50 protein-coding genes, 3 tRNA genes and 1 rRNA gene (1 of these 54 running past the window's edge) are annotated in these 57671 nt (G+C 71.4%); 15 read left to right on the top strand and 39 right to left on the bottom strand.

All coding sequences use genetic code 11. From position 1 onward, the window contains the following. Positions 1-1373 carry the 5' portion of a signal recognition particle protein gene (ffh, locus tag ACO0E1_RS16970; protein WP_281264876.1) on the bottom strand. 178 nt of this gene lie to the left of the window's left edge, so 1373 of the gene's 1551 nt are visible here — the first part of the coding sequence; its start codon is at positions 1371-1373; the stop codon falls past the left edge of the window. A 224-nt stretch (positions 1374-1597) separates the two neighbouring features. Between ffh and lipB the strand changes: the two genes are divergently transcribed. Both lipB and lipA read left to right on the top strand, forming a co-directional pair. Continuing rightward, positions 1598-2272, top strand: coding sequence for a lipoyl(octanoyl) transferase LipB (gene lipB / locus ACO0E1_RS16965; RefSeq protein WP_422875243.1), 675 nt, complete (start codon positions 1598-1600; stop codon positions 2270-2272). After that, on the top strand, positions 2269-3252 hold the full coding sequence (lipA, locus tag ACO0E1_RS16960) for a lipoyl synthase (protein WP_422875242.1): 984 nt from the start codon (positions 2269-2271) through the stop codon (positions 3250-3252). The genes lipB and lipA overlap by 4 nt, the downstream gene beginning before the upstream one ends. A gap of 86 nt (positions 3253-3338) precedes the next feature. Here the strand turns inward: lipA and ACO0E1_RS16955 are convergent, their stop codons facing one another. Both ACO0E1_RS16955 and ftsY read right to left on the bottom strand, forming a co-directional pair. Then, positions 3339-3497 (bottom strand): hypothetical protein, encoded by a 159-nt coding sequence (locus ACO0E1_RS16955; RefSeq protein WP_281264879.1) that lies wholly within the window; start codon positions 3495-3497, stop codon positions 3339-3341. Positions 3498-3555: 58 nt separating this feature from the next. Beyond that, positions 3556-4425 (bottom strand): signal recognition particle-docking protein FtsY, encoded by an 870-nt coding sequence (gene ftsY, locus ACO0E1_RS16950; RefSeq protein WP_422875241.1) that lies wholly within the window; start codon positions 4423-4425, stop codon positions 3556-3558. Between the two features lie 204 nt (positions 4426-4629). Here ftsY and ACO0E1_RS16945 point away from each other — a divergent pair, with 204 nt between their 5' ends. Then, positions 4630-5661, top strand: a complete 1032-nt coding sequence (locus tag ACO0E1_RS16945; RefSeq protein ID WP_422875240.1) for a TerC family protein — start codon at positions 4630-4632, stop codon at positions 5659-5661. Between the two features lie 163 nt (positions 5662-5824). Here the strand turns inward: ACO0E1_RS16945 and ACO0E1_RS16940 are convergent, their stop codons facing one another. The 7 genes from ACO0E1_RS16940 to ACO0E1_RS16910 form a co-directional block, all read right to left on the bottom strand. Next, positions 5825-9547, bottom strand: coding sequence for a chromosome segregation SMC family protein (locus ACO0E1_RS16940; protein WP_422875239.1), 3723 nt, complete (start codon positions 9545-9547; stop codon positions 5825-5827). 66 nt (positions 9548-9613) lie between these two features. Next, the gene (gene mutM / locus ACO0E1_RS16935) at positions 9614-10585 is read right to left on the bottom strand and encodes a bifunctional DNA-formamidopyrimidine glycosylase/DNA-(apurinic or apyrimidinic site) lyase (RefSeq protein ID WP_422875238.1); all 972 of its coding nucleotides are present in this window, start codon (positions 10583-10585) and stop codon (positions 9614-9616) included. Between the two features lie 3 nt (positions 10586-10588). Further along, a complete protein-coding gene (gene rnc / locus ACO0E1_RS16930) occupies positions 10589-11368 on the bottom strand; it encodes a ribonuclease III (protein ID WP_422875237.1) in 780 nt (259 codons plus the stop codon). A 13-nt stretch (positions 11369-11381) separates the two neighbouring features. Then, positions 11382-11585: a 50S ribosomal protein L32 gene (rpmF, locus tag ACO0E1_RS16925; protein WP_058728177.1), complete on the bottom strand. Its 204-nt coding sequence runs from the start codon at positions 11583-11585 to the stop codon at positions 11382-11384. Positions 11586-11687: 102 nt separating this feature from the next. Continuing rightward, the gene (locus ACO0E1_RS16920) at positions 11688-12203 is read right to left on the bottom strand and encodes a YceD family protein (protein ID WP_281267596.1); all 516 of its coding nucleotides are present in this window, start codon (positions 12201-12203) and stop codon (positions 11688-11690) included. Between the two features lie 70 nt (positions 12204-12273). Continuing rightward, positions 12274-12765 carry a pantetheine-phosphate adenylyltransferase gene (gene coaD / locus ACO0E1_RS16915; RefSeq protein WP_422875236.1) on the bottom strand — a complete coding sequence of 164 codons (492 nt, stop codon included), beginning with the start codon at positions 12763-12765 and terminating at the stop codon, positions 12274-12276. A gap of 30 nt (positions 12766-12795) precedes the next feature. Then, the gene (locus ACO0E1_RS16910) at positions 12796-14991 is read right to left on the bottom strand and encodes an ATP-dependent DNA helicase RecG (protein WP_422875259.1); all 2196 of its coding nucleotides are present in this window, start codon (positions 14989-14991) and stop codon (positions 12796-12798) included. Between the two features lie 139 nt (positions 14992-15130). Between ACO0E1_RS16910 and ACO0E1_RS16905 the strand changes: the two genes are divergently transcribed. Further along, positions 15131-15694 carry an RsmD family RNA methyltransferase gene (locus tag ACO0E1_RS16905; protein WP_422875235.1) on the top strand — a complete coding sequence of 188 codons (564 nt, stop codon included), beginning with the start codon at positions 15131-15133 and terminating at the stop codon, positions 15692-15694. A 38-nt stretch (positions 15695-15732) separates the two neighbouring features. Here ACO0E1_RS16905 and thiL read toward each other — a convergent pair whose 3' ends face one another. Continuing rightward, positions 15733-16722 (bottom strand): thiamine-phosphate kinase, encoded by a 990-nt coding sequence (gene thiL / locus ACO0E1_RS16900; RefSeq protein ID WP_422875234.1) that lies wholly within the window; start codon positions 16720-16722, stop codon positions 15733-15735. Between the two features lie 25 nt (positions 16723-16747). On the opposite strand from thiL, the gene ACO0E1_RS16895 reads away from it, so the two are divergent. Next, positions 16748-17233, top strand: a complete 486-nt coding sequence (locus ACO0E1_RS16895; protein ID WP_422875233.1) for a DUF3515 family protein — start codon at positions 16748-16750, stop codon at positions 17231-17233. Positions 17234-17463: 230 nt separating this feature from the next. On the opposite strand, the gene ACO0E1_RS16890 is transcribed toward ACO0E1_RS16895, so the two are convergent. The 6 genes from ACO0E1_RS16890 to leuC all read right to left on the bottom strand — a co-directional run bounded on the left by ACO0E1_RS16890 (position 17464) and on the right by leuC (position 24036). Beyond that, entirely contained in the window at positions 17464-18552 is a 1089-nt protein-coding gene (locus ACO0E1_RS16890; protein WP_422875232.1) for a D-alanine--D-alanine ligase family protein, read from the bottom strand. A 32-nt stretch (positions 18553-18584) separates the two neighbouring features. Next, positions 18585-19598, bottom strand: a complete 1014-nt coding sequence (locus ACO0E1_RS16885) for an NAD(P)H-dependent glycerol-3-phosphate dehydrogenase (RefSeq protein WP_422875258.1) — start codon at positions 19596-19598, stop codon at positions 18585-18587. A 142-nt stretch (positions 19599-19740) separates the two neighbouring features. Beyond that, positions 19741-20619 carry a lysophospholipid acyltransferase family protein gene (locus tag ACO0E1_RS16880; protein ID WP_422875231.1) on the bottom strand — a complete coding sequence of 293 codons (879 nt, stop codon included), beginning with the start codon at positions 20617-20619 and terminating at the stop codon, positions 19741-19743. A 17-nt stretch (positions 20620-20636) separates the two neighbouring features. Continuing rightward, positions 20637-22004, bottom strand: coding sequence for a UDP-N-acetylglucosamine 1-carboxyvinyltransferase (murA, locus tag ACO0E1_RS16875; protein ID WP_281264891.1), 1368 nt, complete (start codon positions 22002-22004; stop codon positions 20637-20639). Beyond that, a complete protein-coding gene (leuD, locus tag ACO0E1_RS16870) occupies positions 22004-22600 on the bottom strand; it encodes a 3-isopropylmalate dehydratase small subunit (RefSeq protein WP_422875230.1) in 597 nt (198 codons plus the stop codon). Before leuD ends, murA begins: the two co-directional genes overlap by 1 nt. After that, positions 22600-24036, bottom strand: coding sequence for a 3-isopropylmalate dehydratase large subunit (gene leuC / locus ACO0E1_RS16865; protein ID WP_422875229.1), 1437 nt, complete (start codon positions 24034-24036; stop codon positions 22600-22602). The genes leuD and leuC overlap by 1 nt, the downstream gene beginning before the upstream one ends. A 182-nt stretch (positions 24037-24218) precedes the next feature. Here leuC and ACO0E1_RS16860 point away from each other — a divergent pair, with 182 nt between their 5' ends. Beyond that, on the top strand, positions 24219-25286 hold the full coding sequence (locus ACO0E1_RS16860) for an FUSC family protein (protein ID WP_422875228.1): 1068 nt from the start codon (positions 24219-24221) through the stop codon (positions 25284-25286). 55 nt (positions 25287-25341) lie between these two features. After that, positions 25342-25752, top strand: coding sequence for a GNAT family N-acetyltransferase (locus ACO0E1_RS16855; protein ID WP_422875227.1), 411 nt, complete (start codon positions 25342-25344; stop codon positions 25750-25752). Between the two features lie 12 nt (positions 25753-25764). On the opposite strand, the gene ACO0E1_RS16850 is transcribed toward ACO0E1_RS16855, so the two are convergent. The 3 genes from ACO0E1_RS16850 to ACO0E1_RS16840 are packed head-to-tail and all read right to left on the bottom strand — an operon-like array spanning position 25765 to position 27214. Then, positions 25765-26367 carry a histidine phosphatase family protein gene (locus ACO0E1_RS16850; protein WP_422875226.1) on the bottom strand — a complete coding sequence of 201 codons (603 nt, stop codon included), beginning with the start codon at positions 26365-26367 and terminating at the stop codon, positions 25765-25767. Next, positions 26364-26738 (bottom strand): fluoride efflux transporter CrcB, encoded by a 375-nt coding sequence (gene crcB, locus ACO0E1_RS16845; RefSeq protein WP_422875225.1) that lies wholly within the window; start codon positions 26736-26738, stop codon positions 26364-26366. The genes ACO0E1_RS16850 and crcB overlap by 4 nt, the downstream gene beginning before the upstream one ends. After that, positions 26735-27214 carry a fluoride efflux transporter FluC gene (locus ACO0E1_RS16840; protein ID WP_422875224.1) on the bottom strand — a complete coding sequence of 160 codons (480 nt, stop codon included), beginning with the start codon at positions 27212-27214 and terminating at the stop codon, positions 26735-26737. The genes crcB and ACO0E1_RS16840 overlap by 4 nt, the downstream gene beginning before the upstream one ends. A gap of 83 nt (positions 27215-27297) precedes the next feature. Here ACO0E1_RS16840 and ACO0E1_RS16835 point away from each other — a divergent pair, with 83 nt between their 5' ends. Genes ACO0E1_RS16835 through ACO0E1_RS16825 form a run of 3 tightly spaced genes read left to right on the top strand, consistent with a single transcriptional unit; the run spans position 27298 to position 29734 of the window. Next, a complete protein-coding gene (locus ACO0E1_RS16835) occupies positions 27298-27555 on the top strand; it encodes a BatC protein (protein WP_422875223.1) in 258 nt (85 codons plus the stop codon). Continuing rightward, on the top strand, positions 27552-28799 hold the full coding sequence (locus ACO0E1_RS16830) for a cupin domain-containing protein (protein ID WP_422875222.1): 1248 nt from the start codon (positions 27552-27554) through the stop codon (positions 28797-28799). The genes ACO0E1_RS16835 and ACO0E1_RS16830 overlap by 4 nt, the downstream gene beginning before the upstream one ends. Continuing rightward, positions 28796-29734, top strand: coding sequence for a sucrase ferredoxin (locus tag ACO0E1_RS16825; RefSeq protein WP_422875221.1), 939 nt, complete (start codon positions 28796-28798; stop codon positions 29732-29734). Before ACO0E1_RS16830 ends, ACO0E1_RS16825 begins: the two co-directional genes overlap by 4 nt. A 64-nt stretch (positions 29735-29798) precedes the next feature. Here ACO0E1_RS16825 and ACO0E1_RS16820 read toward each other — a convergent pair. From ACO0E1_RS16820 to ACO0E1_RS16785, 8 genes are all read right to left on the bottom strand, one after another. After that, positions 29799-29874: transfer RNA gene (locus ACO0E1_RS16820), tRNA-Glu, on the bottom strand. Positions 29875-29910: 36 nt separating this feature from the next. Further along, positions 29911-29986 (bottom strand) — tRNA-Glu (locus ACO0E1_RS16815). A gap of 127 nt (positions 29987-30113) precedes the next feature. After that, positions 30114-30743: an MBL fold metallo-hydrolase gene (locus tag ACO0E1_RS16810; protein WP_422875220.1), complete on the bottom strand. Its 630-nt coding sequence runs from the start codon at positions 30741-30743 to the stop codon at positions 30114-30116. Between the two features lie 143 nt (positions 30744-30886). Continuing rightward, positions 30887-31891, bottom strand: coding sequence for a LacI family DNA-binding transcriptional regulator (locus tag ACO0E1_RS16805; RefSeq protein ID WP_422875219.1), 1005 nt, complete (start codon positions 31889-31891; stop codon positions 30887-30889). Positions 31892-31912: 21 nt separating this feature from the next. Further along, entirely contained in the window at positions 31913-32350 is a 438-nt protein-coding gene (locus tag ACO0E1_RS16800) for a hypothetical protein (RefSeq protein ID WP_422875218.1), read from the bottom strand. Between the two features lie 5 nt (positions 32351-32355). Then, positions 32356-33213: a carbohydrate ABC transporter permease gene (locus ACO0E1_RS16795; protein WP_402730153.1), complete on the bottom strand. Its 858-nt coding sequence runs from the start codon at positions 33211-33213 to the stop codon at positions 32356-32358. Positions 33214-33263: 50 nt separating this feature from the next. Continuing rightward, positions 33264-34286 (bottom strand): carbohydrate ABC transporter permease, encoded by a 1023-nt coding sequence (locus tag ACO0E1_RS16790; RefSeq protein WP_422875217.1) that lies wholly within the window; start codon positions 34284-34286, stop codon positions 33264-33266. A gap of 96 nt (positions 34287-34382) precedes the next feature. Beyond that, a complete protein-coding gene (locus ACO0E1_RS16785) occupies positions 34383-35660 on the bottom strand; it encodes an ABC transporter substrate-binding protein (protein WP_422875216.1) in 1278 nt (425 codons plus the stop codon). Between the two features lie 299 nt (positions 35661-35959). Here ACO0E1_RS16785 and ACO0E1_RS16780 point away from each other — a divergent pair, with 299 nt between their 5' ends. Continuing rightward, on the top strand, positions 35960-37288 hold the full coding sequence (locus tag ACO0E1_RS16780; RefSeq protein WP_422875215.1) for a glycosyltransferase: 1329 nt from the start codon (positions 35960-35962) through the stop codon (positions 37286-37288). Positions 37289-37440: 152 nt separating this feature from the next. Here the strand turns inward: ACO0E1_RS16780 and ACO0E1_RS16775 are convergent, their stop codons facing one another. After that, on the bottom strand, positions 37441-38745 hold the full coding sequence (locus ACO0E1_RS16775) for a glycosyltransferase family 2 protein (RefSeq protein WP_422875214.1): 1305 nt from the start codon (positions 38743-38745) through the stop codon (positions 37441-37443). 161 nt (positions 38746-38906) lie between these two features. On the opposite strand from ACO0E1_RS16775, the gene ACO0E1_RS16770 reads away from it, so the two are divergent. From ACO0E1_RS16770 to ACO0E1_RS16755, 4 genes are all read left to right on the top strand, one after another. Next, complete coding sequence (locus ACO0E1_RS16770) at positions 38907-39080, top strand: hypothetical protein (protein WP_422875213.1); 174 nt, start codon at positions 38907-38909, stop codon at positions 39078-39080. A gap of 93 nt (positions 39081-39173) precedes the next feature. Beyond that, the gene (locus ACO0E1_RS16765) at positions 39174-40112 is read left to right on the top strand and encodes a beta-1,6-N-acetylglucosaminyltransferase (protein WP_422875212.1); all 939 of its coding nucleotides are present in this window, start codon (positions 39174-39176) and stop codon (positions 40110-40112) included. Further along, positions 40109-41644, top strand: a complete 1536-nt coding sequence (locus tag ACO0E1_RS16760; protein WP_422875211.1) for a lipopolysaccharide biosynthesis protein — start codon at positions 40109-40111, stop codon at positions 41642-41644. The genes ACO0E1_RS16765 and ACO0E1_RS16760 overlap by 4 nt, the downstream gene beginning before the upstream one ends. Next, entirely contained in the window at positions 41641-42852 is a 1212-nt protein-coding gene (locus ACO0E1_RS16755) for a glycosyltransferase family 4 protein (RefSeq protein ID WP_422875210.1), read from the top strand. The genes ACO0E1_RS16760 and ACO0E1_RS16755 overlap by 4 nt, the downstream gene beginning before the upstream one ends. Before the next feature lie 69 nt (positions 42853-42921). Here the strand turns inward: ACO0E1_RS16755 and ACO0E1_RS16750 are convergent, their stop codons facing one another. The 10 genes from ACO0E1_RS16750 to rrf all read right to left on the bottom strand — a co-directional run. After that, entirely contained in the window at positions 42922-43992 is a 1071-nt protein-coding gene (locus tag ACO0E1_RS16750; protein WP_422875209.1) for a glycoside hydrolase family 16 protein, read from the bottom strand. Beyond that, positions 43974-46322 (bottom strand): PIG-L family deacetylase, encoded by a 2349-nt coding sequence (locus tag ACO0E1_RS16745; RefSeq protein ID WP_422875208.1) that lies wholly within the window; start codon positions 46320-46322, stop codon positions 43974-43976. Before ACO0E1_RS16745 ends, ACO0E1_RS16750 begins: the two co-directional genes overlap by 19 nt. Further along, the gene (locus ACO0E1_RS16740; RefSeq protein WP_422875207.1) at positions 46309-49869 is read right to left on the bottom strand and encodes a glycosyltransferase; all 3561 of its coding nucleotides are present in this window, start codon (positions 49867-49869) and stop codon (positions 46309-46311) included. Before ACO0E1_RS16740 ends, ACO0E1_RS16745 begins: the two co-directional genes overlap by 14 nt. Beyond that, complete coding sequence (locus ACO0E1_RS16735) at positions 49866-50837, bottom strand: glycosyltransferase family 2 protein (RefSeq protein WP_422875206.1); 972 nt, start codon at positions 50835-50837, stop codon at positions 49866-49868. The genes ACO0E1_RS16740 and ACO0E1_RS16735 overlap by 4 nt, the downstream gene beginning before the upstream one ends. Next, on the bottom strand, positions 50834-51658 hold the full coding sequence (locus ACO0E1_RS16730; protein WP_422875205.1) for a glycosyltransferase family 2 protein: 825 nt from the start codon (positions 51656-51658) through the stop codon (positions 50834-50836). Before ACO0E1_RS16730 ends, ACO0E1_RS16735 begins: the two co-directional genes overlap by 4 nt. A 345-nt stretch (positions 51659-52003) precedes the next feature. Continuing rightward, positions 52004-54745, bottom strand: a complete 2742-nt coding sequence (locus ACO0E1_RS16725; protein WP_422875204.1) for an alpha/beta fold hydrolase — start codon at positions 54743-54745, stop codon at positions 52004-52006. A 205-nt stretch (positions 54746-54950) separates the two neighbouring features. Then, positions 54951-55022, bottom strand: a tRNA-Gln gene (locus ACO0E1_RS16720). Positions 55023-55067: 45 nt separating this feature from the next. Beyond that, a complete protein-coding gene (locus tag ACO0E1_RS16715) occupies positions 55068-55991 on the bottom strand; it encodes an NAD(P)/FAD-dependent oxidoreductase (protein WP_422875203.1) in 924 nt (307 codons plus the stop codon). A 1-nt stretch (position 55992) separates the two neighbouring features. Then, entirely contained in the window at positions 55993-57480 is a 1488-nt protein-coding gene (gltX, locus tag ACO0E1_RS16710) for a glutamate--tRNA ligase (RefSeq protein WP_422875202.1), read from the bottom strand. Positions 57481-57595: 115 nt separating this feature from the next. Beyond that, positions 57596-57671: ribosomal RNA gene (rrf, locus tag ACO0E1_RS16705) — 5S ribosomal RNA — on the bottom strand; the annotation flags it as partial.

Here is a 57671-nt window from a genome sequence, read left to right as displayed (position 1 = left end):
CCCTGCTGCTGCTTCTTGCCGCCGTGCATCCCGGGGATCGGCCCCATGCCGGGCATCTGCGGGACGCCACCACGGGCGACGGTCTTCATCATCTTGGCCGCCTGCTCGAAGCGGTTCACGAGCTGGTTGACCTCAGTCACCGTGGAGCCGGCACCGCGGGCGATGCGGAGACGACGCGAGCCGTTCAGGAGCTTCGGGAGCTCGCGCTCCTGCGGGGTCATCGACTGGATGATCGCCTCGGTGCGGACGATCTCGCGCTCGTCGAAGTTGTCGAGCGCCTCGCGCATGCCCTTGGCGCCGGGGAGCATGCCGAGCATGCCCTTGATCGAGCCCGCCTTGCGGAGCTGCTGCATCTGCTGCAGGAAGTCGTTCAGCGTGAAGCTGTCCGTCGCGATCTTGTCCGCGACCTTGCGGGCCTCTTCCTCGTCGAACGCGCCCTGGGCCTGCTCGATGAGGGACAGGATGTCGCCGAGGTCGAGGATGCGGCTCGCCATGCGGTCCGGGTGGAACGGCTCGAAGTCGTCGAGCGACTCACCCGTCGACGCGAACATGATGGGGCGACCGGTGACGCTGGCGACCGACAGGGCAGCACCACCGCGAGCGTCGCCGTCGAGCTTCGACAGCACGACACCCGTGAAGTCGACGCCTTCCTGGAACGCGCGGGCGGTCGTGACGGCGTCCTGACCGATCATCGCGTCGATGACGAAGAGGACCTCGTCCGGGTCGACGGCCTTGCGGATGTTCGCGGCCTGCTTCATGAGCTCGGCGTCGACACCCAGTCGACCGGCGGTGTCCACGATGACGGTGTCGTACTGCTGGTCGACCGCGGCCTTGATGGCGTTCTTCGCGACCTTGACCGGGTCCCCGACGCCGTTGCCGGGCTCGGGGGCGAAGACGTGCACGCCGGCCTGCTCGCCGACGACCTGGAGCTGCTGCACGGCGTTCGGACGCTGGAGGTCCGCCGCGACGAGCATCGGCGTGTGGCCGTCCTTCTTGAGCCACTTGCCGAGCTTGCCCGCGAGGGTGGTCTTCCCGGCACCCTGCAGACCCGCGAGCATGATGACCGTCGGCGGCTTCTTCGCGAACTCGAGCCGGCGCTGCTGTCCACCGAGGATGCCGACGAGTTCCTCGTTGACGATCTGGACGACCTGCTGCGCCGGGTTCAGCGCACGGTTGACCTCGTCGGAGAGGGCCCGCTCGCGAACCGATGCGGTGAACGCCTTGACGACCTCGAGCGCGACGTCCGCGTCGAGGAGGGCCCGGCGGATCTCGCGGACGGTGCCGTCCACGTCCGACGGGGAGAGCCGTCCCTTCGTCCGCAGGTTGCGGAAGGTCTCGGTCAGCCGATCAGAGAGGGATCCGAATTGCGCCATGATCCGACGATTCTACAGGCCCCGCCGTGGCGTTCCCGCGGCCCGCATCGAGGGAACAGAAAACGTCGGGTCGAGCGCGACCACCCGACGTTTTCTGCTCCCTCGATTCGCCGGCGGGACGCGGGAGGGGTGGGGGTGGGGGTGGGGGAGGGGGTGAGGGTGGGACGGCGGACAACAGCTTCCACGTTGTTGGACGGCGTCCAGAAACGTCGTACGCTCGGAGCATGCCGGAACTCGAGGTCGTCCGTCCGCCCGGCCTGCTCGACTACGCCGAGGGGCTCGCACTGCAGCGAGCACTCCACACCGACGTCGTCGCAGGCCGCTCCCCCGGGGCCCTCGTCATCTGCGAGCACCCCTCCGTGTACACGGCCGGTCGACGCACCGAGGCATCGGACCTGCCGACGGACGGCTCCCCCGTGGTCGAGGTCGATCGGGGCGGACGCATCACCTGGCACGGCCCTGGACAGCTCGTCGCCTACCCGATCGTCCGGCTCGCCGAGCCCCTCGACGTCGTGGCGTGGGTGCGCGACCTCGAGCAGGTCATCATCGACACCGCGGCCACCGTCGGGGTCGCCGCGGAACGGGTCGACGGCCGAAGCGGCGCCTGGGTCCGGAACCCGAGCGGCACGTTCGACAAGGTCGGCGCGATCGGCCTGCACGTCGCCGAGGGCGTCACGAGCCACGGCATCGCGATCAACTGCGGCAACACACTCGACGCCTACGCCGCGATCGTGCCGTGCGGGATCGCCGACGCCGGCGTGACCACCCTCAGCGCGGCGGCAGCGCGCCCCGTGACCGTCGCCGACCTCGCCGACACCGTCGCGCATCGCGTCCAGGACGCGTTCGACGGCATGCACACCGGCGCACGCATCAGTACGAACGAACGGATCCCCGCATGACCCTCGCTCCAGAAGGCCGCCGCATGCTCCGCGTCGAGGCCAGGAACGCCGAGACACCGATCGAGACGAAGCCCGCGTGGATCAAGACCCGCGCGACCCAGGGCCCGGAGTTCAAGGAGGTCTCCGCCCTGGTGAAGTCCGAGCAGCTCCACACCGTCTGCCAGGAGGCCGGCTGCCCGAACATCTTCGAGTGCTGGGAGGACCGCGAGGCGACGTTCCTCATCGGCGGCGCCCAGTGCACCCGCCGGTGCGACTTCTGCCAGATCGACACCGGCAAGCCCGAGCCGCTCGACCGCGACGAGCCCCGACGCGTCGCGGACTCCGTCGCGAGCATGGGCCTCCGCTACGCCACCGTCACCGGTGTGGCCCGCGACGACCTGGACGACGGCGGGGCCTGGCTCTACGCCGAGACCATCCGGGCGATCCACGAGCACTCCCCCGGCACCGGCGTCGAGATCCTCGTGCCGGACTTCAACGGCCGCCCGGACCAGCTCGGACAGGTGTTCGACGCCCGCCCCGAGGTCTTCGCCCACAACGTCGAGACCGTCCCCCGCATCTTCAAGCGCATCCGTCCGGCCTTCCGGTTCGAACGGTCGCTCGACGTGATCACGCAGGGGCGCGACGCAGGGCTCGTGACGAAGTCGAACCTCATCCTCGGCATGGGCGAGGAACGTGCCGAGATCGAGGACGCCCTCCAGCAGCTGTACGACGCCGGCACGGACATCATCACGCTGACGCAGTACCTCCGCCCGTCGCCCCGGCACCTGCCGGTCGCGAGGTGGGTCAAGCCGGAGGAGTTCGTCGAGCTCCGCGAACTCGCCGAGGACATGGGCTTCGCGGGGGTCCTCGCCGGACCGCTGGTGCGGTCCTCGTACCGTGCCGGACGGCTCTGGGCCCGCGCGACCGTCGCGCGCGGCGGCACGGTGCCGGCGCACCTCGCGCATCTGGTCGATGCCCCGGTGGGCCGCCAGGCGGTCTAGGACGAGCCACAGACAGACGGGAGGCACGGTGCCAGCTGGCACCGTGCCTCCCGTCCGCGTGGTGCCCGTTCCGGGCACACTGCTTGCTACGCGCGACCGCGGATGCTCCGCAGCAGCCAGCCGATGACGGCGAGGATGATGAGGACGATGCCGACCCAGAGCAGGAACTTCAGGGCACCGACGAAGATGCCGCTGAAGAGCAGGACGAGGCCGACGACGATCGCGATGATCAGGAGTGCGGGCATGTGAGGGCTCCTTCCGTGTACCTGGACGATCCCTGTACTGCCGAGACGGTACCCGGAATCAGCCGACGAGGTTCTGCACGAACACGTGCGGGGTGAAGCCGGTCAGGTCGTTGATGCCCTCGCCCTGCCCGATGAGCTTGATCGGGATGCCCGTCTTCTCCTGCACGCTCAGCACGAAGCCGGCCTTCGCGGAGCCGTCGAGCTTCGTGATGACGAGCCCGGTGACGCCCGCGCCCTCGATGAAGGCCTGCGCCTGCGCGAGGCCGTTCTGCCCGGTCGTCGCGTCGAGCACCAGCAGGACCTCGGCGATCTCGGTCTGCTTCTCGACGACGCGCTTGATCTTGCCGAGCTCGTCCATCAGCCCGGCCTTGGTGTGCAGACGACCGGCGGTGTCGATGACGACGATCTCGGTGCCGTCCCGCATCGCCTTCTCGACCGTCTGGTACGCCACCGACGCCGGGTCCTGCCCGGGCTGTGCCGGGCGGACGACGTCGACCCCGGCGCGCTGGGCCCACGTGGCGACCTGCTCGACCGCGGCCGCGCGGAAGGTGTCCGCCGCGCCGACGAGCACCGTGCGGTCGTAGGTCTTCAGGAACTTGGCGAACTTGCCGATCGTGGTCGTCTTGCCGACGCCGTTCACGCCGACGACCAGGACCACCGCGGGACGCGCGCTGAGCTTCAGTGTGGTGTCGAGCTTCGAGAGCCGTTCCTCGAGCACCTCGCGGAGCATGCGCTGCAGGTCGGCGGGGTCGGTCGTGCCGTAGCGGTCGACGCGGGCGTGCAGGTCCTCGATGATCGCCTCGGAGATGTCCGGGCCGAAGTCAGCGCCGATCAGGGCCGTCTCGAGGTCGTCCCATGTCGTCTCGTCGATGGTCTTCCGCTGGAAGAGCCCGCGCAGCCGGGAGGACAGTGACCAGGAACTCGCCATGTTCCCAGCTTAGGGCGCGGCGGCTGATGCCGGTCCCCGGTATGCTCGGCCACACGAAGGGGAGTATTCCTCCTCGGTGACCTCGTCAGTACGGTCCGGGACGATCCGGATCCGGGGCGCCGGTCGTGATCGGTTGCAGCAGATCACGGCGGAAGAGACCTTCAGGCCTCGGCGTACCCGGTACGCCCCCTGAAGGGAAACTCCTTGGACGTCCCGTTCCTCGTCTGGATCATCACCATCGCCGGCATCCTCGGCCTGCTGGTGTTCGACTTCTTCTCGCACGTGCGCAAGCCGCACGTGCCGCACATCCGCGAATCCGCCTTCTGGTCCGTCGTGTACATCGCCCTGGCGATCGTGTTCGGCATCGGGATCTGGGTCTTCGGCGGGCACCAGGCCGGTGGTGAGTACTTCGCCGGGTGGCTGACGGAGAAGGCACTGTCGGTCGACAACCTGTTCGTCTTCCTCATCATCATGTCGTCCTTCGCGGTGCCGAAGGAGTTCCAGCAGAAGGTCCTGCTCGTCGGTGTCGCGATCGCCCTCGTGGCCCGCGGCCTGTTCATCGCGCTCGGCGTCACGATCATCGACAACTTCTCGTGGGTGTTCTACCTGTTCGGCGCGCTGCTGTTCTGGCTCGCCTGGTCCCAGGCCCGCAGCGGGAACGACCACGGTGCGGACGAGGGTGATTCCCGGCTCATCCGCGTCCTGAAGCGCGTCATCCCGACGTCGGACCACTACGACGGCGACCGCCTGACCACCAAGGTCGACGGCAAGCGGCTGTTCACCCCGATGCTGCTCGTCATGGTCGCCATCGGCCTCACCGACGTGCTGTTCGCGCTCGACTCGATCCCCGCGATCTTCGGTCTGACGCAGGACGCCTTCATCGTGTTCACCGCGAACGCGTTCTCGCTCCTCGGGCTCCGACAGCTCTACTTCCTCATCGCCGGCCTGCTCGAGCGGCTCATCTACCTCGGCCAGGGGCTCGCGGTCATCCTCGGGTTCATCGGCGTGAAGCTCGTGTTCCACGCGATGCACGTCAACGAGCTGCCCTTCATCAACGGCGGCGAGCACATCGAGTGGGCGCCGGAGATCCCGATCTGGTTCTCGCTCGGGTTCATCATGCTGACGATCGCGGTCGCGACGGTGGCGTCCCTCGTGGTCTCGAACAAGCGCCGTGCGCGCGGCCTGACCCCGACGGGCTCGCAGCCCACGGTCTCCGCCGAGGCCGACGCGAAGTAGCCCGCCCCGCACCGCTCCGTACCGCAGCGCTCTGTACCGCACCGCTCCGTACCGCGAAAGCGACAGTTCCCCGCCGGATCTCCGCGGGGAACTGTCGCTTTCGGGGTACTCCCCCGCGGGCAGGCGGGCAGGCGGGCAGCCGGGCAGCCGGGCAGCCGGGCGGCTACGCAGCGGCGTCGCGACGCTGGACGCGCTGACCGACCACGGCCGACACACCGTCCTGCCGCATGGAGACGCCGTACAGCGCGTCGGCGATCTCCATCGTGCGCTTCTGGTGCGTGATCACGATGAGCTGCGAGGCCTCGCGAAGCCGCTCGAACACGGTCAGCAGCCGGCCGAGGTTCGCGTCGTCGAGCGCCGCCTCGACCTCGTCCATGATGTAGAACGGCGAGGGCCTGGCGGTGAAGATCGCCACAAGGAGCGCCACCGCCGCCAGGGACCGCTCGCCGCCGGACAGCAGCGTCAGCCGGTCGATCTTCTTGCCTGCGGGCTTCACCTGCACGTCGATCCCCGTCCCGAGCAGGTCGGTGGAGTCGGTCAGCGTGATCGACCCGGACCCGCCGGGGAAGAGGACCGGGAAGATGACGTCGAAGGCCTCGCGGGTGTCGTTGAACGCCGACTCGAAGATGGTCTGCATCTTCGTGTCGAGTTCCTCGATGATCGTCATGAGATCGGTGCGGGTCTTCTGCAGGTCCTCGAGCTGCTCGGCGAGGAACGCGTGCCGCTGTTCGAGCGCCTGGAACTCCTCGAGCGCGAGCGGGTTCACCTTGCCGAGCTGGCCGAGGTCGCGTTCGGCCGCCTTCAGCCGGCGCTCCTGTTCGGCGCGCACGTAGGGCACCGTCTCGACCTCGGTCACGTCGACGTCGTCGGTCGCGTCGAACTCGGGCAGCGCGGGGCCGCCCGGCAGCGTCGACTCGGCGTCGACGAGCTCGGGGACGTCCGCGTCCGCGTCCTCGGAGTCCACGGCGCCCACAGCATCCACGTCGACGTCCTCGTCCGGAGCGACCGCAGCCGCTGCCGCCGCCGCCCGCGACGCATCCCGGTGCTTCCGCGCGAGCACCCGGGGGTCGATGAGCACGTCGACGGGCACGGGCACGTCGGGCCCGTACTCCGCCACGAGGACGGCCTCGACGAGCCCGAGTTCGCTCTGAGCCCGGTCCAGCACGCCGGACACGTGCAGCTTCTTCTCGTAGATCTCCATCTCGAGCGAGTGCACACCGTCGGTGATCGACTGCAGACGATCCCGCAGCTCGCGTTCCTCGTTCCGGATCGTCTGCAGCTCGGTGTTCCGCTTCGACCGTTCGGACTCCGCGGTCGCGAGTTGCACGCGCGCCTCGGCCAGCGAGCGGTCGACCGCACCGAGCACCTCCGGCAGGTCCGCGAGGACACTCTCGGCCGTCGCCATCTGCCCACGCCGGATGACCGCGAGCCGTGCCGCTTCCTCGGCCGCCGCACGCTCCGCCTCGAGCTGCCGGTCGAGCTGGTCGGCACGCGACCGTTCGGCCCGCGCCCGCTCGCGCACGGTGTCGATCTGGATGCGCTGCTCGATCTCCGCGGCACGCGCCGCCTCGAGCGCGTCCTGCAGCGCCGGACGTTCGGAGGCGTCGACGGTCGGTCGCGGCGCCCCCGCGTGTTCCTGCTGCGCCTGCTCGGCCTCGGCGAGGACACGTTCTGCGGATTCGACCGCACCATCCGTCTCACCGAGCGCCGCGCGGAGCCGCTCGACCTCGGCGAGGGCGTTCTCCGCCTTCGCGCGGACCGACGCGCTCGTCCGGTCGTACTCGGCGACGGCTGCGGCGTGCGCGCGGCTCGTCCGGTCGGCATCGTCCGCAGCGCGGCGCGCGTCGTCCACGTCGGTGCGTGCGGCCTGGAGGCTCGTGGCCAGCTCCGCCGCGGCCGTCGCGATGGCATCGCGACGCGTCACCGCGTCGTCCCGTTCCGCGACGAGCTCGATACGCGAGGTGGTCCGCTCACCGCCGCCGGTCACGCGGACCGCACGGACGAGGTCACCCGAGCGCGTCACGACCGTCGCCTGCGGGGCGGCGGTGAGCACGGCCTCCAGGTCGACGTCGTCGGAATCGGCGACCAACGTGTCCGCGAGGATCGCGGACAGGGCGGGCGGGCCGCTGACCAGGTCGAGGGCGCGACGGACGCCGGCGGGTGCGGCGGAGCCGGCCGCGGTTCCTGCGGCGTCCGCGACGACCACGTCGATGCGACCGATGTCCTCGGTGCGGGCGTGTGCGACGGCGTCGAGGGCCGCTGCGCGGTCCTCGGCCAGGACTGCGTCGGCGAGTCCGTCGAGCGCCGCGGCGATGGCGGCCTCGAAGCCGGCCGTCACGGTGAGGTGGTCAGCGAGCCGGCCGACGATCCCGGCACGTCCCGCCTCGATGAGCGCCTGGGAACCGTCGCGGACGTCGATCGACATGCCGAGTGCGGCCACGCGCGCGTCGAGGGCGTCCCGCTCGCGTTCCATGCCGTGCAGCCGGTCGCGGAGCTCGTCGCGGGTGGTCTGCGTCCGTTCGAGCCGCTCGCGGGCGGCGTCGAGCGCGGTCTGCAGGGCATCGGCGTCGGTGTCCGCCGACGGGTCCGTCCCGACGTCCGCCAGCGCCGCCTCGGCGACCCGGGAACGCTCGGTGGCCTCGGTGAGCGCACGCTCCCGACGTTCCCGGTCGGCGACGGCGGAACCGCGCTTGGACCTGGCGACGTCGACCGCGCTGGCGAGCCGCTGCGCGTCGAGGTCGTGCTGGGATACGAGCGCCGCCTGCGCTGCGATCCGCTCGTCGAGCGCGTCGAGGGTCGCACGGGCCCGCCGGACCCGGTCGGCGGCCGCGGCCATCCCCTGTTGCATCGCGGTCGCCTGGGCATTGAGCCGGTCCCCCTCGGCGCGGACGCCGGCGACCTGCTCGGTGGTGATCGTGGGGCCCTGCTGCGGGGCGTCCGACTGCTGGGCGAGGAGCATCAGGCGCTGGTTGGCGAGGCTCGACAGGCCACGGAGTCGTTCCTGCACGCTCTCGAGCCGGTGCACGACCGTGCGGGCGCGGTCCACGTCGTCGCCGACCATGCTCTGCTCGACGTGCTGTTGCCGGGCGCGGGTCTGGTCGAGGCGCTCGGTGAGGACGATGCGCTCGGACTTCCGGCCGGCCTCGACCTCCTGGTGCTCGTGGAGCTCGCGGCGCAGGCGGACGACGTCGTCCGCCAGGATCCGGGCCTTGGCGTCGCGGGCGACGGCTGCGACGGACTGTGCCTTGCGTGCGACTTCGGCCTGGCGACCGAGGGGCTTCAGCTGACGTCGGATCTCACCGGCGAGGTCGGACAGACGCGTGAGGTTCGTCTGCATGGCGTCGAGCTTCCGGAGGGTCTTCTCCTTGCGCCGACGGTGCTTGAGGATGCCGGCCGCTTCCTCGATGAACCCACGGCGGTCCTCCGGGGTCGCGTGCAGGACCTTGTCGAGCTGCCCCTGCCCGACGATGACGTGCATTTCCCGCCCGAGGCCGGTGTCCGAGAGCAGTTCCTGCACGTCGAGCAGACGGCAGTTCTCCCCGTTGATGGCGTACTCGCTGCCGCCGTTCCGGAACAGCGTGCGGGAGATCGTCACCTCGCTGTAGTCGATCGGCAGGAGCCCGTCGGTGTTGTCGATCGTCAGGAGCACCTGCGCCCGGCCGAGCGGGCCACGGGTCGAGGTGCCGGCGAAGATGACGTCCTCCATCTTGCCGCCACGGAGGGTCTTCGCCCCCTGCTCCCCCATCACCCATGCGAGGGCGTCGACCACGTTGGACTTGCCGGAGCCGTTCGGGCCGACGATGCAGGTCACCCCTGGTTCGAACGCGAACGTCGTCGGTTGCGCGAAGGACTTGAACCCCTTGATGGTCAGGCTCTTCAAGTACATGGCGGTCTCCGGGTGTGTCGCTCGTCGCGCTGCTCGCTGGCTGGTGTCTCGCTGTTCGGCGTCAGGCTAACGCCTGCGAGCGCGCGGACGCGGCTGGCACACGGGGCAGATGTGGCTGGATCGGTTCATGAAGGCCTCGCGCACGATCGTCGTGCCGCACCGCGGGCACGGCTTCCCCTGCTGTCCGTAGACGTTGAGGCGCTGCGAGAAGTAGCCGGACTGGCCGTTCACGTTGACGTACTGGGCGTCGAAGCTCGTGCCACCGTCCTCGAGTGCCCGCGCGAGCACGCTGCGGACCTCGTCGAGGAGCAGCTGCACCGATGCCCGGGGCAGGCGGTCAGCCGGGCGGTCGTAGTGGAGCTTCGCCGCCCACAGCGACTCGTCGGCGTAGATGTTGCCGATGCCGCTCACGACGCCCTGGTCGAGCAGCACCCGCTTGATGCCGCTCGAGCGCTTCCTCGCCATCTGCACGAACCGGTCGTCGTCGAACGCGGGGTCGAGCGGGTCGCGGGCGATGTGGGAGACCTGGGTCGGGATGCTCCGACGCCAGGGGGCATCGGGCTGTCGGTCGTCCACGACGCCGGCGAACCCGGCGGGCGCGCCGTCGATCGTGGGCACCATCGCGTCGATCGCCATCGAGCCGAACGTGCGCTGGTCGACGAACTCGAGCTCGACGGGAGGCTCCTGCGCGCCGTCGCGGTCCGATCCGCCGGGCTGGACGTCGATGACGATGCGGCGGTGCTTCGCCGCCGGACGGTCGCGGCCGAGCAGGATCTGCCCGCTCATGCCGAGGTGTGCCACGAGCGCTTCTGCTCGGCCGTCGGCACCCGGCTCGGCGAGCGGGAGCCAGATGAACTTGCCGCGGCGGACGGCTGCGGCGATGGTCCTGCCGGTCAGGCGGTGCGCGAAGTCCTCGGCGGGGCCGTCGTGGCGGGTGAGGGCCCGCTCGTCGGCCACGTGCACGGCGAGGACCCGGGCGCCGCTGACCGCGGGCTCGAGGCCGGCGCGGACGACCTCGACCTCGGGGAGTTCGGGCACGCGCTAGGACCCGGCGGGCTCTGCGGCCGGCGCGACAGCGCCCGTGGGCGCCGCGTCGTCGGTGCTCCGGCCTGACAGGCGCGTCCAGGCGTCCAGCGCCGCGGCCATCTCGGCGGTCTTCTTGCTCGACCCGGAGCCCGAGGCGATGTCCTCGCCCTGCAGCACGACGGTGGCGTGGAAGGTCTTGTCGTGGTCGGGGCCCTCTTCGGTGACCCGGTAGGCCGGGTTGCCGAGGGTCAGCGACGACGCGAGCTCCTGCAGGCTCGTCTTCGGGTCCATCGCGGCACCGAAACGGTCGGGGTCGATGAGCAGCGGCTCCACGAGGCGCAGGACGAGCGCGGTCGCTTCGTCGGGCCCGGCGGAGAGGTACGTCGCGCCGATGACGGCTTCGACAGTGTCGGCGAGGATCGACGACTTGTCACGGCCGCCGGTCAGTTCTTCGCCCTTGCCGAGCCGCAGGTAGGCGCCGAGGCCGTTGAGCCGGGCGATCTCCGCGAGGGCGACCGTCGAGACGAGGCTCGCCCGGCGCTTCGCCAGGTCGCCTTCGTCGAGGTCCGGGAAGTCGCGGTAGAGCTTCACCGTCACGGCCTGACCGAGGATGGAGTCACCGAGGAACTCGAGGCGTTCGTTGTGCCCGATGCCGCCGTGCTCGTACGCGAACGAGCGGTGCGTCAGGGCGAGTTGGAGCAGCTCCGGAGACACGTCGACCCGGAGCAGTGCACGCAGACGAGCGACGTCCGACCCCGCGGGGTTGGACCTCGCGGAGCCGGACGTCGCTGCCATGCGTGCTACCGGATCAGACGTCGGCGACCTTGCGGCCCTTGTACTCCATGTACAGGGCGGTGCCGGCCGAGTCCTCGACGACCTTCGCGCGGTGCGGGAGGCTGTAGGTGACCTTGCCGTTCTCGATCGTCTTCACGAGCTGGACCGGCGCGGCCTTCCACTGCGAACGACGGGCGTGCGTGTTGGCACGGGACTGCTTGCGCTTGGGAACGGCCATAGTGGTTCTCTTTCGGTTGGTCGGTGGTCAGTCGGTGGAGGTGCTGTGAGCGCAGTGCTCGGTCTTCAGCTGTCGTACTCGGTCTTCAGCTGTCGTACCCGGTCAGCTGTCGTTCTCGTCGAACGTCAGTCCGTCGAGCGCAGCCCAGCGGGGATCCGTCGGCTCGGGAGCCGTACGCCCCGTGTCTGCCAGGCGCTCACCCGTCACCGGGTCGAGTCCTGGGCAGTCCGGTCGGCAGACCGGCTGGAACGGCAGTGACAGCACCACCGCGTCTCGAACGACCGGTTCAGAATCCACGTGGTCTTCGTGAACATGGAAGTCGAAATCCTCCGAGGCATCATACGCGAACAGCTCGGCGAAATCGACTTCGACCGGTTCGCTGATGTCGATGAGGCAGCGCGAGCACTGCCCCGTGGCCTCTGCGGAAGCGTGCCCGGAGACGAGCACGCCCTCGTGGAGGCCCTCGAGCCGGAGCTCGATGTGGATCGGAGCGCCCTCGCGAACGGCCACGACCCCTGCCCCGAGGGTCTCGGGGACGGTGATGTCGAGCGTGTGCTCGCGCATCTCGCCCGGGCGGTGCGCGAGGTCACGCACGCGCAGGGCGTAGGGGCTGTTCACGGGGGAAGACACGATCGGCCATCCTAGCGCGGACAACGGCTGACGTCGAGGAGCGCGCTGCCGTGTCGTCTCAGCCGACGGCGTTCCGGAGTGCTTCGTCGACGACGACGGGCACGTACGGCGACACGTCACCGCCGAGCGTCGCCACCTGCCGGATGAGCGAGCTCGAGACGTGGGCGCGCGACGCCTCGGGCAGCAGGAACACCGTCTCGACGTCGGCGAGGTGCCGGTTCATGATCGCCATCGGGGTCTCGTACGCGACGTCCTCGCCCGAACGGACGCCCTTCACCAGGACGGTCGCGCCGACCTGCCGGCAGTAGTCGACGAGGAGTCCGGCGGTCCACTCCCCGACCCGGATGTTCGCCGGCGCGCCCGTCTCGGCCAACGACTCCTCGATGAGCCGGACACGATCGACGGCGTCGAACATCGCGGTCTTCTTGTCGGGGTTGTGCACGACGAGGACGTGGACCTCGTCGAAGAGTCCTGCCGCCCGGCCGATCACGTCGAGGTGCCCGAGGGTCACGGGGTCGAAGGAGCCGGGGACGACCGCGATCTGCGTCATACCCGCGACCATACCTGGCCCGCCGCCGGTTCAGTTCTTGCCGAGGAACGCCGCGTCGGACTCGTCCAGGCGCCGGGCGAGGGCGTCCCGGAGCTCGGGCTGTCCGTCGAGCGTCGGGTCGATCCCGAGCAGTCGTTCGGCTTCTTCCCGCGCGTCGACGATGATGTCGGCGTCCCGCACGACACGGAGCAGGTTGAGCGACGACCGGCCGCCGGACTGCCGCTCCCCCAGCACGTCGCCTTCGCGGCGGAGCTCGAGGTCCACGCGTGCCAGCTCGAAGCCGTCGTCAGAGGCCTCCACCGCATCGACCCGCTCGCGCGAGGTGCTCTCGAGCTCGGCGGAGGTGACGAGCAGGCACACGCCCGCGTACTGCCCACGACCGATGCGGCCGCGCAGCTGGTGGAGTTGGGAGACACCGAACCGATCGGCGTCGAGGATCGCCATCATCGACGCGTTCGGCACGTCGACACCGACCTCGATCACGGTGGTCGCGACAAGGACGTCGATCTCGCCGGCCGCGAACGCCGTCATCACGCGGTCCTTCTCGTCGCCGGTCATCCGACCGTGCAGGACCTCGATCCGGCGGCCGTCGAGGACCGGCATCGTGCGCATCCGCTCCGCCGTCGCCAGGACCGTCGCCGGCGCACGCTTCGGCGCGTCGTCCTCGGTCTCGATGTCGGGGGACGGCTCGCCGTCGTCCTCGGCGTGGGCGTCGTCGATCGCCGGGCAGACCACGAAGGCCTGCCGGCCGGCGCCGAGCTCCTCTGCCATGCGGGTCCAGATCCTCGACTCCCACCCGGGGTGCTCCGCCAGGCCGACCGTGAAGGTCTCCACCCCGGCGCGGCCCGACGGCATGCCGGCGATCGTGGAGACGTCGAGGTCGCCGAAGACCGTCATCGCGACGGTGCGCGGGATCGGCGTCGCGGTGAGGACGAGCACGTGCGGCGGTCGCTCCCCCTTCGTGCGGAGGGCTTCGCGCTGCTCGACACCGAACCGGTGCTGCTCGTCGACGACCACGAGGCCGAGCTCGGCGAAGTCCACCTTGTCGCCGAGCAACGCGTGCGTTCCGACGACGAGCCGGGAGCTGCCGGATGCCGCCGCGAGGAGTGCACGACGGCGTTCGTCAGTGGACTGCGACCCGGTGAGGATGACCGGACGGAGTTCGGCGGCGAGGTCGGGGCCGAGGAACTTCACGATCGAGCGCAGGTGCTGCGCCGCGAGGACCTCGGTCGGGGCGATGAGTGCCGACTGCCCGCCGGACTCCGCGACCGTCAGCATCGCCCGGATGGCGACGAGGGTCTTGCCGGAGCCGACCTCGCCCTGGACCAGCCGGTGCATCGGCCACGACTCCGTCAGGTCGTGCGCGATCTCGTCGCCGACGGCGCGCTGGTCGTCCGTCAGGGTGAACGGCAGCGTCGCGTCGAAGCGCTCGAGGATCCCACCAGGTGACGCGGTCCGCGGGGTCGAGGCCGTCGCACGTGCGGCGATGCGGCGCTGGACCAGGGCGGTCTGCAGCACGAACGCCTCCCGGTAGCGGAGGGCGTCCTGCGCTCGCTTGAAGTCGGACACCTTCTCGGGGCGGTGCAGCAGTTCGAGCGCGCGTCGGAACGGCACCAGGTCGAGCCGGGTCCTGACGCCGGACGGGATCGGGTCGGCGATGTCGGGCAGGGTGTCGAGCACCACCGACATGGCCTTCGCGATCTGCCACGAGGACAGCGACGCGGTGGCCGGGTAGATCGGGATCGGCTGCCGCGAGAACCGGATCGCTTCCTCGGACTCGGGGTCGGCGGTGGCACGAGGGTCGTCCGCGTCGAAGAGCTCGTAGTCGGGGTGCGCGAGCTGCCGGGCGCCGCGGTAGTCGCCGACCTTGCCCGCGAAGATGCCACGCGCACCGACGACGAGGTCCTTCGTCCGCCAGCCCTGGTTGAAGAACGTGAGCGTGAGCAGGCCCTTGCCGTCGCCGATCTTCGCTTCGAGGATGGACCCCCGGCGCTGACGCATCGTGCGTTCGCGGACGTCGACGACCTCGGCGACGATCGTCACCGATTCCCCGATGGCGAGCGAGTCGAGCGCCGTCAGGGCACCGCGCTCGGCGTAGCGACGCGGCGCGTGCTCGAGGAACTCCCCCACCGTGCGGTACCCGAACGCCTTCTCGACCGCCTTCGCCGTGCGGCCACCGAGCACGTTCGCGAGCTTCGTGTCGAGCGGCGCCGGGCCCCACTGCAGGTCGGACGGGGCGGCCGGCGCGGCGGATCCTGAGGTGACCACACGGCAACGGTACCCGGCACGACCGACGTGCACCGAGCCTCCAGGACGGCCTGTGGAGAACGTCGGAACCCGACCCGGCGGCCGCTACGGTTGCTGCATGACCCGCATCATCGCCGGCGCCGCCGGTTCCACGACGCTCCGGGTGCCGAAGTCGGGTACCCGACCGACGAGCGACCGGGTGCGCGAAGCGCTGTTCTCCTCGCTCGAGTCGCGCGGGCTCGTCGACGACACCGCGGTGGCCGACCTCTACGCGGGGACGGGCGCGCTGGGGCTCGAAGCGGCCTCGCGCGGTGCCGTCGAGGTGGTCCTGGTGGACCGGGCTGCGGCGGCCGCGGCGGTCTGTCGAGAGAACGCGCGCACCGTGCAGCAGCGGGTCCCTGGAGTCCGCATCGACGTGCACGCGCAGCCGGCGCTGGGGTTCCTCCGTGGGACCGTCCGGACGTTCGACCTGGTGTTCATCGACCCGCCGTACGACGTCGCCGAGTCCGAGATCGGCGAGGTGCTCGACGCGCTCGTCCCCCGGCTGACGCGCGACGCCGTCGTGATCGTCGAGCGCAGCAAGCGGTCGCCGGAACCGACATGGCCCGCGGGGCTGGCGCCGTTCAGCAAGCGCAGCTACGGCGAGACCGTCGCGTGGGAGGCCGTGGTCGCCACCGCCTGACGGGCGAGTGGCGCCGCGCCCGCGCCCCCCGCGCCCCCTCAGCCCGCGACGCCGTCCCAGTCCGCGTACGGGTCCCACCCCGTCGTCGGGACGGCGTCACCGTCACGCACGAGGTCGGCCGCACCGCGCGCCAGCACGACACCGATCTGCCGGAACCCACCGGGCAGCGCGGCGTCTGCCGGGAACGTCGCGAGCAGCCCGTGGTCCTCGCCCCCGTGCAGCGCCACCTCGTCGAGCGCCGCGGAGATCTTCAGCGTCACCCCGCTCGACCGCGCGAGCCTCCCGGCGTCGATCGCGAGCCCGTCCGACAGGTCGAGCATCGCCGTCGCGCCGGCAGCGGCAGCGAGCGGCCCGTCGGCGATCGGTGGCACCGGTCGACGCTGCCGCCCGACGTCCGGGTCCTCGTCGAGACCAGCGGCGACCACCGCGGCCCGCGACGGCTCACCGTGCGCGTCGACACCGGACCGGAACAGCCGAGCGAGCCCGCGCGCCGCGCGACCGAGCTCGCCCGAGACGGCCAGCACGTCGCCGACCCGCGCCCCCGACCGCAGCACCGGAGCACGGTCCTGCAGGTCACCGAAGGCCGTCACGGCGACCGTGAACGCCGACGACGTGGACAGGTCTCCCCCGACGACCCCGCACCCGGGAGCGAGCGCGTCGACCGCGAACCGGAACCCGTCCGCGATGCCCTCGAGCACCGCGACGGGAGTGTCCTGCGGCGCGGCGATCGCCACGACCAGTCCAGACGGCACCGCCCCCATCGCGGCGACGTCCGAGAGGTTCGTCGCCGCCGCCTTCCACCCGACGTCCGTCGGCGACGACCACGCCCACCGGAAGTCCGGACCGTGCACCATCATGTCGGTCGTCACGACGAAGCGACCGTCGGGAGCGGCGACGACCGCGCAGTCGTCCCCTGGCCCGACGATCGGCGACCCCTGCGGTAGCCGCGACGTCACCCGGTCGAGCACGACGAGTTCACCGAGCTCCCCGACGGTTGGTCCGGTCCAGGGCTCGTCCTTCGCGTCCACACGAGAACGGTAGCCTGGACTCTCGATGGACACTGTGCGCCGCCCCCTGCGGATCCTCGCCGGACTCGGCGTCGTGGTCGCCCTCGCCGCCGGGCTGACCGGGTGCACGAACGCCGTCACGATGACCGCGGCCCCGTCGGCGAACGCCGCAGCGTGTGCCGCTGCCCAGGTCCGTCTCCCGGACACCGTCGACACGAAGTACGCGCTCCGCAACACGAACGCCCAGTCCACCGCTGCGTGGGGCGACCCCTCGGCGGCGCTCTACCACTGCGGTGTCGCGGTCCCGACGGTCTCCGACCTGCCGTGCTTCTCGAAGGGGTCGGTCGACTGGATCCGCGACGACGAGGGGAAGCAGATCGTCTACACGACGTTCGGGCGGGACCCCGCGGTGCAGGTCGTCATCGACTCCACGAAGACCACCGACCAGGTCCTGCAGGACATCGGGAACGCCGTCGAGGCGCTACCGAAGGACGGGCACGAGTGCCTCGACCCGTCCGACGTGCAGGGCTGACGCGACCCACCACCGGACGGGAGGCTCGTGGCGGGCCCGCCACGAGCCTCCCGTCCGCCGTGGCGTGCGTTCCTACCCATCGCGCCCGCAGGAGGAAGCCGAATCGCGCGTAGGTGGCCGGAACGAACGACTTCCTACGCGCGGATCGGCAGCCTACGCGCGAATCGGCACCCCACGCGCGGATCGGCACCCTACGCGCGGAACGGCCAACCACGCGCGGTGCGACCGCGTCAGCGGACGGCGGCGCGACCCAGCTCGATGAGCTCCGCGACGAGCTCCGGGTAGGTGACCCCCGTGGCCGCCCAGCAGCGCGGGTACATCGAGAACGGGGTGAAGCCCGGCATCGTGTTGACCTCGTTCACGACGAAGCCGTCGTCGGTCAGGAAGCAGTCGACGCGGGCGAGACCGGAGCCGCCGATCGCCTCGAACGCGCGGGCACCGATCGAGCGGATCTCGTCCGTCTCGGACTCGGTCAGCGGCGCCGGGCAGAGGAGCTGCTCGTCCCCGCCGAGGTACTTCGACGCGAAGTCGTAGAAGCCGTCCTCGGCGACGACGATCTCGCCGGGCAGGCTCGTGCGCGGCGTGCCGTCGCGACCCTCGAGGACGGCGACCTCGACCTCGCGCCCGACGACGCGGGGCTCGACGATGACCTTGCTGTCGTGCTCGAACGCCAGGTGCATGGCCGCTGCCAGCTGCTCGGGTCCGTCGACCCGGGACACGCCCATGCTCGAACCGGCGCGGGCGGGCTTCACGAAGAGCGGCCAGCCGTGCGCCGCGATCGTCTCGGCCACCCCGAGCTCGTCGGCCTGCCACTGCCGACGGAGCACGGTCGTCCACGGGGCCACGCGGAGCCCGGCGTGCTCGAGGACGGCCTTCGCGACGTGCTTGTCCATCGCGAGCGCACTCGCCAGGACGCCGTCCCCGGCGTACGGCAGCCCGGCGATCTCGAGCATGCCCTGGATGGTGCCGTCCTCGCCGAACGGACCGTGCAGGATCGGGAAGACGATGTCGACGGGGATCGTGGTGACGGTGCCGTCCTGGTGCTCGACGGTCAGCTGCCGCGGCTCGGCGGCGCTCGGGAACCGGACGCGCGTGCCGTTGTCCGGCACCGTCGGCAGGTGCTCGCCGACGAGTGCCCACTGCTCCGGGTCGTCCGGCTGCAGCGTGAAGGCCCCGTCCTTGGTGATGCCGACGGGGACGATCTCGTACGCGGCGCGGTCGACCGCGTCCATGATGCCGCCGGCGGTCACGCAGCTGATCTCGTGTTCGCTCGACCGGCCGCCGAACAGGACGACGACGGTGGTGCTGCTGCTGGTCATGGGCGCTCCTGGGTGCAGAGTGGCCGGACCGGTCACTCGCCCTGGGGCTCGTCGGTCTCGGTGAGGTGCGGCGCGATGTTGCGCGGATCGAGCCTACCGGCGAGGACCTCGCCGACCTGCCCGACGATGGGCATGTCGACGCCGTTCGCCCGCGCGAGTTCGAGGATCGGCGCGACGGACGCCAGCCCCTCCGCGGTCTGGTTCATCTGCCGGACGACCTCGTCGAAGCGGTACCCCTGGCCGAGCAGTCGCCCGGCGGTGTTGTTCCGCGACAGCGGCGACTGGCACGTCGCGATGAGGTCGCCGAGCCCCGCGAGACCGGACAGCGTCGAGGGCTGGGCGCCGAGCGACACGGCGAACTCCGTCATCTCCGCGAGCCCGCGGGTGATGATCGACGCCTTCGTGTTCTCGCCGTAGCCGACACCGTCCACGATGCCGATCGCGACGGCGATGAGGTTCTTCAGCACCCCGCCGAACTCGGTGCCGATGACGTCCGTGTTGATGAAGGACCGGAAGTACGGGTTCGTCGCGACGGCGGCGACCGCGCTGGCGGTGTCCGCGCTCGTCGAGGACACCACGGCCGCGGTCGGCTGCCGCCGCGCGATCTCGAGGGCCAGGTTCGGGCCGCTCGCCACCGCGATGCGGTCCTGGTCGATGCCGAGTCCCTGGAGCAGGACCTCGCTCATCCGGAGCCCCGTGGCCTTCTCGACGCCCTTCATCAGGCTGACGACGGGGACGTCGGCCGGGAGCAGTTCGCGGATGGCCTCGAGGTTCGACCGCAGTGTCTGCGACGGCACGGACACGTAGACCTGCTGCGCGCCCTGGAGCACGGCGGCCAACGACGTCGACGCGGTCAGCGTGCGCGGCAGGTTGATCCCCGGCAGGTAGTCCGAGTTGCGCTTGGTCTCGGTGATCTCCCGGGCGACCTCGGGTCGACGGGCCCAGACGACGGTCTCGGCGCCGCCCTCGGCGAGGACCTTCGCGAACGTGGTCCCCCAGCTGCCGGCACCGATGACCGCCACGCGGGGCTTGTCCGTCTGCTGCATGACGACGCGGATCGCGGCGGTGTCGACCGCGCCGCGTGCCGCGGCGGTGGGGTCCGGGTGGTCGTCGTGCGGGCGGAGGCCTGGTGCGCCGTCGCTCGCGCCGGTGCTGGTCGCGCCGGCGGTTGCGCCGGTGCTGGGTGCGTCACTCAAACTTGCCGGTTTCCTTCTGGTTCTTCGTCGACGGGTCCCACCGGGTCGCCGGGGCCTGTTCGCCGCGGAGTTGCTCGACGAGCTCGGTGATGCGGTCCATCAGGACGGCGGTCGCCTCGGTGAGCAGCTGCTGGTCGATCGGGCGCCCACGGAACGCCGACAGGTCGACCGGATCGCCGAACACGACGTCCACGCGCGACGGCGGGAACAGCCGGAGCTTGTTCGAGTAGCGCGCCATGATCCGCTGCGTGCCCCAGTGCGCCATCGGGATGAGCGGCACGTCGTTCTCGAGCGCGATCCGCACCGCGCCGGTCTTGCCGCGCATCGGCCACAGGTCGGGGTCGCGGGTCAGCGTCCCCTCCGGGTAGACGATCACGGCGCCGCCGCGCTCCATGAGGGACCGACCGCCGCCGAGGGGATCGCTGATGCGGGTGCGTCCGGACCGCTCGACCGGGATCTGCCCCATGCCGCTCATGAGCTTGCCGAACACGGGGACGCGGAACAGCGACGCCTTCGCCAGGAAGCGCGGCTGCCGGCGGCTGAGGTACACCGCGGTGCCCACGACGAGCGGGTCGATGTTCGTGTAGTGGTTCGGCGCGAGGACGAACGCACCCTGCTCCGGCAGCCGGTTCCGGCCGTGCCAGTGGTAGCGCGCGGTGAACCGGAAGGTCGGGATCACGAAGAACGCGGTGATCCGGAACGCCAGGTTGAGGTCGCCGCGCTTCCACCGGCGGCCGGGGTTCGGCAGGCCGGTGGTCACACGGTCGAGGTCACGGCCGGGCGTGCCATGGTCGGCGCCGGGCACGGCGCGGTCGGCGCCGGGCACGCCGCGGTCGTCGCCCGCGGGGGCGCCGCGGTGGTCGTCAGCCATCTCAGCCGGCCCTGTGCTCATCCCGCAAAATCGAAGTCCGCCCCGAGCTTGCGCAGCTTCGGGATGAAGTGCTCGTACCCGCGGCTGATGATGCCGACGTTCGTGATGTGCGACTCCCCCTCGGCGGTGAGTGCCGCGATGAGGTGGCTGAAGCCGCCACGGAGGTCCGGGACGCGCACGTTCGCGCCGTGCAGCTTCGTCGGCCCGGTGATCACCGCTGCCTGCTCGAACGGACGACGGGCGACCCGGCGGTCGTGCCCGGGGAGCCCCTCCTTGTGCACGACGATGTCGGCACCCATCTCGTTGAGGGCCTCGGTGAAGCCGAAGCGGTTCTCGTAGACGGTCTCGTGCACGATGCTCTGGCCGTCGGCCTGGGTCAGCGCGACGACGAGCGGCTGCTGCCAGTCCGTCATGAAGCCGGGGTGCACGTCGGTCTCGATGACCACGGGCTTGAGGACCTCGAGCTCCCGGTAGAACCGGATGCCGTCCTCCTGGATGTCGAACCCGCCGCCGACCTTGCGGAAGACGTTGAGGAACGTCATGAGCTCCTGCTGCTTCGCGCCCTCGACGAAGATGTCGCCGTTGGTCGCGAGCGCGGCGGAGGCCCAGCTCGCTGCCTCGTTGCGGTCGTTGATCGCGCGGTGGGTGTACCCACGGAGCGACTCGACGCCCTCGATGAAGATCGTGCGGCTCGGCTCGACCGTGATGATCGCGCCCATCTTCTGCAGGATCGCGATGAGGTCCATGATCTCGGGCTCGATCGCGGCGTTCCGGAGCTCGGTCGTGCCGTCGGCGAGCACCGACGACAGCAGGACCTGCTCGGTCGCACCGACGCTCGGGTACGGCAGCTCGATGTTCGCGCCCTTGAGGCCGTTCGGCGCCGTGATGTGGATGCCGGAGACCTGCTTGTCGACGACGGCACCCATGGCCCGCAGCGCGTCGAGGTGGAAGTCGATCGGACGGTCGCCGATGCGGCAGCCACCGAGGTCGGGGATGAACGCCTCGCCGAGCTTGTGCAGCAGCGGGCCGCAGAACAGGATCGGGATGCGGCTCGAGCCGGCGTGCGCGTCGATCTCGGCGAAGTGTGCCGACTCGACGTTCGACGGGTCGAGGATGAGCTCGCCTCGTGCAGGATCCGTGATGCGCACACCGTGCACCTCGAGCAGCGCGCGGACGACCTTGACGTCGGAGATGTCCGGGACGTCCTTGAGGATCGACGGGGTGTCGCCGAGCAGGGAGGCCACCATGGCCTTCGTCGCGAGGTTCTTCGCGCCGCGGACCTCGATGCGTCCGACCAGCGGCTTGCCGCCGCGGATGACGATCTCGTCCGACTTCAACCCGACGCGTGCCCCAGCTGCTGCTGCGTCCTGTACGAGAGAGTTCACTACTTCACCGGCAATGTTTTCGGCCGCCAGTTTCCACGGCGGGATTCGAACTCCGTGATCGAGGTCTCGTCACGGAGGGTGAGCCCGATGTCGTCGAGCCCTTCCATCAACCGCCAACGAGTGTAAGCGTCGATCTCGAATGCCACGTCCACATCGCCCAGCGACACGCGCTGCGCCGCCAGGTCCACCGTCGCCTCGATGCCCGGGTTCGCCTCGATGGCGGCCCACAGGCGCTCGACTTCCGGTTCGGTCACGATTGCGGTGACCAGGCCCTGCTTGCCCGCGTTGCCCTTGAAGATGTCCGCGAACCGGGGTGAGATGACGACCCGGAACCCGAAGTCGCGGAGCGCCCACACGGCGTGTTCACGCGACGATCCGGTGCCGAAGTCGGGGCCGGCGACGAGCACCTTCGCGCGGTCGTACGGCTCCTGGTTCAACACGAAGGACGGGTCCTGGCGCCACCCGGAGAACAGTGCGTCCTCGAAGCCCGTCTTCGTGACGCGCTTCAGGTACACGGCGGGGATGATCTGGTCGGTGTCGACGTTCGACCGCTTCAGCGGTGCCGCGATCCCGGTGACGGTGCCGATCTTCTCCATCAGACTGCCCCTTCCAGAGCGGTTGCTGCTTCGGTTTCCAGGTCCCACGGGCTCGACAGCGTCCCGCGCACGGCGGTGGCGGCCGCGACGAGCGGCGACACGAGGTGCGTGCGCCCACCCTTGCCCTGGCGTCCCTCGAAGTTGCGGTTCGAGGTCGACGCGCACCGCTCCCCCGGCGCGAGCTGGTCGGGGTTCATGCCGAGGCACATCGAGCAGCCGGCGAAGCGCCACTCGGCCCCGAATTCGGTGAAGACCTTGTCGAGCCCCTCGGCCTCGGCCTCGAGCCGGACCCGTGCGGAGCCGGGCACGACCATGACGCGGACACCCTCGGCCTTGGTGCGCCCCTTGATGACGGACGCGAACGCGCGGAGGTCCTCAATGCGCGAGTTCGTGCAGGAGCCCATGAAGACCGCGTCGACGGCGATGTCCTTCATCGGCGTACCAGCGGTGATGTCCATGTACTCCAGCGCGCGCTGCGCCGCCGCCTGGTCGTTGGGGTCGGTGTAGTCCGCCGGATCGGGTACGGTCTCGGAAAGCGAGACGCCCTGGCCCGGGTTCGTCCCCCAGGTGACGAAGGGCTCGAGCGCGTCGGCGTCGATGAACACCTCGGCGTCGAACACGGCGTCGTCGTCGGTGTTCAGCGTGTCCCAGTACGCGACGGCCTCGTCCCAGTCGGCGCCGGTCGGGGCGTGGTCGCGGCCCTGGACGTAGTCGTAGGTGATCTGGTCGGGGCCGACCATACCGGCGCGGGCGCCCGCCTCGATCGACATGTTGCAGATCGTCATGCGCCCCTCCATCGAGAGCGCACGGATCGCCGAACCGCGGTACTCGAGCACGTAGCCCTGTCCGCCGCCGGTGCCGATCTTCGCGATGACCGCGAGGATGATGTCCTTCGCCGTCACGCCGGGGCGCAGGATGCCCTCGACGGTGATCGCCATCGTCTTGAACGGCTTGAGCGGCAGCGTCTGCGTGGCGAGCACGTGCTCGACCTCGCTCGTCCCGATGCCGAACGCCATCGCGCCGAACGCACCGTGCGTCGAGGTGTGCGAGTCGCCGCAGACCACGGTGATGCCCGGCATCGTCAGCCCGAGCTGCGGGCCCACGACGTGCACGATGCCTTGCTCCTTGTCGCCGAGCGAGTGCAGGCGGACGCCGAACTCCTCGCAGTTGCGGCGGAGCGTCTCGATCTGGGTGCGGCTCGTCGGGTCGGCGATGGGCCGGTCGATCGCGAGCGTCGGGGTGTTGTGGTCCTCGGTCGCGATCGTCAGGTCGAGGCGTCGCACCGGACGGCCGGCCTGGCGGAGACCGTCGAACGCCTGGGGGCTCGTGACCTCGTGCACGAGGTGGAGGTCGATGTAGAGGAGGTCGGGGTTGCCGTCCTCGCCCTTGACCACGACGTGGTCGTCCCAGACCTTCTCGGCGAGTGTCCTACCCATGACCTCGACCCTTCCGTTCGCATCGGTTCGATGCCGCTGACGCGGCACGATCCGGCGAGTCTAGCACTGGTATACCAACGCGTTCGACGCCGGTGCGGCCCGCATCGTGGCCGATTTCCGGCCGGACTGGAGGCTCGACTCGCGTTCTCCGACACCTGTCGCGGTGGGAGAATGGCCGGGACATGACGACTCCGACGCACTCCGCCCGCACGGTCAACCTCGAGGGCGCGACGCGCGCCGCGATCGCGGGCGCGGCTCCGCTCGCACTGCTCATCGCCCTCGGGATGCCGGGCTACGCGGCCTTCGCGATGTTCGCCGGGTTCACCGCGATCTTCGGCGCCACGGAGCCCTACCGGCAGCGTGCCGTGACCACCGGTGTCGCCGGCGGCCTGCAGGCCCTGTGCATGTTCGCAGGGATCGCCGTCTCGATCGCCGGAGCGCCCCTCTGGCTGCAGGCCGTCGGGCTGGTGGTCGTGCTCGTCGTCGCGGTGTGCACGCTGAGCACGCTCCGGTCGATCCCGGCGCAGCCGATCTTCCCGACGTTCGCGTTCCTGGTGTCCTCGCTCGTGCCGCTGGGGCCGTCGGACCTGCCCCTCGTCGCGACGATCATCGTGTGTTCCGTCGCGTGGGCCTGGCTCGTCGCGATGTCCGGGTTCGTCATCCGCCGCGTGTGGCACCCGCGCGCGCCGCACCGCTTCCGACCGCTCGCTCCGATGAAGGAGCGCGGATTCGGGATCCTCCGCACGCCCGCACTGTGGGAGACCGTCGCACTCAACGTCGTCGGTGCCCTGGTCGCCGGTGCGATCGCGGAGACCATCCCGGGGCTCGGGCACCCGTACTGGGCGGTCATCGCGGTCGTCTCCACGCTCCCGGCCATCCGCCAGCGGCACACCGTCCTCCGGGCGTTCCAGCGCTTCATCGGCACGATCGGCGGCACCGTGATCGCGGTCGGGATCCTGCTCCTCGAACCCGGAGCGTGGTGGATCGTGCTCATCGCCGTCGTCGGACAGTTCTTCGCGGAGATCTTCGTCGCGCGGAACTACGCCGTGTGCCTGCTGTTCCTCACGCCGCTCGCGCTGGCGGTGTCCTGGCTCAGCCTCCCCGAGGCGCCCGAGCTCCTCGCCCTGGACCGCGTCGCGCAGACGACGCTCGGAGCACTGGTGAGCGTCGCGCTGCTGTTCGTCGGACGCGCGATCGAACGGCGCCGCGGTCGAGCCCTCGGCGCCACGACCTCGATCCGCACGGTCTGACCGGGGCGCCCGCGTCCGGTTCGCGACTGTCGGCCGTGCCCGGCAGGATCGACACATGGACGACTACCGACTCGTCGCCGGGCCGCCGCCGCTCGACGACTACCTCCGCCTCCGTCGCGACTCCGGCCTGACCCCGGTCCGTCCCGACCAGGGCGCCGGCGCGATCAGCGGCAGCTGGTGCGCCTGCCACGTGGTCGACGCGGCGGGGACGCCCGTCGCGATGGGCCGCGTGCTGGGCGACGGTGGCTGGTACTTCCACATCGCGGACGTCGCCACCGATCCCGCACACCAGCGGCGCGGCCTCGGTCGGCGCGTGCTCGAGTGGCTGCTCGCGGACATCCGGTCGCGGGCACCGGAGGGCGCCTACGTCTCGCTCATCGGGGACCCACCCGGACAGCGGCTGTACCGCTCGCTCGGACTCGACGACGTCGCGCCGAGCCTCGGGATGGCCGCCGTCCTGCGCTAGTCGGGACGGACGTCAGTCCGGCTGGACGTTCCAGGAGTCGATGACCGGACGCCCGTGCTCGTACCCCAGCGTGCTGACGGACGCGGTCCCGAGCTTCAGCACGGCACCGTCCTGCGGCGCGAGCCGGATCCATGCGGCGCCGATGGCTCGGAGCACGTGCCCGTGGGCGATGAAGACGGCGTCCTGCCCCTCGGCGAGCACCGGGCGGGCGCGGTCGAGCACCCGTTCGGCCCGGACACGGACCTCGGCGGCGTTCTCACCCGGCGTGTCCCCCGCGGGCACCCCGTCGGTCCAGAGGTCCCACGGCCCGTGCCGGAGCACCTTGATCTGCGGCGTCGTCAGGCCCTCGTACGCGCCGTAGTCCCACTCGTACAGGTCCTCGTCGACCTCGGGGTCCACGCCGATGAACGCGGCGGTGTCCCGGGCACGCTGCAACGGGCTCGACAGCGCGAGCGCGAAGTCACGGTCCGCGAGGTACCGGCCGGCACGCTTCGCCTGCTCGACCCCGTTCTCGGTGAGCGGGATGTCGGTGCGGCCGGTGTGCTGCCCGCTCTTCGACCACTCCGTCTCTCCGTGACGGACGAGGACGAGTTCGCCGGGGCGTTCCGAGGTCATGTGTTCCTTCCGAGCAAGAGGCCGAGCGCGGCTGCGCCGACCGAGACGACGAGCATGCCGAGGCCGTTCAGGACGGCGAGCCGGGTCTTGCCGGATCGGAGGAGCTGCACGGTCTCGACACTCGCCGTCGAGAACGTCGTGTACCCACCCATCATGCCCGTGCCGAGGATGGCGACCGCCGGGAGCGGGAGCGTCCCGGCCTGCCCGAGGCCTGTCAGGAGCCCGAGGACCAGCGACCCGGAGACGTTGATGACGACGGTGCCGAGCGGGAAGCCGCTGACCCTGGACTTCACAAGCCCGTCGAGCAGGAACCGGAGCGCTGCCCCGACTCCCCCGCCGACGGCGACGAGCAGGAGTTCGAGCGCGCTCACCGGGTGGCCGCCGCTCGTGGTCGCAGCACCGTCGACACCCAGAGCCCCGCGACGACGGCGAGCAGGCCGAGCACGACCGTGAGCAGCGCGTACCCGCTGCCGGCCGTCCACCGTCCGTCCCCGAGCAGCTGCGCGGTGTCGTCCGCGAGCGTGCTGTACGTCGTGAACCCGCCGAGGACCCCCGTGCCGACGAAGAGCCGCAGGCGCCGACGCCGGCCGACGTCCGGCCCGCGGTGTGCCAACGCCTCGAGCAGCAGCCCGAGGCAGAACGCCCCGACCACGTTGATCGCGAGGATCGTCCAGCTGATCCCGTCCACGGCGGGGAGGAGGTCCGCCAGCACGGCACGGATCGCGGTCCCGATCGCTCCGCCGAGCGCCACGACGCCGAGGTACCCCCAGCGGAGGTGCGGCGGCCGCTCGGGCCTGGTGTCGGACTTGTCGGCTGCGACGTCGGGGTCGTTCGGGACGCTGCTCACGCGACAATCCTGGACCACCGTCAGCCGGACGTCCTACGCTCGGGCACAGACGGCACCCGGCCGCATGACGGAGAGGGACGCACATGAGCATCAACGACGACGACATCACCACGGATCCCCAGAGCGCGGGCGAAGGCCCCGCTGACGGCGGCGCCAACCCCAACGGGCACGACGGCGGCGCCGACGGCTCCGCAGACGCCGGCGAAGGCCCCGCTGACGGCGGCGCCAACCCAAACGGACACGACGGCGGCGCCGACGGCTCCGCGGACGCCGGCGAAGGCCCGGCCGACGGCGGCGCCAACCCGGACGGACACGACGGCGGCGCGGACGGCTCCGCGTGAGCCGAGGACCGGAGACGACGGAGACGGCGGCCGCCCTCGAGCGGTGCATCGCCGTCCCCGTCGCCCGGTTCGCCGAGGAGTACTGGGGCAACCGCGCGCTCTTGAGCAGCGCCGCTGACCTCGGCTCGACGTTCGACGACCTGTTCTCCACCGAGGCCGCCGACGAGCTGCTCTCGGTCCGAGGACTCCGGACGCCGTTCATCCGGATGGCGAAGGACGGCACCGTGCTCCCGCCGAGCGCCTTCACCGCACCCGGCGGCTACGGCGCCGAGGTCGGCGACCAGGTCAGCTCCGAGAAGGTCCTCGCCGAGTTCGCGGCCGGCTCGACCATCGTCCTGCAGGGCCTGCACCGCACGTGGCCGCCGATCCAGGAGTTCACACGACACCTCGTCGCGGAGCTCGGGCACCCCGCGCAGGTCAACGCCTACATCACGCCGGCATCGTCGCGCGGCTTCGATCCGCACTACGACGTGCACGACGTGTTCGTCCTGCAGATCGCCGGGGCCAAGCGCTGGGTGATCCACGAGCCCGTGCACGAGCTCCCGTTCGCCGACGAGCCGTGGAGCGACCGACGCGACGAGGTCGCCGCCCGGGCAGCTGGGACACCCGCGATCGACACCGTGCTCCGTCCGGGTGACGCGCTCTACCTCCCTCGCGGTTGGCTGCACTCGGCGACCGCACTCGGCGGCACGACCATCCACCTGACGGTCGGCATCCCCGCCGTCACCCGGGCCGATCTCGCGCGGGACCTCATCAACCGTGCGCTCCGATCGGACCGACTCCGCGCATCGCTGCCCCTCGGTGTCGACCTCGGTGAGCCGGACCAGATCGCGACGGACGTCCGCGCCGCTGCCGAGGACCTCATCGGGTTCCTCGAGTCGGCGTCGGTCGGCTCTGCCGTCGACGAGGTCGCGCATGCCGTGGGTGCTCGGTTCCGACGCTCCACCCGGCCGGAGCCGGTCCGCCCGCTGCAGACGGTCGACCTCCTGAGCTCGCTCTCGAGCACCGATCGGGTCCGGTGGCGCGAGGGACTGCGCGCCGAGATCCGCGACGAGGTCGAGCGCGCGGCCGTCGTCCTGCCGACGACGACGATCCGACTGCCGGCATCGTGCGGTCCTGCCGTGCGCGCGCTGCACGCCGGAGGGACGCACGCCGTCGGGTCCTTGCCGGGCCTCGACGAGGACGACGCCGTCGTCGTGGTCCGTCGGCTCCTCCGGGAAGGCGTGCTGGTACCGGCGTCGTGACCGAGTGGCGACGCACGGGTCCGGCCGATCCTCGACTCCCCCGCTCGGCCGGTGGGCCGGCATGCAGCGACCGCTCCCGGTCCCGCGACGAGGACCTCACCGCCACCGCGTCCCCCGGGCGCCGCTGGTTGCTCGTCGAGGTCGCGGGTGCGTGGGGCTGGAACGTCTGGGCCGATTCCCCAGCGCTCCCGCCCGAGACCGGCATCGCCCTCGCCCGTCGGGTACAGCGTGCCGGGATGCGCATCCTCGCGATCCGCCGTCCCGGCCGCTCCCGTGGTGCCGGTCGGTGGCGCTGGGCAGTCGTCGACACCGGGCTCGCGACCGTGCGGTGGGGTGAGGCCGACGGCCCGGGCGAACTCCTGTCGCTCCCGCTCGACGGCAGGACCGGAACGCTCTCCGACCGGCCCGTCTTCGCGGTGTGCGCACACGGCCGGCACGACGAGTGCTGCGCCGTGCGCGGACGGTCGGTCGCAGCCCGGCTGGCGGCGGCGTTCCCCGAGGAGACGTGGGAGTGCTCGCACCTCGGCGGTGACCGGTTCGCGGCGACGACGATGCTGTTCCCGCACGGCCTGAACCACGGACGCGTCGACGAGCTCGATCCCGTCGCGATCGCCGAGGCGTCGACGCGCGGGGTCGTCCTCCCGGACGGCTTCCGTGGACGGTCCCGGTACTCCCACGTCGAACAGGCTGCCGTCGCGGCAGCCGTGGCACGCTCCGGAGACCACCGGATCGATGCATTCCGGCCACGCAGTGTGCGCGCACCGGAGGCGCTCGACGACCCGGCCGGATGGTCGGTCGAACTCGACTCGGATGCCGGAGCCGTGATGGTCACGCTCGATCGCGTGCACTCGGACCCGACGTTCTCGACGTGCCGCGCGACCGTCGCCGTGGAGATCCCCCGCTTCGTCGTCCGCGAGGTGGCCACCGCGGGCTGACCGGCATGCACCACCGGGCCGGGAACGACGAAGGTCCCCGTCCGTGTGGACGAGGACCTTCGGTTGGTGACCCCAGCGGGATTCGAACCCGCGTTACCGCCGTGAGAGGGCAGCGTACTAGGCCGCTATACGATGGGGCCGCGGCACACGTTGTCGGACTCGGGCTAAGCCACCTGTGGTGACCCCAGCGGGATTCGAACCCGCGTTACCGCCGTGAGAGGGCAGCGTACTAGGCCGCTATACGATGGGGCCGTTCCGACAACTCGACAAGTATGGCACAAGCGGTCCGACCTGCCAAAACGAGGCGTGTCGCCCGGGTGTGCCGTCATGCCGCAGCGTGCATGCACGGGCCGAGCCGAGCCTCCAGTCCGGTTCCCGCTCAGATCGTGAGCGACTCGCCCGGCTGCAACAGGACGAGCGAACCGGCGGGCTCGACCATCTCGCGGAGCCGGCCGGTGTGCATGCCGTAGCCGATGTCGGACAGAGTCGCCTCGTGCACCGGGTAGGCACGTCGGGGTGCGATCGCGGCGACGTAGTCCATCATCTCGGCGACCTTGAGCCACGGGGCGCCGACGGGTGCCGCGAGGACCTCGACCGGGACGCCGGGATCGGTGTAGCTGTCGCCGGGGTAGAACAGCTGCCCGTTCACCATGACGCCGGTGTTGTCGATCACCGGGACGGACGAGTGGATGACGTTGTGTCGGGTGCCGTGGAAGGTCAGCGCGAACGGCCCGACCGACCGCGATGACCCGTCCGTGACGACGTCCACCTCGACCTCCGGCAGCGCGGCGGCGACCCCTGCCGGGCCGAAGACCACCGCGCCGGGGTTCGCGGACAGGATGCCGGACAGTTGCTCCGGCGTGACGTGGTCGGGGTGCTCGTGGGTGAGCACGACCGCGACGACACCCGTGACGTCCACGTCGCGCGTGAAGTTCCCCGGGTCGATCACCAGCCGGGCCCCGTCGACGTCGACGACCTGGCAGGCGTGCTCGAGTTTCGTGACCTCCATGCGGCCGAGCGTACGCGGCGCACCGATGTGGTTCCGTTCGCCGCCGCACAACCGAAAGCAGTCCGCACCGCGCGTTCGCGTGGTGCGGACCGCTTTCCGTTGCGCGAAGCACGGGACGGCGGACAGACGGCCACCCCGCCACGTCAGGACCGCGGCGGGGCCGTGGACGACCGCACCACCAGCGACGCCGGCGACGGTGGCACCGGACGGACGGCCGCACCGTCGACCTCGGCGAGCACCGCGCGGGCGGCGAGACGCCCCTGCGCCTCGGGGTCCTGCGTGATCGTCGTCAACCCGACCGCTGCTCCGTACTCGTGCCCGTCGATGCCGATCACCGACACGTCATCCGGGACCGACAGGCCGAGCCGTGCCGCGGCGAGCATCACCCCGAGCGCCATCTCGTCCGAGGCGCAGAACACCGCGGTCGGTCGATCGGCACCCGGCCCGAGCAACGACAGGCCGGCGTCGACCCCACCGGCGAACGAGAACCGCCCGTCCGCGATCCACGACGGCGGCACCGACAGTCCGGCGCCGTGCATCGCGTCGACGAACCCGTCTCGCCGCCGGTACGGCACCGCGACGTTCATGCCCGCCTCGTCCTGCCCGCCGACGTACGCGATCCGCCGGTGCCCGAGCCCGACGAGGTGCTCCGTCGCCAGGCCGGCGACCTCGACGTCGTCGATCCCGACGTTCCGGAGCCCGGGAGCCGGCCCACCGATGACGATGGTCGGCAGCGAGCTCACCTGCAACTCGCTCCGCTCGGTCTCGTCGAGCACGAGCGACAGCAGCACGAGGGCGTCGACGCGCTGCCGCAGCATCGACCGTCGGAACGCCCGGTCACGGTCTCCCCCGGGCCCGCCGAGGTTGTAGAGCACGAGGTCGTACCCCGCCCGGCGCAGTTCGGCGTCGACCCCGCTGAGCGCCTTGACGTAGAACCACCGGTCGAACACCGGCACGACGACCCCGACGGCACGCTGCCGCCCGGTGGCGAGCCCGGCCGCCGCCGAGCTCGGGACGTACCCGAGCTCGTCGGCGACCCGGCGCACCTGATCGATCGTGGTCTCGGCCACGGTCGGGAGTCCGCGCAGGGCGCGGGACACGGTCGCCTTGGACAGCCCGGTGACGGTCGCGATCTCCTGGATCCCCATCGGACGCAGCCGGGAGGCCGGTCAGCCGTCCGCGCCGTGCGTCGCGTCCCCCGCATCCCGGGTCACGGGCCCGGCGCCGGTCCGCGCGACGGCTCGCGATCGATGCGGGCGCTGTGCTCGCTCGTCGAACCCGATGTGCACGTGGTCGCGGAAGACGGTCTCGACGGGCGCGTGTCCACCGGGGACGTGCACCCCGACCGGGTGCCCGTCCTGGCGGAGGACGTGGCCGGCGGCCAGGGCCTCGGCGGCCTCCGACCGACGGACCACCCGGACCCGCCAGCGGTCGAGAACGACGAGGACGAGCACGCATGCCAACAGCGTGAGCGCCCAGCCGAGTGCCGGTCGCCCGGTGAACTCGCAGAACACGGTGACGGCGAGGAACGCGACCCCGAAGAAGCCGACGAAGCCCATGGCCTCCTCGATCGGTGCCGACGGTCGACGCGGTGCGCGGTACGCCATGGCGATCAGCCCTTCACGCCGCCGGCGGTGAGGCCGGCCACGATGCGCCGCTGGAAGACGAGCACGAGGATCACGAGCGGGATCGTGACGATCGTCCCCGCTGCCATCACCGCCGTGTAGGGCTCCTGGTGCGGCTGGGTCCCGGCGAACGACGCGATGGCGACGGTGACCGGCTGGGTGGCGTCCGAGGACAGCTGGGACGAGATGAGGTACTCGTTCCAGGACGAGATGAACGCCAGGATCGCGGTGGTGAACACGGCGGGTGCGGCGAGCGGCAGGATGATGCGCCGGAACGCCTGCACGCGGGTGCAGCCGTCGATGCGCGCCGCTTCCTCGAGGTCCCACGGCATCTCACGGAAGAACGACGCCAGCGTGTAGACGGTCAGCGGCAGCACGAACGAGATGCTCGGCAGGATGAGCGCCTGGTACGTGCCCATCCATCCGATGTCCGTGAAGAGCTGGAACAGCGGGGAGATGAGCGCGACGCCCGGGAACATCGACGCCGCGAGGATCGCACCGGCGATGAGGGACTTGCCCTTGAACTCCAGCCGGGCCAGCGCGTACGCCGCCGAGGTGCCCACGAGCAGCGCGATGATCGTCACGACGCCGCCGATCAGCAGGCTGTTGAGCAACGCCCGACCGAGGTGGTTGCCGAGCTCGGTGGAGAACGCCGTCGCGTAGTTGTCGAGCGTCACGTGCGTCGGCCACGGGGTGGCGTCGAACGTGAACCCGACGTCGCGGAAGCTCGTCACCACCATCCAGTAGAACGGCAGGAGGCACCACACCGCGATGATGATCGCCTGGATCGCGGTGCGGACCCGTGGGCCGGTGTGCCGCTGGACGCGGACGTCGGCGCGGTCGATCGACCGCTCGCGCGAACGCGTCGACGACCGGGGACGGTCTGCTGCGAGGGTCACTTGAGTTCACCCTTCTGCTGGGCTGCCTGCGTCTGCACGACGTTCGCGCCGAGGAACCGCACGAACAGGAACGCGACGACGAAGATGATGAGGAAGGTGATCGTCGACAGCGCGGAGGCGGAGTTGAACCCCTGCCTGATCTGGTCGACGACGAGGATCGACAGCGTCGTCGTGGCGTTGCCGGAACCACCGCCGCCGCCGGTGAGGATCGCCGGGAGGTCGTACATGCGCAGCGCGTCGAGCACGCGGAACAGGATCGCGACCATCAGCGCTGGCTTCAGGAGCGGGAGCGTGATGAGCATGAAGCGCTGCACGGTCGAGGCGCCGTCCATCTTCCCGGCCTCGTAGACCTCCTCCGGGATGAGCTGCAGGCCCGCGAGGATGAGCAGCGCCATGAACGGCGTCGTCTTCCAGGTGTCGGCGATGATGACCGCGAACCGCGACGCCCACTCGCCACTCGTCCAGAGGATCTGGTGACCGATGACGTGGTTGAGCACGCCGTTCGCGTCGAAGATGAAGTACCAGAGCTTCGCGGTGACGGCGGTCGGGATCGCCCACGGCACCAGGATCGCGGCGCGGACGAGCGCGCGGCCCTTGAAGTTGCGGTTCATGATGATCGCCATCCAGACGCCGATGAGCGTCTCGGCGAGCACGGTGACGACCGTGAAGAAGACCGTGTTGCCGAACGACACCCAGAACTGGGCGCCGAGGCTGCCAGGGGGGCACGTGACGTTGCCGCACTGCTGGCCGAGCCAGTGCACGTAGTTCGTGACGCCCGCGAAGCCGCCCTCGACGAACAGGCCGGTCGCCTTGTCGAGTCCGGCGTCGAGCTGGAACGACTGGATGATCGCGCTGACGACGGGGTAGCCGATGACGACGGCGAGGAGCACGATCGTCGGGCCGATCAGGTACACGGCCCATCGGCCGTGTTCGGCGTTCAGTCCGCCGCGCCGCCGCTTGGGCGGCTCCAGACCCTGGGGGTTCGGGATGGCGGCTGGGATCTCGGTTGCTGCTGACACTGACGGCCTCCTTGCCGGTGTCGGGACGCAAGTAGGGGCGGACGGGAGGCACGGGTACGGGTGACCCGTGCCTCCAGTCCGGTGCGGCGCGAGCCGCTAGTTGCTGGTGGTCGCCGCCTTGAGGGCGGCTTCCATGTCCTTCATCGCCTCGTCGACGCTCTTCGAGCCCTTGAGCGCCGCGTAGGAGTTGTCCTGGATCGCCTTCGTCACTGCCGGGTAGTACGGCGTGACCGGGCGGGGCTCCGCGCTCTGGATCGACTTCAGCAGGGTGGGCAGGTACGGCAGCTTCGCCGTCAGCTCGGAGTCCGTGTAGAGGTCACCGATCACCGGGGCGAGCGAGCCCTGGGTCGCGAAGAACTTCTGCGTGTCGCTCGACATCAGGAACTCGAGGAAGTCGTGCGCGGTCGCCTTGTGCTTCGAGTACGCGCTGATCGCCGCGTTGTGGCCGCCGAGGGTCGACGCGCCGACGCCGTCGGCACCCGGGAGCGGAGCGACGCCGAAGGTGTCCTTGACCGTCGACGAGCCGTCGGTCTTGGCGAGGTTGTACACGTACGGCCAGTTGCGGAGGAAGAGCAGCTTGCCGCTCTCGAACGCCGTGCGGCCCTGTTCCTCCTGGTAGGTGATCGCCTCGGCCGGGATGTTGCCGTCCTTGAACGCTGCAACCAGGTTCTCCAGGCCCGCCTTCGCCTTCGCGGTGTCGACGTCCGGCGTCCCGCTCTTGCCGAGGATCGAGCCACCGGTGCTGTTGACTGCTTCCGAGGCGTTCACGGTGAGGCCCTCGTACTTGGCGAACTGGCCCGCGTAGCACCCGATGCCGTTGTCCTTGGCGATCTGGCAGTCGTCCATCATCTCCGACCACGTGGTCGGCGGGGTCTTCACGAGGTCCTTGCGGTAGTAGAGCAGGCCGCCGTCCGAGGTCTGCGGTGCCGCGTAGAGCGTGTCGTTGTACGTCGCCGTCTTCACGGTCGCGGGCAGCAGCTTGGACGTGTCGACCTTCATCGATCCCGTGAGCGGCGTCAGCCAGCCTTTCGCGGCGAACTCCGCGGTCCACACGACGTCGACGTCGACCACGTCGTAGCCGTCGTCCTTCGCCTGGAAGTGCTGCACGAGGTCGTCGTGCTGCTGGTCGGCCTGGTCGGACTGCTCCTTGAACGTGACCTTCTCGTCCGGGTGCGCCTTGTTCCACTTGGCGATCAGGGGGCGGACGACGTTCGAGTTGTCCTTGCCCTGGACGTACGTGATCGGGCCGCGGCTGTCCTGCCCGTCCTTGGCGTCCGAGGCCGAGCTGCCGCTCGAGCAGCCGGCCAGGGCGAGGCCGATCACGGCGACCCCGGCCACGGATGCGAGTCGCACCTTCGCGCGTGTGTTCTTCACAGCGTTGTCTCCTCATCGAGATCACCAGGAGCCGTCGTCTCGGGTACCGGACGACGACCACCTGGAGCAGGCGACGCTGCCTGCTGGGAGTGGAAGCTACGCCCGCGCTCGGCGTTCTGCAACCGGTTGCATCGAACCCGTGACCTGAGCGTGACCTCTGGAGTTGCCCAGACTTCCTGGGTGAGCGCTCACCCGCGGCTCCGGCGATGCTGCGCCGGCCTGCGGAACCCCGCATGATCCCCGCCACTGCTGGTGCCCGCCGTTGAGGGACACGGCCGCTCCGACATAGCGTCCGGGTCATGACCCAGCTCTCCCCCGTCACCGTGCCCGGCCCCCGTCGGGTCGTCAGCGTCGACCTCGATGCCCCGCTGCCACGGCTCGTCGCCGACCAGACCGGCTCCTCCGCGCTGGTGGTCGGCTACCGCGGCGGGTTCCCCGTGACGACCCTCGACGTGCTCCTCACCGAGGACCCCGCCGACGCCGCGCGGGCCCTCGCCCCGCTCGTCGCGGAGCTCGAGCACAGCGTCGGCGGCACGGCCGCCCCGGTTCCGGACGCGGACCTGCCGATGATCTCGATCGTGGTGTCGACGATCGTCACCCGGGTGGAGGACATCGGCAAGCTGCTCGACTTCCTGGAGGACCTCGACTACCCCGACTACGAGGTGGTCCTCGTCGACAACCGCGTGAAGGTGCCGGAGATCGACGCCCTCCCCGGGCTCCTCGAGGGCCGCGACGTCCGGCTCGTCACGGAACGGCGCCCCGGCTGCTCGATCGGTCGGAACAGCGGCGTCGCGGCTGCCCGCGGCGAGATCATCGCGTTCACGGACGACGACGTCCGCGTCGACCCGCAGTGGCTCCGCTCGATCGGCACGCGCTTCGTCCGCGAGCCGGAGGTCGACGCGGTGACGGGGATGATCCTGCCCGTCGAGCTCGAGACCCCCGCGCAGATCTGGTACGAGGCGTACTACGGCGGTTTCAGCGGCGAGCGCACCTTCGCCCCGGTGACGATCGTCCCGGACGACGTCCCCGGTGTCATGCGGCACGCGCAGGCCTCTGCCGTGAGCCCGGACGGCACCGTCCGCAAGCACTTCGCCGTGTACGGCATCGGCGGGTACGGCGCCGGGGCGAACTGGGCGGTCCGTCGTTCCGCGTTCGACGCCGTCGGCGGGTTCGACCCCGTGCTCGGCGCCGGTGTCCCCGCCCGCGGTGGCGAGGACCTCGCGATCTTCATCGAAATCCTCTGGGGCGGCGGCCGCATCGGCTTCGAACCCCGCGCGGTCGTGCACCACCGGCACCGCCAGACCCTCGAGGGGCTGCACGGGCAGCTGCACTCGAACGGCGTCGGGTTCACCGCGCTGATGTGCGAGCTCATCGCGAAGGACCGCCGGCACGCGCTGGTCCTGGCGCGGCTGATGCCCCGCGCGGGCAAGATCAAGCTGTCGCAGCTCGTGTCGCGCCTCGCGGGGAAGCGTGACGCGGCCGCCGAGACCATCACCGAGGCATCCACCACCCGCATCCCCCGGTCCCTGGCCTACCACGAGTTCCGGGGCTTCCCGCTGGGCCCGGCGGCGTACTTCAAGAGCCGTCGGTTCTGGCGCGAGGTGGAGGAGGGGCGCTTCCGCCCCTAGCGCGCCGCACACGCGCCGCTCACCCGCGCCGAGGGCGATCGAGGGAACAGAAAACGTCGGGTCCGATGTCCGGACCCGACGTTTCCTGTTCCCTCGATGGAGCGCGGCGCGGCACGCGGGCACGCGGGCACGCGGGCACGCGGGCAGTGCGCCTACGCGCGGGAGCGCAGGCGACCGCGCACGTAGCGCCACGGGCCGCCGAGCGCCGCCACGAGCTCGACGCGCTTGAGCCCGGCGGTCGCCGCACGGAACTCCTCGTCGACGGGCCACCCGCCGACGGCGTCGACGGCCGCGGACACCTCTCCGGCGCCCTGGCCGAGCGCGCCGAGCTGCCGCAGGGCACCGAACGCGCGCCGGAACACCGCGAACGCCGTCCGCGGACGCAGCATGAGCTTCGCGACCCACGCGCCGAGCCCGGTTCCGTAGCCGAGCGCCTGGGACCGCAGCGCCGCACGGTCGGGGCGGTGCCGGTGCCACACGATCGCGGAGGGCTCCACGGCGAGCGCCCCGCCGGAGAGCAGCACCCGGGTGAACAGGTCGGGGTCCTCCCCCGCGCGCGACGGCGTCCCCGGGCCGAGCGCGACGTCGAACCCGCCGAGGGCGAGCGCCGCCGAGCGACGGAGGGACATGTTCGCGCCGGTGCCGAACGCCCCGACCGAGAACGGGAAGAGCGGCAGATCAGCCGGCGGTGCCGCGGTGCGGAACACCCGGCGGTCGGTGTTCCGCGCCCAGGTCACCCGCTCGTCGAAGTAGCGCTGCGTCGGGGTCCGGAGTTCCCCGCTCGGGACGAGGCCGGTGACGCAGACGACGTCCGCGTCGCGGGCGTACGCGTCGGCGAGCGCAGCGAGCCAGCCCCGGTCGACGACCACGTCGTCGTCGACGAAGGCGACCACGGACCCTGACGCGAGGGCGAGCCCGGCGTTCCGTGCGCGCGAGACGCCGGGTCGGGCCTCCAGGACGTAGTGGAGGCGAGCGTCCGCGAACGAGGCGACCACGTCGCGGGTCGCCGTGGTGGTCGGCGCGTTGTCGACGACGAACACCTCGAAGTCGGGGTGGTCGGACGCCAGGACGGACCGGACGCACCGACGGACGTCGTCCGGTCGGTCGCGGGTCCCGATGACGACCGAGATCCGGCCGTCGGTCGGTCCCTGCGGAACGGACGGGAGGCTCGTGGTGCGCAGGGCGCGGAGGGCCGGTCCCAGCTCTGCCGGGTCCACGTCGCCGGTCGCGTCGACCGCGACGTCGACGAACCCCGCGACCTGCTGTCCGTCACGGACGAGGAGTCGGGCGCGGCGGAAGCCGTCGGCGCCGGCGAGCTCGACGGCGGACGCGGCGAGCGCCTGCTGCCGGTCGACGGCGCCGACCCAGGCCGCGCCGGGCCATGCCGGTGCGTCCGGCGACGGCATCGCGGGCGTGAGGGTGAGCACGCTGGTCGTGGTCGCCTGGTGGTCGCTCATGTCCCCGATGCTCCGGGCCCCCTCGCGCGCGGTCAACGGCGTGTCCGCGGGGATGCGGCGACGGTCGTCCCTCTTGCGGTTTGCCGCCACACCAGCGGTCCGGTCCCCGTAGGATCGCTGGAGAGGACCCGACGGCAGCACGTCGGGCACGAGGAGGACGAATGCCGCTGGGCCCCGCGACCGAGCTCGGTGTCGTCGTCTCGTCGGAACGACGTGTCCTCGTCGTCGACGCCGCGACCTGCGTCTGCGGGCACGTCCAGGACGCCCACGAGCACTACCGTCCCGGGACCGACTGCGCGCTCTGCGACTGCCCGAAGTTCCGCCGGAAACGCTGATCACGAGGGGGCGGTGCGGGAAACCGCCGCTTCCCCGCAGAGGGCTTCCGGTCGCCTTGTCCGGCCCGGAACGGCGCGGTTAGCGTCGCGTCCATGGCCATCCCCAGCACGGTGCCCGCGTGCATCGTCCTCGCCCACGAGGACCCAGCGCACGTCCGCCGCCTCGTCGAGGCGCTGGACCCGTTCCCGGTGTTCCTGCACTGCGACGCGCGGACGCCGGAGGCGGTCTTCCGCGCGATGACGGACGGGCTGCCGGATCGGGTCTCGGTCCTCCCCCGGATCCGCACCGGGTGGGCGAAGTGGGAGAACGTCGAGGCGGAGGTGTCCGGGTACCGGGCGGCGCTCGACATGACGGACGCCTCGCACATCGCGGTGCTCACGGGCAGCGACTACCCGCTCGCGGACGCGGCCGAGATCACCGGACTCCTCGCCGCGCACCGTGAGCAGTCGTTCCTCGCCGTGCACCCGCTGCCGTTCCCGGCGTGGGGGCGCGACGGTGGGGTGGCCAGGCTCCGGTACCGGCACTGGGCGTGGCGGAAGACGATGCTGCGGCTCCCGGTGCCCCGGCGGATGCCACGTGACGTCGTGTTCGCCGGCGGCTCGCAGCTCAAGGTCCTGGCTCGCCACCACGCAGCAGCGGTCGTCGACGTCGTCGACCGGCGGCCCGACCTCGTCCGCTTCTGGCGACGGAGCTGGATCGCCGACGAGACCTTCGTGCCGTCGGTCCTGAGCTCGCCCGCGCTGACCCCGGGGTTCGCCGACGAGCACGTGCCGCACTCGCTGTGGTGGATCGGGTGGGACGGCACGGCGATGAAGAGCCCGCCGTGGCTGACCATCGCCGATGCCGGGCGGCTGCTCGAGCGTCGGACGGGCTCGGACGTGGACCTGCCGCACGTGTTCGCGCGGAAGTTCTCGACCGAGCGGAGCGCCGACCTGCTCGAGGTCGTGGACGGGGCGTTCGGGTTGCGACGTCAGGCGTCCCCCGCGGCACCGGTCGTCTCGCCGCCCACCCCGGAGGTGGTCGCACCGTGACCGTGCCCCCGCAGACCCGGCGCGAGGCCCGCGAGGCCCGTGCGGCCTCAGCTGCTGCCGCGTCCGCAGCGCCGTCGTCGGTGTCGTCCGACACCGCGCTCGGCGCGGTCGACACGGGGAGCGTCGCCGTCCGGAAGGGTGCGAACGCGCTCTTCGGCCGTGGGCTGCTGTACGTCGTCGTCTGGTCGATGCAGCTCGTCGTCTCGTCGCTCATCTCCCCCGTCCTCGCCCACCTCATGCCGCCGGCGGAGTTCGGTGTGCTCGCCTCCGCGATCGCGCTGTACCAGGCGCTCGTCGTGCTGGCGGTGGCCGGGATCGACCAGGCGTCGGTGCTCCAGCGCGCCGAGGACGGCGACGACCGGCGTGCACGCGGGCTCCTCGCCGTCGGCATGGTCACGGCGAGCATCGTCACCGTCGTCGCGCTCACCACGATCCCGGTCTGGGCCGACGCCGCCGGGTTCATCGGCAACCATCCGCTGCTCCTCGTCGCGGTGCTCTGGACCGGACCGGCAGCGATCGTGCAGATCTCGCTCGCGCTCCTCGTCGCGCAGGACCGCATCAAGGTGTTCGCGGTGACGAGCCTGCTGTCGTCGATCGGCGGCTCGATCATCGGCCTCGGGCTGCTCACGCTCGTCCACGCGGACGCGACCACGTACGCCTGGGGCGGGGTCGTCGCGCAGGGCGTCGCGATGGTCATCGGGATCGCGGCGACGCGTCCGCGCCTGGCCGGGCTGTTCGACGGCGCGACGAACGCCCGCGCGTTCAAGCTCGGCATCCCGATCGCGCTCGGCAACCTGTCGTACTTCGTGCTGAACGCCGGCGACCGGGTGGTCGTCCAACGGCTGCTCGGCCCGGAGGAGGTCGCGCGCTACCAGATCGCCTACGTCGTCGGCTCCGCGGTGATCCTGCTCCTGTCGTTCACGAACCAGGCCTGGGCGCCGCACTTCGCCGCACTCCGCGACGCCGTCGCCCGCCGGCAGCTCGCCATGCACTCCCGCGACGAGCTGTACCGGATGCTCGCGCCCGTGCTGCTGGCCGTCACGCTGGTCTCCCCCGTGGCGCTGCCGATCCTGGCACCGGCGTCGTACCGCGTCGAGGAACTCACCGTCGTGGTCTTCGTGGTCGCGATCACGGCGTTCCCGGTGGTCGCGAGCGGAGCCACCGGTCGGCTGCTGCTCGTGGAGCGGCGCGGTGTGGCGGTCGGCGTGATCGCCGCGATCGCCGGCGCCGTGAACATCGGCGCGAACCTCGCGCTCGTCCCGCTGTTCGGCATCGCCGGCGCAGCGATCGCGACGGTGGTGGCCTACGTGGTCCTCGCCGCGATGCAGCTGTTCGTGCTGCCGGACCGACGCGAGTGGCGTGGGCCGGGTGTCCGGATCGTGCTCCCGGTGCTCGCAGCCCTGACGGTCGCGGCGGCATCGCTGTTCGTGCCGCAGGACGTCTTTTGGAACTGGTTCCGCATCATCGGTGTCCTCGGGTGTCTCCCGTGGTTCCTCCGGCGGCTGCGGGCAGCACGAGGAGGTGCGTCATGACCCGACGGAAGCACACGCAGGACGGCTCGAGACGACTCCGCATCGGCGTCGTCACGACCGGGCTCGCGATCACCGGGGGGCTGGAGCGCTGCGTCCTCGAGGACACCGCCGAGCTCCTCGCCGCGGGCCACGAGGTCGAGATCTGGCACCGCAACGCGCACGCGCCGCGGTCCGTCGAGGGCCGCGCACCGTTCGACGCCATGGGCGTGCCGCTGCACGACGCGGTCGACTACCGCTTCGGCATCAGGACGGCGTTCCGCGACGCCTGGCGCTTCGCACGCCAGGGCCTGCGGCTCCGTCGTGCGCACCTCGACGTCCTGTGGCTGAACCGGCCGGAGTACCTGCCGTTCGGGCGGGTCGCGTCGCTCGTGTCCGGCGTGCCCCTGGCCGTCCACCTGCACCACGCGCCGAACTACAACCGCATCGGGCCGATGGCGGGTGGCCGGACCGAGTTCCTCGCCGTGTCGAAGGCGATGGCGACGGCCTGGGGCGCTGCCGGCGCGCCCGCCGACCGGATCACGATCGTGCCGAACGGCATCGACACCGACGACTTCCCCGCGGCGACTCCGGCCGACGTGCACCGTGCCCGTGCGGTGTTCGGCATCGACGACGCCACCCCGACGGTCCTGTACTACGGCCGGCTCACCCGTGCGAAGGGCGTGCTCGCCCTGCTCGAGGCATGGGGACGCGTCCTCGAGACCGCTGCGGCGCGGCAGCCGGCGACGGTCCCCGCGTCCTCGGCGTCCGCGCGGAGCCTGCCGCTCCTCGTGCTCGCCGGCGCCCTCTACCCGGATGAGGCCGACGCCGTGCACGGCGCCGTCGCCGAGCTCCCCCAGGACTCCGTGCTCGTCGTGCCGGAGCGGGACGACGTGGTCCCGCTCCTGCACGCCGCCGACCTCGTCGTCGCACCGTCCATCGAGCCGGAGGGCTTCGGTCGGGTCGTCGTCGAGGCGATGTCCACCGGACGTCCCGTCGTGGCCGCGGCGTCCGGCGGCACCGGGGAGATCCTCTCCGACGGGTGGGAGCGGTTCACCGTCGACCCGTCGGACACCGAGGTGTTGGCGAAGCGGGTCCTCGACGTCCTCGACGAGGCGGTCCACGATCCCTCCCTCGGGGAACGGTGCCGCACGTGGGTGCTCGACCGCTACGGGCGGGCCCCGCACGTGAGCGCCCTGCTCGACGCGCTGCAGGCACGCGCCCGGCGCTGAGGCACTGATCGGCCGGCACCGGCGCGGCGCTGCTGTCGCTGCCGTCGCTGCCGGCGCTGCCGGTCCGACTCAGCCGCCCGTGGCGTCCTCGGCTCCGCCGGACGAGGTGTCCGCGGTCCAGGTCCCGTCGTCGGGCACCGGCCGGCCGTCGGACGGCAGGGTCGCCTGCGGCTCGGCACCGTCCACGGGCACGTCGATCGTCATCCAGTCGATGAGGAGCGACCCGGCGGCGCTCCGCGGCGGGTGTCCGGCGTTCGAACCGGCCTGCACGACCAGGTGCATGCGCGAGGTGGGGATGCTCTGGGTCGTCGTCGCCACGACGGCGTCGTCGACGAGGAACGACATCCGTGCGGGCGTCCACTCGATCGTGTACGTGTGCCAGTCGGCCAGCGACGCGGCCGTCTCGTACTGGACGCACTTCTCGGCGGGGTCCTCGAGGCAGTGCACGTTGAGGTACGCCGGCGCGCCGAGCGCCCCCTCGGGGAAGTCGATCTCGCCGTCCGACCAGACGTTCTCGTCGCTCCAGAGCAGCACCGCGACCCCGTAGCCGTCGACCTCGTCGCTCTTCATGCGGATGCTGTAGCGCCCGGCGGTCTGTCCACCCCACCGTCCGTCGACCAGGGGCACGATCCCACCGGCGAGCGGGGTGCCGCCCTTGGTGGTCCGGAGGCGCATGTCGAGCATGCCGTCGTGCGCCGTGAGCGCCGACGACTGGTACCGTCCGGTGCCAGCGGTGTCCGCGAACCCGTGGTAGACGGAGAACCGGTCGGCGTAGTCCGCCTCGAACCCGCCCGTCGGGGTGCTGTCGTCGAAGTCCTCCGAGAAGACCCGGTTCCAGCCACTGCCATCGCTCGTCGGCATGCTCACCCCGCTCGGGTCGGCGCCGTCTCCGGTCGCGGTCGTCGTCGACGCCGCGACCACCCCGGCCGCGACCACGAGTGCCCCGACGGCGAAGGCGGTGCGCCGTCCGCCGGCGCGGAACGGCACACGGTGCCGGGCGATGCCGGAACCGTGTGCCGGCGCCGCACCGTGCGCCGCCGCAGCCAGCTCGTCGAGCGGGCGGACGGCGTCGACGCCGCGGTCGCCGACGCGGTCGTTGCCGCGGTCATGGCCGTCGCCGGTCATCCCGCTGTCGCCCACGCGCGGATCTCCGAGAGCCCGACGTTGACGGTGCTGCCGGAGACGCCCGTGGTCGTGAAGCGGACCCACGTCACGTTCCTGGCGGTGAAGTCGACCGTCAGCGCCGATCCGTCGTTCGGGAGCGCACCGACGGCGACCTTGCTGCCGTCGGAGAACGTCAGGGTCCCGCTCGTGACCTGGTCGTTGGCGTTCGGACGGTCGCACAGGACGATCCGCTGCAGGGCGACCGGCTTCGACCAGTCGAGCTGGTACCAGATCCCGGTCCGTCCCCACGGCACGACCCACTCGGCCGACGGGTTCGCCGGGTAGCCGGACAGCACGCCGTCGACCGCCTTCGCGACGGTCTGTCCGTCGGCCGGATTGTCCGCCACCGCCGACGGCGTCGCCGAGCCGGTGACGTCCGACAGCGTCGGGGTCGGGGTCGGCGTGGGCGTCGGGGTCGGCGTGGGCGTGGGTGTGGGTGTCGGGGTCGGCGTCGGCGTCGAGGTCCCCGCCGGTGCCCACGCCCGGATCTCCGCGAGCCCGGTGTTCTGCGTGCTCGCGCTCACGGCCGTGACCGTGAACCGCACCCACGTGACCTGCCGCGCGGCGAACGTCACCGACTGCACCGTGCCGCCGTTGGCCAGTGCCGGGACGGTGACGCTCGACCCGTCCGAGAACGTCAGCTTGCCGCCGGTGACCTGGTCGTTGCTGTTCGGCCGGTCGGCGAGGTCCACCTGGGACAGGGTCGTCCCGCCCGCCCAGGCGAGCTGGATCCACGTGCCGGTGCGACCCGACGGGGCGACCCACTCCGCCGACGGGTTCGCCGGGTACCCGCTGACGACACCGTCGACTGCCTTCACCGCGGTCTGCCCGTCAGCGGGGTTCTCCGCGCTGGCCGTCACCGTCGCGGCCGCCGTGACGTTCTTCGGTCCGGACGTCGGCGGCAGGGTCGTGGTGCCCGCCGGTGCGTACGCCCGGATCTCAGCGAGTCCGATGTTCTCCGTGGTGGTGCTGACCGACGTCACCGTGAACCGCGCCCACGTCACCTGCCTGGCGCTGAACGTGACGGTCTGCACCGATCCACCGTTCGGGAGCGCCGGGACGGTGACGCTCGACCCGTCGGAGAACGTCAGCGTGCCACCGGTCACCTGGTCGGCGCCGTTCGGCCGGTCCGCGAGGTCGATCGACGACAGCGTCGTACCGCCGGACCACCCGAGCTGGATCCACGTGCCAGCACGACCCGACGGAGCGACCCACTCGGCGGTGGGCGCATCCGGGTACCCGCTGACGACGCCGTCGACCGCCTTCAGTGCGGTCTGCCCGTCAGCGGGGTTCTCCGCGCTGGCCGTGACCGTTGCGCTGCCCGTGACGTCGGTCCGGCCCGGATCGACGGGATCGGTGGGTTCGGTCGGGGCGGTCGAACCAGCGGTGTACTCGCGGCTCAACCATGACGACTCCGGTCGGCTCGAGCAGGCGTCGGCCGACGCACACGTCAGGTCGTCGTACGGCGCGTACGTGTAGAACGCGTCGGACTTCGCGGCCGTCTGCGCCGCGGTGAGGTTCGACGGCCGGTCCGAGATCGGGTACCCCATGTACCCGGTGAAGGTGTGCGAGCCGCTGTACTGCTGCTGCACCTCGTCGGTGAGGTACCCGACGGTGTGGTGGTCGCTGTGGTCGCCGTCGCCGTACGACCCCTCGTAGTCGAGGGTGTGGATGTCGCTCGGTGCGAAGTCCTGCACGATCCCGAGCAGCGTCGACCGCAACTGGGCCAGCGTGTAGGTCGCGCTGTGGAACGCGTCCGCGACCGTGCTGATCGAACTGCTGTCGCCCGTGTACAGCCGCTGCAGGCTCTGGTAGCCGTCGCCCCAGAACCCGTTCCCCTCGACGTTGCCGTCCGGGAGCTCCATGAACACCAGGCTGATCCGGGGGTCGGCCGTCAGGGTCTCGGTGTGGAGTGTCCGGCCCGCGACGACGAGGGAACCGGTGGTCCAGTCGGACGCGACGCCCGCGATCTTCGCGTAGGCCGCCTCGAGGCCCTCCTGGCGGCTCTCCCAGTAGTACCGGGGGTAGCCCGCGTCACCGGCCGTGACCACGACGGAGCGGACGCACCGACCCGCGTCGATGTCCTTCCGGAGCGCGGTGCCCTGGAAGAACAGGTCGTCGTCGGGGTGCGCGACGACGTTGAGCACCCGACCGGCGCTGCAGTCGGCCGTCGGCGTCGCCGCTCCGGCCGTCTCCGCGAGCCCCGGACCCACCACGAGCGCCGCGACGACCGCGAGCACGGCCGCGGCGGACGCGGCGATCGTCCGCCGTGTCCGCCGGGGACCTCGTCTGTCACCTGGTTGCATGACGCATCCCTTCGCGGGTCAGTTCGTACATCGCCGTCGTGCCCGACGACCACACGCGCTTCCAGTACGGCGAGGACGCCATCGCCCGGGCGAGCTCCTGGTAGTGCGCGTCCGTCTGGTACCCGTAGCGCTCGCCGTAGGCGCCGAACGGCTCGGCGACGAGGGCGTAGTACTGGGTCGCCGGCCACGTGTCGACGAGCTTCGCCGTGATGTCGGACACGTCGGCCTCCGGGTCGTAGGTGCCGGACGGGTCCTGGTAGTTGCCGAGGGCCTCACGGGTCAGGTACGAGACGTCGAAGTACCGGGCACCGGTGTTGCTCGGCACGGCGATCGCGGATCCCGTGAGGAGCATCACCGAGCCCTTCGGCGCGGTGCGGTCGTAGTACTGGGTCGCGGCGGACTCGCTGCGCGTCATCACGCGGTTCCAGTCGAGTGCGGTCTGCCCGAACGCCCCGATGGCCACGAGCGCGGCGATGCCGGCTCCCGCGACGACGGCCCGCACACCGGCCGGACGCATCACCCGGCGGACGGCCGTGCCCGCCCACGCGAGCCGGCCGGTCGGCATCGGCAGCGCCGCGGCGAGGATCGCGATCCACGGGGTGGCGAAGAGGACGACGCGGAAGATGCCCTCCTGGCCGTAGTTCGTGGCGACGAGCAACGAGACCGGGCTCGCGGCGGCGAGGAGCAGCCCCCAGTGCACGCGGTCGCGACGGAGCACCACCGTGAGCAGCGCGACGAGCCCGAGCACGACGAGCGCGGCGGCCGGCACGTCGAACGCCAAGCGCGTGACGAGCGGCTGCGGGAGGAGGGTCGATCCGTGGGACGGCGGCTGCACGTTGTCGAACACCCGCCCGACGTTCGCGAGGGACAGGAACTTGTCGAGCACGTTGCCGTTCATGACCGCGAACACGACAGCGGGCACGAGCACGACCAACGGCAGCCACCACGGGCGGACCAGGCGGAAGACGACGAGCACCACGAGCGCGGCGACCGTCAGGTACGGCGAGATCTGGTGGGTCACGGCCAGCACGATGCCGATGGCGGCGATCCCGATGATCCGGGACAGCCCGACCTTGCGAGCCCGCGGCTTCGCGGCGACGGTCCCGTCCGCCGATGCCACGTCGACGCTGCGGAGCGGTCCGGTCGCGAGCACGAGGATCACCAGCGACAGCAGGATGCCGATCGACTGCGGCGAGAAGTAGGTCGTGTTGAGCGACCCGGTCATCGCGATCAGGAACGCCGCGATCCACGGACGCCGTGATCCCGGCAGCCAGTGCGACGCGAGCACGCCCGAGGCGAGCGTCGTGCTGAAGGCCAGGAGGACGGGGACCCACGCGGCGATGACCATCGCGTTCTGGATCCCGCCGACGTCGGCCACCCAGGCGCCGGCGGCGAAGAGACCCGACCACGTCTGGAAGATGTCAGCGGCGGGGTTCGTCCCGCCGTACTGCCGGATGTACTCGAGCACGCCGATGTGCCGAGCAGCCGCCATCACCGTCGGCATGCCGTAGGTGATCGCCTGCGCCAGCTGGATCGCCCCGCCGAACACCACCACGGGGACCGCGACACCACGGCCCCGGACCAGCGCGACGACGGCCGCGGCGACGACGATCGCCAGTCCGACGACGAGCCCGACGCCGAGCCTGCCGAACAGACCGTCCCGGATCGGGTCGCCCGTGTGCGTGAGCGCGGTGACGACGACCACGGCGAGCCCGACCAGCGAGAGCGTCGTGACCGTCGCGGTGGTCCCCCACCGGCGCCGCGTCGGGGCGCCGTCGGCGACGTACCGTGCGCGACGGAGCTCGGCGAGGTCGCGTGGCACGGCGACCGCGACGGCGAGCGCCGTGCCGACGACCACCACGACGAACGGAGCCACCGGGTCCCAGACGTGGAACGTCGCCATCGTGTAGCCGATGCCGATCGTGGCGACGAAGGACCCGGTCACCGCGAAGACCGCGAAGCGTGCGAGGGGCATCGGCCGCAGGAAGAGCAGCGGCGCGACGCCGAGCAGCGCGAAGAGGAACACCGCCGTCGCGCTCGCACGGAGCACGGGGACGCCGACGAGCTGTCCGACCGCGGCGAGGACGAGGACGCCCACCACGAGGCCGGACGCGACGAGGCGCGCAGCGGGCCCCATCGCGCCGGTCGGGACCTCCCGGGCCGGTCCAGCGCCCTCGAGACCACGCTGCAGCTCGTGCCGACCGTGCGCCGTCCGGTCGATCGTCCCGGCGCCGCCCATCCGTTCGCGCATCGCGAGGAACGGCGCCGTGAACGCCGACCGTCGTTCGACCCCGCGGAGCCGACGCTTCGTCGCGGCGAACTCGGCGTCGACGACGTCGAGCGGTTCGGACGCGTCGGACCCGTCGACGGCAGCCGCACGGTCGCCCTGCTCGAGTCCGAGGCGCGCGAAGGCGCTGATGGCCTCGGGAGCAGCATCGATCGACGCGGCGAGCGTCTCGCGGTCGAAGGCGTTCTTGGTCATCCAGGCTCCGAGTCCATGGCCGTTCGCTGCTGCGGCGCGACGCAACGACGCGACGTCGTCCGCCGATCGCTGCCACGCGATCGCGGCGGGTTCGACCGCGATCGCGGTGCCCGCGAACAGCAGTCGTGTGAAGAGGTCGAGGTCGTCCCCGCCGCCGACGCGGGTACCCGGTCCGAAGGCGGTGTCGAACCCGCCGATCCGGAGGGCCGTCGCACGGTGCACGGCGAGGTTCGCTCCGGTGCCGTACGCGGACGCGGCGAAGGGGTGCAGTGGGAGGTCACCCGGGTCGTCGCCGAGTCGCAGGACACGGCGACGGATCGTCCTGGCCGCCGGGGTGCGCTCATCGTGCCACCGCTGCGCCGGCGTGCGGAGCTCCGCGCTGGGCACGAGGCCGGTCACGCACGCGACGTCGGGGTCCGTGGCGAACGCGGTCCCGAGGGCGTCGAGCCACCCGGCGTCGACGACGGCCCCCTCGTCGACGAACGCGACGACGGCACCGGTCGCCGCGAGCAGGCCGGCGTTCCGTGCGGCGGCGAGCCCACCGGACGGTGCGGCGATCGTGGTCACCGTGCGGCCGTCGATCGTCACGACGGCGTCGTCACCCGGCTCGGCGGCGTGCGAGACCACGACGACGTCGAAGGACGGGTACCGGCAGGCGAGCACCGAGCGCATCGTCGAGTCCGCAGCGCCGTCCGTGCAGAGCACGACGGTGACGGACGGCAGCACCAGACCTGCTGCCGTCCCGGACACCGACGAGACCCGCGATGCCGGCGCCGGCATCGGCCGGATCGCGCGCTGCAGGGAGCGGACGTCGATCGTCGCACCGATGCGGCGGCGCTCGGTGATCTCCGCCTCGACGAACCCGAGGGGCTCGCCGTGGTCGCGCACGAGCAGCCGGGCCCGTCGGTACCCCTCGGCCCCGTCGAGCGCGATCACGTCGCGGTGGCTGGAGGCGTGCACGTCCGCGCGGTCGACCTCGCCGACCCACAGGGCGCCGTCCCACGTGGGGAACAGCGGACCCGTGGTGATCGGCGAGACGACCATCGCCAGGGTCGCACGCGTCACGGTGCACCCACCGGCTGCACGGCGACGGGGACGGGTGCGGGCGACGCCACGACGACGCCGCCGAGGAACCGGCCGACGGCGTAGCCGGTCACGGTGCCGAGCACGCACGTGACGATCGCGACCGCACGGGTCCCGCCGCCTCGCCCGAGCCGACCGAGTTCACGGAACAGCGCCTTCGGCAGCACCTGCGTCAGGTAGGTCGACTCGCTGGACAGCGAGTCCTTCGCCCCGACACGACGGCTGAGGACCGCCTTGGAGATGCCCTCGTAGTAGCTCCGGCGCCGCACGTACCGCATCTCGACGCGATCAGGGGACACACGGTGCGAGACGTTCGACCGCGGCTCGAAGCGGATCCTGGCGGTCGGGTCGGCCTGCGCGATCCGGATGCAGAGCTCCGTCTCCTCGCACCCGAGCGGCTGGTTGCCGACCCGGCCGATGCCGGACCGGAACCCGCCGGCGGCGAGGAGCACGTCACGCCGGAACGCCATGCTCGAGCCGATCACGTTGCGGACGTCGCCCGGTTCGGTGGGCAGTCCGGTGTAGCTGCAGCCGACGATCCACAGGAGCTCGTCGGGGTAGGGTCCCGCGCCGGTCGCGGTCGGCCACGACGGGGTCGCCCGACCACCGACGCCGACGACGTCCGGCAGCGAGAGCGCTTCGACGAGGTGGGCCAGCCAGTCGTCGTCGGCGGTCGCGTCGTCGTCGAGGAACGCCACGACGTCCGACTCGGCGAGCGCCACGCCGGTGTTCCGCGCGCCGGACAGGCCGCGGTCCTCGGAGTTCTCGACGACCAGCAGCTCCGGCCAGCGTGCCTTCGCACGCAGGAACAGCTCGGGCTCGTGGTCGATGACGACGACCACCTCGGTGGCGTTCGGCTGTCGCTTCGCGGACTCGACCGAGTCCTGCAGGTCGCCCCAGCGCTGCTGCGTGTACGCGCAGATGACGACCGCGACCGTCGGGACGCTCACGCGGCTTCCTCGTCCAGTGCCGGCACGGCGGTCGGGACGACGCGGGTCGTCACCGGGGTGAGGCGCGCGCGTGCCTGCGCCTCGGAGGCGCGGCGACGCTCGTGCATGATCGACTTCAGCACGCGGATGCCGTCGGTCACCGCGTTCAGGTTGCTGGTGCCGTGGACGCGGAGCTTCTCGTGGCTCGGCACCTCGGAGATCGCCAGGTCCGCGGCGGACCAGCGGCAGGTCAGGATCGTCTCGATCTCGAAGCCGTCGCCCCACAGCATCGAGCCGTCGGCGGGCTTCGGCAGCGTCGAGGACAGCAGGCCGATCTTGGGCAGCGTGTCCGCCCAGAAGGCGTTGTAGCCGTAGCAGAGGTCCGTGTACCGGGCGCCGAGCAGCAGGTTGCAGACGACGTTCAGACCGCGGTTGCCGAGGCTGCGGACGATCGTGATGTCGTCGCTGCCACCGCCGAGGGCGTAGCGCGTGCCCTTGGCGACGTCGGCACCGGCGACCAGCGCATCGACGAAGCGCGGGATCTCGTCGGGGTCGGCCGAGCAGTCGGCGTCGAACATGACGACGACGTCGCCGGTGACGGCCTCGAACCCGCAGGCGAGCGCGTTGCCCTTGCCCTTCCGGGTCTGCTGCACGACCTTGATCGTCGGCATCAGCCGCTGGGCGGTCGCGATGGTGTCGTCGACCGAGTTGCCGTCGACCAGGATCACCTCGTACACCGGCGGGAGCTTCGGGAGGATGATCTCGAGGTTCCTCGCCTCGTTGCGTGCGGGGATGACGACCGAGACGCGAGGGTCCAGGGGACGGATCGTGCTGGCGGACATGGTGCTCCTGTCGGGTTCAGGGCGGCAATCGGGAAGACCGTCACGGCGACGATCGATGGTCCTCGGGGTACGCGAGGACTCGGACGCGGGTACGTCAGCTGCGGTGCACGGCGGTGAGGGTGCACCGTCGTTCCCGTCGGTCGCGGGGGTACGCCGCTCCCTGGGGATTCCCACCTTCGTCGGGGCGGGGTGACCGGTCAATGCGATCGGTGATCCGTTGCGGGCCCCCGAGTGCGGATACGGAAACCCGCAAGCGGGCTGCGGTGCGTCGTCGGGTCACCCCGGGACGGACGGGAGGCTCGTGGCGGGGTCGCCACGAGCCTCCAGTCCGTCACCAGGTCCGGCTCAGGGCCGGGTCGGGTCCGTCCCGAGGGCGGTGCGCAGCTCCGCTGCGAGCTCCGCGACGTGCGGTTCGCGCAGGAGCGACGTGTGCTCCGCTTGGATGTGCACGGTGCGGTTGTCCCCGCGGAGCACCGACGACCAGCGCTCGACGTCCGGGTTGTCGTCCGCGAGCACGAACGTCGACCGCCCGTGGAACGGCGTCGGCGTGTGCCGGCGCACGATCATCTCGGCGTGGTCGAACATCGCGTCGAAGTCCTTCTGCCCGCCGTAGCGGAGCACCCCGGCGCCGTAGGCCCGTGCACGACGCAGGAAGAGGTCCCCGTACGGCACGCCGGAGGGCAGCACGCGCTTCACGGCACGGTCGAGTCCGTGCCGGAGCGCGCGGACGGCGGCGTTCCGCGGTTCATTGGGCTCCATCCTGGCGAAGTTCAGCTGTGCGGCCTCGGTCCGGGTGCGCGGCAGGTACGAGTCGAGCAGTGCGAGGTGCTCGATCTCCTCCCCCGCCTCGGTGAGCAGTCGTGCCACCTCGAGTCCGACGATGCCGCCGAGCGAGTGGCCCACGATGATGTACGGGCCGCGCGGCTGCACGATCCGCATCAGGGCGATGTACCGGCGGGCGCTCTGTTCGATGCTCCGGTCCGGGACGGCGCGGCGCTCCAGGCCGTGCTGCTGGATCGCGTAGACGTCGTGCTCCGGCAGGTACCGGGAGAGCGGCAGGAACGTCAGGCCGAGCGCGCCGCCTCCGGACAGGCAGAACACCGGCGGACGGCCGGGGGTCCGCGCTTCGGACACCTTCACGATGTCCGGGTGGCTCGGCAGCGCGCTGGTCCCCGAGCGGACGTGTCGTGCGAAGGTGCGCAGCGTCGGGTGCTCGAGCAGCTCGGACGCGCGCATGTCGACGCCGAGCCGGGCGTGCACCGTCGCGAGCATCTCCTCGGCGGACAGCGAGTCGCCGCCGAGCGCGGAGAAGTCCTCGTCGAGGTGCACGCCGCGGAGGCCGAGGACCTCCGCCCAGATCTGTCCGACGACGAGCTCCCACTGGTCGTACTCGCCTTCGACCATCTCGGTCTCGATCGACGGCGCACCGGGGAGCAGCGCGCGGTCGACCTTGCCGCGCTCGTTGCGGGGCAGCTCGGGCATCGGGACGATCGACGCCGGCACCATGTACTCCGGCAGCCGATCACGGAGCGCGCGGCGGATCGCAGCGGGCGCCGGGGTCCGACGTCCAGGGCGACCGACGACGTAGGCGACGAGGCGGGTGACCGCCGGCGGCTCGACGAGCGCGGTGACGACGACGTCGTGCACGTCCTCGACGGCGCGGAGTGCTGCCTCGACCTCGCTGGGCTCGACGAGGTAGCCGCGGACCTTCACGGCGTCGTCGGAGCGGCCGAGGAGCACCAGGCTGCCGTCGGCCTCGAGCTTCGCGAGGTCGCCCTGTCGCCACGTGGGCGTGCCGTCGGCCGTCGCGCCGAGGCGTTCGGCGGTCTTGTCCGGTGCACCCCAGTACCCGGCGGACAGTCCGTCGGACTCGATCACGAGCTCGCCGGTCTCGCCGAGGTCAGCCGGGGTGCCGTCCTCGCGGACGATCCTGGCGGTCTTGCCCGGGAGCGGGAACCCGGCGGGGATCACGCCGGGGGCGACGGCATCACCCGGCGCGACCGAGCAGTACGCGACGCACCCCATCTCGCTCGCCCCGAAGCCGTTCCAGATCACGGTCTCGGCGCCGAGCACCGGGCGCGCGGCGACGACGTCCGTGCCGGTGATCGGTTCGCCGACGGTCATCAGGAGGCGGAACGGCAGCCGTGCGCCACCGGGGACCGCCTGCTTCGTCTGGACGACGGACCGGAGCAGGTGCGGGGTGCAGACGAGCAGGTTCACGTCCTCCTCGGGCATCCGCTCGAGCAGTCGGTCGGTGCCGAGGTCCCGCGGGTCGAGGAGCACGATGGCCCCGCCGTTCAGGAGGGTGCTGAAGGCCATGAGGTAGCCGGCCGCGAAGGACAGCGGGAGCACGAGGCCCATCCGGTCCCCCGGACGGAGTCCGAGCGCGACGGCGTCCTGCTCGGCGTTCCGCAGCTGCTGCCGGTGGGTCATCGCGACGCCCTTCGGCATGCCGGTCGACCCGGAGGTGAAGACCAGCACGAGGGGGTCCCCGCCGCCGAGACGGCTCAGGTCCTGGTCGCCGACGGCGTCGGTCCGTGCCACCGCGTCGGCGCTGCTCGTCCGGTCCGCGGCGTCCGCCGACGCGTCGAACAGCGCGTACAGGTCGTGGACCGTGCCGGCGTCGCCGAGGGCCGAGGCGGCGAGGTCCGCGTGCGCGGTGTCCGCGAGGACCTCCGAGACGCCCGCGAGCTCGACCACGTGGCGCAGCCGGGCTTCCGGCAGGTGGTCGTCGAGGACGACCACGACGCGGTTCGCCATCGTCAGCGCCAGGACGGCCACCACGGCTTCGGTCGTCTGGCCGGCCATGACACCGATCGGCACGGGAGCGCCGCCGGGGACCACCCCGACGCCGGCTCCGGTCCGGTCGTCGGGGTGCAACCGCTCGGCGAGGACCATGGCGAGCGACGACGCGAGCGCGTCCGCCTCGGCGAACGTGCACGCACGGCCGTTGCCCGCGAGGGCCGGCTCGTCCGGGTACACGGTCACGACGCGCGCCCAGCGGTCGAGGACCGAGTGGTCGTCCGCGACGGGGACCACAGCGGTGTGGTCCCAACGGTGGTGGAGCAATGCGTCGGTGGACGTCATGGCAGTTCCCCTGGATCGTCTGCTGACCGCCCGTCCGGTACGGCCACTCGGACAGTAAGTCGACGAGTGGTCCCCGTTCCAGGGGCGACGACGGCGGGTGCGGACATCCTGCGGTTCTGCGCATCCTTGCGGCTTCCGCTGAACGCGATGTGAACGGCGCACGAAAACGGCCCCCGGGACTTCCCGGGGGCCGTTCTCACATCTGCTGGGGTACCTGGACTCGAACCAAGAACGACGGTACCAGAAACCGCTGTGTTGCCAATTACACCATACCCCAAAAGACCTGTCGGTCTTCCGTCCCCGTTGTCCGGGGCACGGTCATCTACTGTACAGCATCCCGGAGGTCCGCAAGACCACCGACGAGGTCGCGGTGCACCGCGGCTGCGGTCGTCGCCCCGTGCCCGGCAGCGACGATGAGCTGCTCGGGCCCGGGCGGGGTCACGTCGCCGACGGCGTACAGCCCGGGAACCGTCGTGCGTCCGACGCGGTCGACCACGACGAGGCCTTCGGCGTCGCGATCGAGTGCCGCGTCGACCCAGTCCAGGTCGACGTGCCACGTCGGTCGGACGAACCCGCCCGTACGCGGCTCCACGTGGCCGTCTGCGAGGCGAACACCGGTCATCCCGGACCGGTCCCCCTCCAGGTCGGCGACGGGCCGCTCGTCGATCCGCACGCCCGCGTCGGCCAGACGGCGGCGACCGTCGGCGTCGAGCGGCGCGGTGCCGTTCGTGTACACGACGAGGTCGTCGGTCCACGCCGCGATGAGCAGCGCCCGGTCGACGACGTCGGCGGTCTCGCACACGAACGCCAGTGGCTCGCCGGACCGCTCGTAGGCGTCGCACTCGACACAGCTGTGCATCGCGGTGCCGTAGAACGCCCGCAGGGACGGCAGCGCCGGGAACTCCTCACGGAGCCCCGTCGCGATGACCACCGCGCGCGCCGTCTCGTCGACCTCGGCGCCACGCCAGGTCCCGTGCACGCGCCAGCCGGCGCCGTCCGGTGCGACCCGGTCGACGATCGCCTGGGTGACCGTTGCCTCTGCGTACTGTTCGACCTCGGCGCGTCCGAGCTTCCGGAGCTCGAGCGGCGAGACACCGTCACGCGTCAGGAAGCCGTGCGACCGCAGCGTGGCGGCGTTCCGCGGACGGTTCGCGTCGAGCAGCAGCACGGACCGCTTCGCCCGCACCAGGTTGAGTGCGGCGCTGAGACCAGCGGGCCCCGCACCGATCACCGCGACGTCGTACACGTCAGTGAGCCGAGAGTGCGCGGAGCCGTGCGAGCGTCGAGTCCTTGCCGAGGATCTCCATCGACTCGAACAGCGGCGGGCTGATCCGGCGACCCGACACCGCGACGCGCAGCGGACCGAACGCCAGACGCGGCTTCAGGCCGAGGCCGTCGATGAGCGCCACACGGAGTGCCCCCTCGATCGCCTCGGTCCGCCAGTCGTCGAGCTGCTCGAGTGCGGCGATGCTCGCGGTGAGGACCTCGGTCGGGTCGCCCTTGAGGCTCGCGAGCGCGTCCTCCTCGACGACGAGGTCGCCGTCCGCCGTGAACAGGAACCCGAGCATCCCGGGAGCCTCGCTGAGCAGCTGCATGCGCTCCTGCACCAGCGGCGCCGCTGCCTCGAGCACCTGCTCCTGCTCGGCGGTGGCCGGGTCCGAGAGGTACTCGGTCAGGTACGGCTTCAGACGGTCACGGAAGTCCGCCGGATCGAGCAGGCGGATGTGGTCGCCGTTGATCGACTCGGCCTTCTTGTGGTCGAACCGGGCCGGGTTCGGGTTCACGTCGGCGACGTCGAACGCCTCGACCATCTCGTCGATGGAGAAGACGTCGCGGTCGGGGCCGATCGACCATCCGAGCAGCGCCAGGTAGTTGATGAGCCCCTCGGGGATCATGCCGTTGGCACGGTGGTGGAAGAGGTTCGACTCCGGGTCGCGCTTGGAGAGCTTCTTGTTGCCCTCGCCCATCACGTACGGCAGGTGTCCGAAGCGCGGGATGAACTCGGCCATCCCGATCTCGAACAGCGCCTCGTACAGGGCGATCTGGCGCGGCGTCGACGACAGGATGTCCTCGCCACGGAGCACGTGCGTCACACCCATGAGTGCGTCGTCGACCGGGTTCGTGAACGTGTACAGCGGTTTGCCGTTCGGACGCACCACCACGAAGTCCGGGAACGTGCCCTGCTTGAACGTGATCTCACCGCGGACCAGGTCGTCGAAGCTCAGGTCGCGGTCGGGCACGCGGAGCCGGAGCGCCGGCTCACGGCCCTGGTCGCGGAACGCCTGGCGCTCGTCCTCGGTCAGGTCGCGCTCGTGGTTGTCGTAGCCCTGCTTCGGGTCACGACCGGCCGCGATGTTCCGCGCCTCCATCTCCTCGGGCGTCACGAAGGACTCGTAGAGGTGGCCGGCGTCCTTGAGCTTCGCGATCGCGTCCTCGTAGACGTCGGACCGCTCGGACTGCCGGTAGGGGCCGTGCGGCCCCCCGACCTCGACGCCTTCGTCCCAGTCGAGCTTGAGCCACCGCAGCGCCTCGATGATCTGCTGGTACGACTCCTCGCTGTCCCGAGCGGCATCGGTGTCCTCGATGCGGAACACGAGCTTGCCGCCGGTGTGGCGGGCGTAGGCCCAGTTGAACAGGGCCGTCCGCACGAGGCCGACGTGGGGGGTCCCCGTCGGCGATGGGCAGAATCGGACGCGGACGTCGGAACCGGTGGCGGTGGTGAATGGCGCAGTCATGACGCCGACGATCCTATCGCGGGCGACCCCCGCGACGGCGGGCCTGTGGACAGCGATGGAACGCAGAAAACCCCTGACCAGTACTGGTCAGGGGTTCCCTGGTGTTGCAAGAGAAGTCCGGCGGCGTCCTACTCTCCCACAAGGTCCCCCTTGCAGTACCATCGGCGCTGAGAGGCTTAGCTTCCGGGTTC

The organism is Curtobacterium guangdongense (genome assembly GCF_049341845.1).
GTDB classification, from domain to species: Bacteria; Actinomycetota; Actinomycetes; order Actinomycetales; family Microbacteriaceae; genus Curtobacterium; species Curtobacterium guangdongense.
The sequence above is the reverse complement of the archived record's forward strand: the minus strand, read 5'-3'. Positions and strand labels throughout refer to the sequence as shown.

Excerpts from the sequence above, each read along its gene's own strand:
- ACO0E1_RS16810 (WP_422875220.1), bottom strand. The coding sequence starts at position 30,743 with ATGGAGGTCACGAAACTCGAGCACGCCTGCCAGGTCGTCGACGTCGAC.
- ACO0E1_RS16755 (WP_422875210.1), top strand. The coding sequence starts at position 41,641 with ATGACCCGACGGAAGCACACGCAGGACGGCTCGAGACGACTCCGCATC.
- lipA (WP_422875242.1), top strand. The coding sequence starts at position 2,269 with ATGACCCTCGCTCCAGAAGGCCGCCGCATGCTCCGCGTCGAGGCCAGG.
- ACO0E1_RS16745 (WP_422875208.1), bottom strand. The coding sequence starts at position 46,322 with ATGCAACCAGGTGACAGACGAGGTCCCCGGCGGACACGGCGGACGATC.
- lipB (WP_422875243.1), top strand. The coding sequence starts at position 1,598 with ATGCCGGAACTCGAGGTCGTCCGTCCGCCCGGCCTGCTCGACTACGCC.
- rnc (WP_422875237.1), bottom strand. The coding sequence starts at position 11,368 with ATGGCAGCGACGTCCGGCTCCGCGAGGTCCAACCCCGCGGGGTCGGAC.
- ACO0E1_RS16800 (WP_422875218.1), bottom strand. The coding sequence starts at position 32,350 with ATGGCGTACCGCGCACCGCGTCGACCGTCGGCACCGATCGAGGAGGCC.
- ACO0E1_RS16855 (WP_422875227.1), top strand. The coding sequence starts at position 25,342 with ATGGACGACTACCGACTCGTCGCCGGGCCGCCGCCGCTCGACGACTAC.
- ACO0E1_RS16730 (WP_422875205.1), bottom strand. The coding sequence starts at position 51,658 with ATGTCCGCCAGCACGATCCGTCCCCTGGACCCTCGCGTCTCGGTCGTC.
- ACO0E1_RS16765 (WP_422875212.1), top strand. The coding sequence starts at position 39,174 with ATGGCCATCCCCAGCACGGTGCCCGCGTGCATCGTCCTCGCCCACGAG.
- gltX (WP_422875202.1), bottom strand. The coding sequence starts at position 57,480 with ATGACTGCGCCATTCACCACCGCCACCGGTTCCGACGTCCGCGTCCGA.
- ACO0E1_RS16835 (WP_422875223.1), top strand. The coding sequence starts at position 27,298 with ATGAGCATCAACGACGACGACATCACCACGGATCCCCAGAGCGCGGGC.
- leuC (WP_422875229.1), bottom strand. The coding sequence starts at position 24,036 with ATGGGTAGGACACTCGCCGAGAAGGTCTGGGACGACCACGTCGTGGTC.
- rpmF (WP_058728177.1), bottom strand. The coding sequence starts at position 11,585 with ATGGCCGTTCCCAAGCGCAAGCAGTCCCGTGCCAACACGCACGCCCGT.
- ACO0E1_RS16955 (WP_281264879.1), bottom strand. The coding sequence starts at position 3,497 with ATGCCCGCACTCCTGATCATCGCGATCGTCGTCGGCCTCGTCCTGCTC.
- ACO0E1_RS16880 (WP_422875231.1), bottom strand. The coding sequence starts at position 20,619 with ATGGCTGACGACCACCGCGGCGCCCCCGCGGGCGACGACCGCGGCGTG.
- coaD (WP_422875236.1), bottom strand. The coding sequence starts at position 12,765 with ATGACGCAGATCGCGGTCGTCCCCGGCTCCTTCGACCCCGTGACCCTC.
- ACO0E1_RS16905 (WP_422875235.1), top strand. The coding sequence starts at position 15,131 with ATGACCCGCATCATCGCCGGCGCCGCCGGTTCCACGACGCTCCGGGTG.
- leuD (WP_422875230.1), bottom strand. The coding sequence starts at position 22,600 with ATGGAGAAGATCGGCACCGTCACCGGGATCGCGGCACCGCTGAAGCGG.
- ACO0E1_RS16940 (WP_422875239.1), bottom strand. The coding sequence starts at position 9,547 with ATGTACTTGAAGAGCCTGACCATCAAGGGGTTCAAGTCCTTCGCGCAA.
- ACO0E1_RS16885 (WP_422875258.1), bottom strand. The coding sequence starts at position 19,598 with ATGCAGCAGACGGACAAGCCCCGCGTGGCGGTCATCGGTGCCGGCAGC.
- ACO0E1_RS16895 (WP_422875233.1), top strand. The coding sequence starts at position 16,748 with ATGGACACTGTGCGCCGCCCCCTGCGGATCCTCGCCGGACTCGGCGTC.
- ACO0E1_RS16770 (WP_422875213.1), top strand. The coding sequence starts at position 38,907 with ATGCCGCTGGGCCCCGCGACCGAGCTCGGTGTCGTCGTCTCGTCGGAA.
- ACO0E1_RS16805 (WP_422875219.1), bottom strand. The coding sequence starts at position 31,891 with ATGGGGATCCAGGAGATCGCGACCGTCACCGGGCTGTCCAAGGCGACC.
- ACO0E1_RS16725 (WP_422875204.1), bottom strand. The coding sequence starts at position 54,745 with ATGACGTCCACCGACGCATTGCTCCACCACCGTTGGGACCACACCGCT.
- ACO0E1_RS16850 (WP_422875226.1), bottom strand. The coding sequence starts at position 26,367 with ATGACCTCGGAACGCCCCGGCGAACTCGTCCTCGTCCGTCACGGAGAG.
- ACO0E1_RS16775 (WP_422875214.1), bottom strand. The coding sequence starts at position 38,745 with ATGAGCGACCACCAGGCGACCACGACCAGCGTGCTCACCCTCACGCCC.
- ACO0E1_RS16780 (WP_422875215.1), top strand. The coding sequence starts at position 35,960 with ATGACCCAGCTCTCCCCCGTCACCGTGCCCGGCCCCCGTCGGGTCGTC.
- ACO0E1_RS16890 (WP_422875232.1), bottom strand. The coding sequence starts at position 18,552 with ATGACCAGCAGCAGCACCACCGTCGTCGTCCTGTTCGGCGGCCGGTCG.
- ftsY (WP_422875241.1), bottom strand. The coding sequence starts at position 4,425 with ATGGCGAGTTCCTGGTCACTGTCCTCCCGGCTGCGCGGGCTCTTCCAG.
- ACO0E1_RS16860 (WP_422875228.1), top strand. The coding sequence starts at position 24,219 with ATGACGACTCCGACGCACTCCGCCCGCACGGTCAACCTCGAGGGCGCG.